The organism is Peribacillus sp. SIMBA_075, assembly GCF_046534585.1.
The window spans coordinates 1-56,205 of sequence record NZ_JAWRYN010000031.1 but is presented as its reverse complement, the minus strand read 5'-3'; the positions used below and the strand labels follow the sequence as shown (position 1 = coordinate 56,205).

Below are 56,205 nucleotides of genomic sequence, written 5' to 3'. Positions count from 1 at the left end.
GGAGTCTCGCACTTCCGCTCCAATCAACCTTAAATAGTTTCGTTTTAAAAACAACAATCTTTACGAAAAGAGCCAATAAAAAAGACAATCCCTTAACTTGTTACCAGGATGAGGGATTGTTTACGTTTTGTATGCCGTTCTCTTCGATTGTCTTAGGGGCGTGCATTCTTGCAAACGTTATGATCAGTATGTACGCAAACGCAAACGTTACTCAAAAGATGTACCAAACCATGTGTATTCTGGCATTACTACGATTTCGACTGTTTTGATCACGACCTTCGTCTATCTAAATAATTTCTATTTTTATAGCATATCGGATTGTATGTTCTAAACCAGAGTCAGACCTCCACCTGATCTCTGGGGCTCTTTAATAAAGCGGTACCCTTCCAGAAATCCTACTAAAAAAGCTTTTTCCTCTTCAAGGGCTTGTTCCATGCTTATGGCCTCCTCTATGGGTCCATACAATTTAATTTACGTTGGGTCTCATTCAGGCTATTGTGTTGGCATTTAATTGCATGAGAAGACTCTTCACCCGCCTATATAAGTGCTGCTGAAGAACAAGCACTGCCGACATTGGCTTAGAACCTGAAAGTGGAAGTGATCCGTTTTAAAATCCAACCCAATGAGAAAACGCCTGCCGCTAAAGTGGCAGGCGTTTTCCGTTATCTTACTTTCATGAACTATTTTCATAATGGAAGGGGCGATTGCAATTCACAATGCTTTAATAGGATTTCAACAATCCGCTTTGAAGCAAACCCGTCCCCATATGGGTTGGAAGCTGTCGCCATTTTTTTATAGGTTTCTTCATTTGTAAGTAAGTCTGTGGCTAATTGATAAATTCGTTCTTCCTCAATTCCTGCCAATAGAAGGGTGCCAGCCTCAATCCCTTCTGGCCGTTCTGTCGTATCGCGTAATACAAGGACAGGAACACCAAGTGAGGGAGCTTCTTCTTGCACCCCTCCGGAATCTGTCATTATTAGATGGGCGTGCGCCGCAAAATTATGAAAATCAAGCACCTCAAGCGGCTCTATTAAGTGAAGTCTTTCCGTTTCACCAAAAATCCGGTAAGCAATTTCACGGACGACTGGGTTTTTATGAAGTGGGAAAACAACTTGGATATCCGTATGATCTTCAAGCAGCCGTTTGACGGAACGGAATATTTCTTCCATTGGTTTACCGATATTCTCTCGTCTGTGCGCTGTCATCAATAACATACGATCTCCATTCAAGCCAGATAGAATTGGATGTTCGTAGTCTTTCCTTACTGTGGTTTTCAAAGCATCGATAGCCGTATTGCCGGTAATATGGATCGAATCACTCTTTTTATTTTCCAAAATTAGATTCTCTGCTGCCTGATTTGTTGGGGCAAAATGCAAATCAGCTAAGACGCCTGTCAGCTGTCTATTCATTTCTTCAGGATATGGAGAATACTTATTACCCGTCCGAAGACCAGCCTCAACATGGCCAATTTGAATTTTATTATAAAAAGCGGCTAAGCTGGCGATGAAAGTCGTCGTTGTATCTCCATGAACGAGCACGATATCTGGTTGCAGTTCTTTCATAAGAGCGCTCAGTTCCCCAATACCGCGAGTTGTGATCTCTTCTAATGTTTGTCTTTCTTTCATCATATTCAAATCGTAGTCTGGTCTTATTTTGAAACATTGCAGGACTTGATCAAGCATATCTCGATGCTGGGCGGTGACCACTACGATGGTTTCGATTTCTTCCTGGTGTTTTTTCAGTTCCAATACGACAGGTGCCATTTTAATGGCCTCCGGTCTTGTCCCAAATACAGTCATGACCTTTAAACGATTTTTAGGCATTATGATTTCCTCGCTTTCTTTATTTCCTCCCTATTATAACGAGTTGTTCTAAAGAAAAATTTTATTAACGCAACAATTAACAGAATATTTACAAACTTAATAGGGACTTTATATTTCTTTAACCCCCGCTTAATATCGTCCATTTACAATAAAAAGCAGGACGATATTAAGAATCGAGGTGATAGGCTCATATGAAAAGTGTCCTGATGATTGTGCAAAACTTTTATCCTGAAATTGGGAGCGCAGGAAACAGGATGAAAAATGTATATCTCAATTTGAAGCGAAGCGGCTATGAGGTTACAGTCATCACTTTGAAGCCGAGTTATCCTCATCAAAGTTTATATCAGGATTCCCATTTTTGGGATGAAGTCGATATTGAGGAAAAAGATATCATCAGGATTCAACCAGATAAAGTGAAGAGGTATACAAGCAATATGTGGAGACGCTTGCTTCATTATTTGGAAGCGATGTGGCTCTTCATTTACACAATCATTCGATTGGAAAAAAAATATGACTATGTGTTTGTCACGACCCCGCCTATTTTCCCGATATTTGCGGCATTGATTGCCAAGAAAAAAATGAAGGCAAAGCTAATAACCGATGTAAGAGACTTATGGCCCGAATCATTGCAGGGAGTAGGCGTATTCACGAATAAGTGGATCTTGAAAATGGCTTTTTTCCTTGAAAGAAAAATATATCGACACTCTAACCAAATTATCATCAATAGTCCTGGATTTAGGGATTATATCCTTTCAAAAGGAGTCAAAGATGATGATATCCAATTCATTCCAAACTCGCTTACTGCAGACGAGCTGAACTTGAAAAAAAGGCTTCCGCCAATTTCGGAAAATAGGATCAAGGTCGTTTATACGGGTAATATCGGACTTGCCCAAGATATTAAAAAGTTAATAGCAGTTGCTGAAACACTGAAAGAACATAAACAAATTGAGTTCACGATTATTGGATATGGCTATCGAATGTCCGAAGTCCAAGACGAGATATCCTCTAAAGGGTTGACCAATATAAGGGTCATCAAAGCGATGAACAGGAGGGTGACTCTTAATGAAGTATCCTCATCCCATATTGCGTATGTAAGCTTAGTTGAGAAGGATGTCTTTAACAAGGTGCTGCCTGGGAAAATAATCGACTATATGTGTGTAGGGAAACCGATTGTCGGTGATGTCGGCGGGCGCGCCAGGCAAATGATTTCGGAGGCGCAATGCGGGATTGTGGCAGATAGTAGAAAGGTTGATGAAATCAGTCAACATATTTTAACAATGGCCTCTGAGAAGGCTCTTCGCGAAGAGCTGGGTGAAAATGGCCATCGATATGCAAAACAAAATTTTCTATGGTCAAAAAATATTCAAGGGCTCATTAACGTGATGGAAGCATCTAGCTGACGGCATATCTGGAAAAGTGGAGGTAAAAATGGCGAAGAAGGTATGTATGTTTGTGTGGAATCATTTTACCAACGATGCACGGGTTCTAAGGGAGTGCACTGCCCTTACTGAAGAAGGTTATGAAGTCGACTTAATTGCCATTCATAACTGGAAAAATGAAGAATTACAAAAAAAAGAGAAACATAAAAATGGATTTAATGTCATTCGAGTGAATAATCGCTGGGATAGACTTAATAGAGTACTTAGAATCGTGAAAAAAGTGAAAAATAAGATGTTTGAATTGACCGTTCTCACTTTATTGGTTTGGAATACCTTGTTGAACATGAACCTGATTACGGGCTGGATCAGTACTGTCGTATTGGTGAGTGTTATGGCGCTTCTTGCAATAATCGCCACAATTGTTACGAAAACAAAACTACCGAATCTTTTGACAAGAAGCTATATTTTTTTTCAAATGGTTCATTACGGACGTAAAAAGAAATATGACTTTTATCATTCGAATGATTTGAATACGTTAATGCAGGGAGCGATCAGCAGTAAATTTCTAAGACGTAAAAAGCTCATATATGATTCTCATGAAGTTCAAACGAGCAGAACCGGTTATAATAGCCGGATTTACGGGATAATGGAAAAGTTTCTATTAAAATTTGTCGACGAAATGATTGCCGAAAATCATACTCGTGCTAAATATAATGAAGACTTATACGGTCTGTATCCGAAAGTGGTCCATAACTACCCAATCCCTACATTGCCTGAGGAAAGTACAGTCGTGGATTTACACGAGTTGCTCAAGCTGCCAGAGGACGAGCCGATATTGTTATATCAAGGCGGCATTCAAACGGGCAGGGGGTTAGAGAAAGTGGTTGAGGCAGTGCCGATGATGGAAGCTGGAACGCTTGTTTTCATTGGAGATGGAAAGATCAAGCCTGAATTAATAAAAAAGGTAGAGGCAATGGGCCTCGAACATCGGGTGAAATTTATCCCGAAGGTGCCTGTTGATGATTTGCTTCATTATACGAAAAACGCATATTTAGGTTTTCAGGTATTGAATAATGTCTGCTTTAATCATTATTCAGCTTCTTCCAATAAGTTGTTTGAATATATGATGAGCGGAGTTCCTGTCATCGCCTGCAGCTTTCCAGAAATTCAAAAGGTAGTAGACACTGAGAAAGTTGGTATGTGCGTCGACTCCCATGATCCCCGTTCTATTGCAGACGGAGTCAATTATTTATTAAAGCATCCAGAAAAAAGAGCGGAAATGAGCAGCAACTGTCTGAAAGCCCGCCTAAAATACAATTGGAAGCAAGAGAAAGAAATCTTCATCCAAATCTATCAATCAGCTTAACAAAACTAGAATACTAGAAGAAAATATGATGAGGAGTGGTTATTATGAAATTATGTACAATGGGACTAGGTTATATAGGACTTCCAACATCTTTAATGTTCGCAAAACATGGAGTAGATGTTGTTGGCGTGGATATCCATCCTGATGTTATTAATAAATTGAATAATGGAAAGCTCCATATTGAAGAACCTGGACTAGAAGAAGTGTTAAATGAAGTGCTAGATGCCAAAAGATTTCGTGCTGCCTTGAATCCTGAGCCTGCGGATGTTTTCATCATTGCGGTCCCAACTCCAAACAATGAAGATCAACACCAATCGTGTGATCTTACCTATGTTATACAAGCAACTTCAAGTATTCTTCCTTTTGTTCAGAAGGGAAATGTCATCATTATTGAATCGACGATTGCACCAAGGAGCATGGATGATCATATCAAGCCATTGATTGAGATGTCAGGGCTAACGATCGGGAAAGATATCTTTCTCGTACATTGTCCGGAACGTGTCTTGCCTGGGAGAATACTAGAAGAATTGGTGCATAATAACCGAATCGTCGGCGGCATTACAGAAGCCTGCTCCTACAAAGGAAGCCTTGTCTATGAAACTTTCGTTAAAGGGGAAATCATTCGTACGGATGCGAAAACGGCTGAAATGTCCAAGTTGATGGAAAATACCTTCCGTGATGTGAATATTGCTCTTGCGAATGAGTTGGCTAAAGTTTGCTTCCAATTGGATATCAATGTATTGGATGTCATATCAATGGCAAATAAGCATCCACGTGTAAATATTCATCAACCAGGACCAGGGGTAGGTGGACATTGTCTCGCGGTCGATCCTTATTTCATTGTCGCTAAAGCTCCTGAGACAGCTAGAATCATCAAATTAGCCCGCGACACGAACGTTTCTATGCCGTATTATATCGTCAATTGTGTCAGGATGTTACTTGAAGGTATCCGTAAACCGAAGGTAGCGGTTTTTGGACTTGCCTACAAAGGAAATGTAGATGATATCCGTGAAAGCCCGGCCATTGATGTTGTAAATATCCTGATGAGCATGGATCAGGTGGAAGTATCTTTGCATGACCCACATGTCCAATCTGGAAAAATGCCAGTCGTTTCTGTCGAAGACGCTGTAAAGGATGCCGACCTGATTCTTGTCTTAACTGATCATAATGAATTTAAAGAAATGGATTATGACAAACTTTCGAATAAGATGGCTCATAAAATAATTTTGGATACTCGAAATTGCATTGATGCAAATAAACATAACACCCAAATTGTCAACTTAGGCAATGTATTCGAATATAAAACAGAGCATTTGAAAGAAGTAAGGAACAAAATGATTATCTAATAAACAACTGCTTCTGCTGCAAGGCCGGAAATGGATAGGATAGAGAATAAAGGGTGTTGACTCAGTCAGCACCCTTTAAGTTTTGCAACATGTTAAAAAATCATTTGAAATAATAATAGGATGAACCTGTAATTTTTTATTTGCAGCGAAGTCTATATTAGTTAGGAGGAGGTGGGGCGGGCAAGAGGAGTGGTTTTATAGTATGGAAAATGGATGACGAACTTCTCGTTTATTATATGGCCAGCAGGATGTATAGGATTGGTTCAGGAGACCTTTCCCCGGGCTTTCTGAACAAATGGAATGATAGCCACTAGCTGGAACATAGGAGACAGATTCTTGGCTGTTTTTAATTCAAAAGTATAGATTGGATAATACTATATGTTCTGTAAATATGACTTCCTATGCGGACATGTGAAGAGCAGATTTGGTTTGCCTGGCGCTTCAGGCTAATGTGTGGCTTTTACAGCAGTGAGATTGTAATGGTTGATTTTTTGCTCAGCTTAGTCAGTTTATAAAGAAAGGACCAAGCAAGGGCTTGGTCCTTTTGGGTACAATTTATTATGCTGTCGGGCCGCCAAGTTCTTCGATTTCACTTGGAACGCTTCCGAATTTTTTAAAGTTTTCACGGAATTGGGCAGCAAGAGCTGTTGCTGCTTGTGTATATGCAGCAGAATCTTCCCAAGTCTTGATTGGTTGAAGCACTTCGTCAGGAACACCAGGAACATGAAGTGGAATATCCAAACCAAAGATATCGTCTTTAATTGTCTCGATATTTGCCAATTCGCCTTCAAGTGCCGCTTGTACCATCGCGCGAGTGTAAGCAAGTTTCATACGGCTGCCAGTTCCGTATGCACCGCCAGTCCATCCAGTGTTGACAAGGTATACCTTTGCGTTGTGCTCGTCAATTTTATCTCCAAGCATTTCAGCATAGCGTGTAGCCGGAAGCGGTAAGAATGGTGAACCGAAACATGTTGAAAATGTAGCTTCCGGTGAAGTTACTCCTCTTTCAGTACCAGCCAATTTACTTGTGTACCCACTTAGGAAATGGAACATTGCCTGTTCCTTGGAAAGCTTGCTGATTGGAGGCAGTACGCCTGAAGCATCAGCTGTTAAGAAAATGATTGTATTTGGGTGTCCTGCGATACTTGGGCTCACGATGTTATCGATCGCTTGCATTTGGTATGCAGCACGAGTGTTTTCTGTTAATGAACTATCATCATAGTTCGCTTCACGTGTTTCAGGATCAACAACTACGTTTTCCAATACGGCACCGAAACGGATCGCATCGAAAATTTGTGGTTCTTTTTCGCGTGAAAGGTTGATCGTTTTCGCATAACAGCCGCCTTCGATGTTGAAAACACCGTTAGAAGACCAGCCGTGCTCGTCATCGCCAATCAGTTTACGATTAGTGTCTGCGGATAACGTTGTTTTACCTGTACCGGACAGTCCGAAGAATAAAGCGACGTCCCCTTCACGTCCTACGTTAGCAGAGCAATGCATTGGAAGGATTCCAGCCTCTGGAAGTAAGTAGTTCATGATCGAGAAGATCGATTTTTTCATTTCTCCTGCATATTCCGTTCCGCCGATAAGGATGGTGCGGCGTTCAAATGAAACGATGATGAAAGTTTCAGAAGAAGTTCCGTCCACTTCTGGATCTGCTTTGAAATTAGGTGCCGAAAGTATTGTGAATTCTGATTCGTGACCTCTTAGTTCCTCTTCGTTTGGACGGATGAACAAAGTATGGGCGAAAAGATTATGCCAAGCATATTCATTAACAACTTGGATAGGAAGGCGTGATGATTCGTCTGCACCAGCGAAACCTTTGAAAACAAAAATCTCTTCTTTTGCTTTTAGGTAGTCAACTACTTTATTATATAGTTTATTGAACACATCTTCGGAAATTGGCCGGTTCACTGAACCCCAATCGACTTTATCTTTAACAGATGCTTCTTCCACGATATATTTATCTTTAGGTGAACGACCAGTATATTTGCCGGTTTCAGCTTTTACTGCGCCAGTTGATGTTAAAACGCCTTCGTTTCTGCTCAATACCTTTTCAACCAATTGAGGAACTGAAAGTTGAGTTTGAACATTGTTTCCTGTTAATAATTGGTGTAACTCATTAGAAACATCTACAGAATTCATATATGAGGTACCTTCCTTTGTTTAAGTTTTTATATTACAATTAGTATAACACATTCATTTAAATAGTCTATACTATTTATTTTTTTTTGTGATAATTTTCAACTGGCCGCATTAATCATTTTAAATGGGAAGGAACCGAGTCAGGATGATCGCATATACTTTCATGGAAGCATCTTAATTTTGAATGGTAAATCATGATGCCTTTCCAATTCTTGTTCTCAATGTTCTATTATTAATGGCAATTTTCATTATTTCTATTCGCCCTGGCTTGGAAACCCTTTAAGGACGTTGAACCAACACGTATTTTCACGTGAACGCCATTATGGGGGAAATGTTCTTTTTTAGAAAAGCATTGACAAATTCCAACCAGATACGATAATATCTTAAATTGTACGGATTCTCTTATCCCGAGTTGGTGGAGGGACAGGCCCTTTGAAACCCAGCAACCTGCCATATTGAACTTGACTCCAAGACCGATCGCCGAAAATAAAGCGATGGTTCTTCAAGGAATAGTGGTGATGGTGCTAACCTGAGCAAGGTAAAAAACCCTTGAACGATAAGAGTGAAAGGATAGAAGACAGAATTTTAAACCTTTCCTCATTTGCCAGGGAAGGTTTTTGTGTTTTTAATAAGTAATTCTGTGTCTATAGTTGAAACTAATGAGGGAAACGAGTTCCGTAAAAAATCAGGCTTATGCCTACAACATACTAACTTCCAAGGAGGAAATATGATGTCAAAGAAACGTCTATTTACTTCTGAATCTGTTACAGAGGGCCATCCGGACAAGATTTGTGATCAGATTTCAGATTCCATTTTAGATGCTATCCTTGCTAAGGATGCAAATGCACGTGTTGCGTGCGAAACAAGTGTAACAACAGGTCTTGTGCTTGTTGCTGGAGAAATTACAACATCCGCTTACGTGGATATTCCGCGTATCGTTCGTGATACGATTGCAGGAATTGGCTACACACGTGCGAAATACGGTTTCGATGCTGAAACTTGTGCTGTATTGAGTTCAATTGATGAGCAGTCTGCCGATATCGCAGCTGGCGTCGATAAAGCATTGGAAGCTCGTGAAGGACACATGTCAGAGGAAGAAATCGATGCAATCGGTGCAGGGGACCAAGGTCTTATGTTCGGATTTGCCTGTAATGAAACTGAAGAGCTTATGCCGCTTCCGATCTCATTGGCACATAAACTTTCATTCCGACTGGCTCAAGTTCGTAAAGATGAAACGCTTGCTTACTTACGCCCTGATGGTAAAACACAGGTAACTGTGGAGTATGATGAGAATAACCGTCCTGTACGTGTTGATACGATCGTTATCTCTACACAGCATGATGCAGAAATTACGCTTGAACAAATTCAAGCAGATTTAAAAGAACATGTAATCAAAGCAGTTGTTCCAGCTGAATTGATCGATGCTGAAACTAAGTACTTCATCAACCCGACTGGCCGTTTCGTAATTGGCGGACCTCAAGGGGATGCTGGTCTTACTGGACGTAAAATCATCGTTGATACGTATGGCGGATACGCTCGTCACGGCGGCGGTGCATTCTCTGGTAAGGATGCTACTAAAGTTGACCGTTCTGCAGCATATGCTGCTCGTTACGTTGCGAAAAACATCGTGGCAGCTGGCCTGGCTGACAAAGCGGAAGTTCAATTGGCATACGCAATTGGTGTGGCAGAGCCTGTATCGATCTCGATTGATACATTCGGAACTGGTACTGTTAGCGAAGAAGTCCTTGTTGACCTAGTTCGCGCTAACTTCGACCTTCGTCCAGCCGGTATCATCAAAATGCTTGATCTTCGTCGCCCGATTTACAAACAAACAGCTGCATACGGACACTTTGGCCGTACAGATGTCGATCTTCCATGGGAACGCACAGATAAAGCAGAAACATTAAAAGCACAAGCATAATCAATAAATGAAAAGGTGTCCCGCTTATAGCGGACACCTTTTTTTATTGATTTATTTTGCCGTCAGAGGGAGTAATTCAAGAAATCCCATAGAAATCCACTCACGTGCATATACCCGTGAGATTGGCTCATTTACTCGTGAGATTGGGCGTTTACTCGTGAGTTTGGTTCATTTACTCGTGAATTTGGCTCGAATACTCGTGAGTTTGGTGCGAATACTCGTGAGTTTGGTACGAATACTCGTGAGTTTGGGCGAATACTCGTGAGTTTGGTGCGAATACTCGTGAGTTTGGTGCGAATACTCGTGAGGTTGGTGCATATACTCGTGAGATTGGTGCGAATACTCGTGAGATTGGTGCGAATACTCGTGAGTTTGGTTCATTTACTCGTGAATTTGGCTCGTTTACTCGTGAGTTTGGTTCATTTACTCGTGAATTTGGCTCATATACTCGTGAGTTCGTAAGTTTGGTGCGTCCTATAAGTTCCCGCTATATTCAGTTTATTTTATACGTTCTGCCGTTTTGTAGTATTGCCCTTTTTCAGCATATTCGCGTACGATACGTTCCATATCCTGACGGTCTTCTTCGTTGATTTCACGAATGACCTTAGCTGGGCGTCCGAATGCCAACATGTTCGGTGGAATGACTTTGCCTTGGGGAACGAGACTGCCTGCACCTATAAAAGCCCCTTCGCCGATTTCCGCTGCATCAAGCACAATCGAGCCCATGCCGATCAAAGCTCCTTTTCGGATTTTACAGCTATGTAAAATGACCTGATGGCCAATGGTTACTTCATCCTCGATGATCAATGGATTATTTGGGCTTTGGTGCAGAACGCTGTTATCCTGTATACTGACTTTGTTCCCAATGATGGTTGGGGATACATCGCCGCGTATGACGGAATTGAACCAAATTGACGATTCTTCACCAATTTTCACATCACCTGTCACGACAGCATTTTCAGCAATATAAGCGCTTTCAGCGATATCAGGTTCTTTACCTTTAAACGGATAAATAATCATTTTCAATCATTTCCTTTCCGAAGTGAATGTTTTTATGTATTATTTTAATATACCGTATGCAAATACACTTGGCTATTTATAATATAAATGTACAACTTGTTAGGTTTCTTTTTTGGCGAAAATCACGAATATGGTTATAATTTATATATATTATTTTAACTATCATGGATCGTATACAACAAGTGAAAAGTGAAAGGGGGATTTCGAATGTGGAAATGGGAGACAGAAGGAGACGCAAAAGGCGTCATTGTCATCATTCATGGGGCGATGGAACATCACGGCCGTTATAAGTGGTTAACACAAATGTGGCTTTCAGCTGGATACAATGTCGTCATGGGCGACCTTCCAGGGCAGGGTATGACAACTCGCGCCTACCGGGGACATATCGATTCCTTTGATGAATATTTAGACGAAGTGAAAAGCTGGATAGAAGAGGCTTACGAATATTCGTTGCCGGTCTTTTTACTTGGACATAGCATGGGCGGTTTGATTTCGATACGCCTTCTTCAGGAAGAGGAATGGGACATTGCAGGGGTGATTCTTTCTTCTCCATGTTTAGGCCTCGTGACGAAGCCGCGGAAGTTCCTGACAACCATCTCGCATGGTTTGAACATCACGATGCCTCAGTTAAGGGTAGATTCCGGATTGACACCTGAAATGGCGACGAGAAGTGCGGAAATTCGTGAATCCGATAGAAACGATACATTATATATCACGAAGGTTTCGATTCGCTGGTATCGCGAGCTTGCACAGGCGATGAAGGATGCTTTTGAAGAGATTCCCGAATTTCAGGATGTGCCGCTTTTGGTCATGCAGGGCGGAGATGACCGAATCGTGAATAAGAAGGCGGTTCGTGAGTGGTTTAATTATAACCTGGCCAGTGAAAAGCAATATAAGGAATGGCCGAAGCTTTATCATGAAATCTTCAACGAACCTGAGCGTGATGATGTATTCCAATATGCGCTGAGTTTTGTTGAAAATCGTTTAAAGATATTAGGGTATGTCGTTTGATCGGTAAATCCTGCGGGATAATTGAAAAAGCTGCTGAAGTGAGACATTCAGCAGCTTTTTTTATTTGAAATGGATCAACCTGCTTTTGTAAGCAATTCGTACGATTTGATGACCGGTGCCCAAAAAGTAACCGGATACATAAATTGGCTCAAATGTGTAAGTTCATTTTTATTGGATAAGGCGGTGGATAGGAGATAGATGGATTTAAAGCTCAAGTCATTAGCGAATAAATCTAAAAGCGTCGCTTTCATATTCATGATTTCATCATGGTTTTGTGTGGAAATCACTAAATCGAGCTGTGGCAGGAACTTATCAAAATGATTTTCAAATTGTTTGAGGTCTTCCATGTTTTTTTGTTTTTCTGTCAATGAATTAAGCGATCTGACAAAATTCCCGTACTCTTCACTCGAATCCCTTTTGATTCTTTCTGTCAATATATCGGTCAGTAATGAAATAGGCAACTGTTCCATTTTTTCTACACCCTCTTATCTATTTTCTTTAATTATAATTATTATAGACAAAAAATTCAAAAAGTTATGATTGGAAATTTGCTGCCGATCATTTGAGGGGTAGCCATTTCCTTCAAATGAAAAAACACCGTTCCGAAAGAACGGTGTCAGGAGCGATCATCTCTTTTCAATCGCCACAATGAATGGCGGATTGTTGGCTTGGTTGATGAAGCCGTATTTCAGGATATGCGCTTTTTGTTGAGGGAAGTCCTGTACATAATCCATCAATGCATCCCGTTCAGCCGATCCTCCTGGATGTCCATGGTAAATGACGAGGATGATGATGCCTTCAGGTGCAAGCATCTCGAACAGCTGTTCAATAGCTGATATCGTCGTATCTGCTTGGGTGATGATTGATTTGTCACCGCCAGGAAGGTAGCCTAGGTTGAATATGGCACCTGTGATCTTTCCGGAATGTTCTTTTCTGATATATTTGCTGAGTTGTTCATGCCCATCGTGAATGAGGGTGCAGTGTTCCTGTAAATTCTCGGACATCAGTTTGGCCGCTGTGATTTGGAGTGCTTCTTTCTGAATGTCAAAACTATAGACATGTCCGTTTTCTCCGGTTAGTCCTGCCAGGAAGACAGTATCAAAACCGTTGCCCATCGTGCCATCAATGGTAATATCCCCGGGCTGGACCGCTTTTTCAAGCAGGATCCTGGCGAATGGCAAAATTCGGTCAAGCTTCATCTGATTGTACCCCCGTCTGATGATTTTTCCCCTGCCAGCTGTTGCGGCGCTGCAATTCGGCATCAATGGCATTCAAAACATCCCATTTATTGACGCTCCACATTGGCCCGATCATCAAATCGATTGGGCCGTCACCCGTTATGCGGTGAACGATCATTTCCGGAGGGATTATTTCCAGTTGATCACATACCAGGCTGACATAATCGTCACGGTCAAGGAATTCAAGCAGGCCTTTTTCATATTGTTTGACCATAGGGGTCCCTTTTAATAGATGAAGTAAATGGATCTTTATGCCCTGCACATCAAGTTTGGCGACTTCCCGGGCTGTTTCCATCATCATGTCGTAATCTTCCTGAGGAAGGCCATTAATGATATGGGAGCATACGCGGATGCCGTGTTTGCGCAGTTTATCGACCCCTTCTTTGTAGCAATCGAAGTCATGGGCACGGTTGATCATCGTCGCGGTCTTTTCATGAACCGTTTGAAGACCAAGTTCAACCCATAGATAAGTGCGTTCGTTCAATTCCGCTAAATACTCGACTACATCATCCGGAAGGCAATCCGGACGCGTTGCAATGGAGAGTCCGACGACACCTTCCTGGGTCAATACACTTTCATATTTCTCGCGAAGCTCTGCCACGGGTGCATGCGTATTCGTGAACGCTTGGAAATAGGCCATATACTTACCGTCTTTCCATTTATGATGCATACGTTCGCTGATTTGCTTGAACTGGACGTCGAGCGGTTCGACCCTGCTGCCGGCAAAGTCACCCGAGCCTGAGGCACTGCAGAAGGTACAGCCTCCATGTGCGACTGTCCCATCACGGTTCGGACAGTCAAAACCGCCATCAAGGGCAACTTTAAAAACCTTATGTCCAAAATGATTTCTCAAGTGGTAATTCCATGTATGATATCGTTTGTTATCCGTTGCATATATAAACGGGTTTGCTTGATTCAAATCAGCAACCTCCTAAGTAAAAAATAAAGCGCAACATATATTATACAACATTCGGGCAGCTAGGTCTTTTTTTGAAAAATAAGCGTATACTGTATACTTGAAGGCTAAACAATTAGCTGCTTTTTCTAGTATCTCTAGTGAATGACTATATCCAATCGGGAGCTGATGGACATGACCGGTCAAGTTGAAGAAGCGATTAATCAAATGAAAAAGAAATTAGCCGAAAATAATCAGGTGATTGAAGTAAATGAGGATGGGTTCATATACAAAGCCACTTGCACCTTCAATTCACCTGCTTCGGATGAACAAATTCATTCCTTTGAAAAGAAAACCGGATTGCTTCTGCCCGATGATTATAAAGAGTTTTTGAAAATAACGAATGGATGCCGTCTGTTCGATAGCGTAGAATCTGGTCAGGGAAATGATTTGTATAGCCTGGATGATATTGTTAATTACACATATGAAAGTTCTTACGAAGGATGCTTTAAAGTGGCCTGCATTTATCAAGATAATATCGTGATCGATGGGGAGGCCGTCGCAAAAGGTGATAAGGATTATTTAATGGTAAAAGGCCATATCGATGATTTTGAAGAAGGCGAGAAACTCCATATGGGCTTTGCCGAATGGATCGAGCGGTTCATTTCCCATCAAGGGGAGAAGTTTTGGGATAAAGGATGATTCCTCAAAAAAAATGATAATCCGCTCGTTATTTGCTCAAACTAAACAAGATGATACTGAGTCATCCAAATGAGACGCGAAGGAGAGGGTTTGAAATGGCAACCAGACAATCCGTCGATCATTTTTTAGAGCAATGTGAAGGGGCTCTCCATTTTGCAGAGTTTGAATTTAACGAGGCCTCTCGGCAGGAGCATTATGATGATGAACAATTTCAAAATTCGCAAAGGTATATCGAAGAGGCTTTGACTGATATGGAACGATTGTATGCCAGTTCGAATGCCCAGCAACGGGATATGCTTTCGCGGATGCGGCAGCAATTGAATGAATTGAAAAATGAAATGATATTACTGCGACATTAAAGGAGCAAGGGAGCTAGGATGCATAGCTCCCTTTTTTTTGCACGTTTTTCCTTGAATTCGCATATATAATGAAAAACCTGTCGATAATGTTTATGTACGGCTATTGCAATTATCGGTAAAATTGACTAGAATGTAATATAATCAAATATTCTCATAAAGACTATGATGAGGAACAGTAGCGATTTTATTTCAGTAAAGAGAGTTGACGGGTGGTGCAAGTCAACCTGGGATGGTCGTGAACTCGCCTTGGAGTTCCAGGTGTGAAGGTAAAAAGTAATGCCTGGCGTTTTAATCCATGTTACGGATGATGTTTTAAGCTGGGCGGATTTTAGCTATCGCCAATGTGGGTGGTACCGCGGGAAGATATACATAATCCTCTCGTCCCTATTTTGGGATGAGGGGTTTTTTATTGTTTTTTTATACGGAAATTAGGAGGAAATAATATGAGTTTTGACCATAGAAGCATAGAAACGAAATGGCAGCAGTATTGGGAAGGCAACAAGACATTCAAAACGGGTGAAGAAAGCGGCAAACGCAAATTCTACGCGCTGGATATGTTCCCATATCCTTCAGGGGCCGGTCTTCATGTGGGTCACCCGGAAGGTTATACGGCAAGCGACATCCTGGCACGGATGAAACGGGCGCAGGGGTATAATGTTTTGCATCCGATCGGCTGGGACGCTTTTGGACTTCCGGCAGAGCAATATGCGATCGATACGGGAAATGATCCAGCTGAATTCACGGAGCACAACATCAACACGTTCCGCCGCCAAATCAAAGCCCTTGGTTTTTCTTATGACTGGGATCGTGAAATTAACACGACAGACCCTGACTATTACAAATGGACGCAATGGATCTTCTTGAAATTATATGAAAAGGGCCTTGCATATATTGATGAAGTGGCCGTTAACTGGTGTCCAGCCCTTGGCACGGTATTGGCGAACGAAGAAGTCATCGATGGAAAAAGTGAGCGTGGGGGCCATCCGGTTGAGCGCCGCCCGATGAAACAGTGGATGCTTCGAATCACGGCTTATGCGGACCGCTTAATCGACGATTTGAATGATGTCGATTGGCCGGAAAACATCAAGGATATGCAACGTAACTGGATTGGCCGTTCCGAGGGCGCGGAGGTTACATTCAATATCGATGGCTTTGATGATACATTCACGGTGTTCACGACTCGTCCGGATACGTTATTCGGTGCAACATATGCCGTATTGGCACCTGAACATCCATTTGTCGATAAAATTACGACAGCTGATCAAAGGAAAGCGGTTGACGCATATTTAGATGAAGTGAAACATAAAAGCGACCTTGAAAGAACAGACTTGGCAAAGGATAAGTCAGGCGTGTTTACAGGGGCTTATGCCATTAATCCGGTAAACGGCGAAAAAATGCCGATCTGGATTGCTGATTACGTGTTGATCAGCTACGGAACAGGTGCAATCATGGCCGTTCCTGCACATGATGAGCGTGATTATGAATTTGCAGTCAAGTTCGAATTGCCGATCAAGGAAGTCGTAGCTGGCGGAGATGTGACAAGTGAAGCATATACAGGCGATGGACTTCATGTGAATTCGGAATTCCTTGATGGCTTGAATAAAGAAGAAGGCATTTCAACCATGATCAAATGGCTGGAAGAAAAAGAAATCGGTACGAAGAAAATAACATACCGTCTTCGCGACTGGTTATTCAGCCGTCAGCGTTACTGGGGTGAACCGATTCCAATCATACATTGGGAAGACGGCACGATGTCTGCAGTGAAGGAAGAAGAACTTCCATTGATTTTACCGAAAGCGACAGACATCAAGCCTTCAGGTACAGGCGAATCACCTCTTGCAAACATTAAGGAATGGGTGAACGTAACGGATGAAAACGGACGAAAAGGGCGCCGTGAGACAAACACCATGCCACAATGGGCAGGCAGCAGCTGGTACTTCCTTCGTTATATCGATCCGGACAACAAGGAGGCACTTGCAGATCCTGAAAAATTAAAAGAATGGATGCCGGTCGACATTTATATTGGCGGCGCTGAGCATGCGGTGCTTCACTTGCTTTACGCTCGTTTCTGGCATAAATTCCTGTATGATATCGGTGTCGTGCCAACGAAGGAACCTTTCCAAAACCTATTTAACCAAGGAATGATCCTTGGCGAAAATAATGAAAAAATGAGTAAATCTAAAGGGAATGTCGTGAACCCGGATGATATCGTTGAAAGCCATGGTGCCGATACACTTCGCATGTACGAAATGTTCATGGGACCATTGGATGCTTCGATTGCCTGGTCTACAAACGGATTGGACGGCTCCCGCAGATTCCTTGACCGTATCTGGCGTTTATTAGTCAACGAAGACAATACGATCACAGATAAGGTGACCAAAACGGATGACACGGGCAAGCTTGAAAAAGTCTATCATCAAACGGTTAAAAAAGTGACCGAGAACTATGAAGAATTGAAATTCAATACGGCGATTTCACAATTGATGGTATTCATTAATGATGCCTATAAAGCGGATTCGCTTCCTAAGGTATATATCGAAGGCTTCGTCAAATTGCTTGCACCAGTTGCACCGCATATCGCCGAGGAGCTTTGGTCTAAACTAGGTCACTCCGAGAGCATCACATACGGAACATGGCCTGCCTTCGACGAAGCGAAGTTAGTGGATAACGAAGTAGAAATCGTCATCCAAATAAACGGAAAAGTCAAAGCGAAATTAATGGTGCCGACTGACACTACGAGAGAAAAACTGGAAGAAATCGCGATGGGGGATGACTCCATCAAAGAACAAATCGATGGGAAAACCATTCGTAAAGTGATTGCCGTACCAGGCAAATTAGTCAATATCGTCGCAAACTAATTAAATCGATTGAGGGCTGTTCCGCATGTTTTATGCTGGGACAGCTTTTTTTGCGTGGGCATCGGCTGAACATAGGAATTAGGTCATGGTTAGGATTTTCCCCGAGTTAAATCTATTAGCGATGAGTCTATCAAATTTTGGAATCAACAAGCAGTAGGAGATGCATTGGAACTTAAATATCTTGCTTAATTGGTACATGAGAATCATTTTTTAGCCCAATATCCAATTATATCAAGCATTTGCCATAAAAAAGGTAAAAAATTGGTTGATAAAATTTTACAGTGTGATAGTTTGGTATAGTACTGTTATTTTTTAACCAATTATTGGAGGGGAAACTGTGAAATTTAAGAATGTGAGTCGATTTACGGCGTTTGTACTTATTTTTGCACTGATTTTCAGCTTGATGGTTCCACTAAATTCTCAAGCTGCAACTGCAACACCTATTGAAAATGTAAAAACGATTAAAAATGGAGACAATTTGGACGGGAAATTTGAAAAACCGGATGTTCAATGGTATCAAATCACCCCTACAAAAGAAGAAATAAAAAAATTCTCCCATGCTGAGTTCGAAGTCAATTCGGACAAAATCTTGAATATTTCCGTATATCAAAATAAAGAAAAAGCAGAAAAAGATGAGAGCAATTATCTTGTCTCTTCTTATCCTGATGAAAAAGCTGTAGTCGATTTCCCATATGCTTGGGAAGGCACATATTATGTTAAAGTTGAATATTTCGGCGATACGGATGATGAGGGAAATCCCATCCCGGATGCGGAAAACGTCGCTGAATACTCTATCAATGCCCATTCAGTTACATTGCCGCCATCTTCTGGGGACGAAGGGGAAGAATCATGCCCGGTTGAATTGAGTGTAAACGATAAGAAATCGGGAGAATCGATGTTGAAAACACTCCGCGTGTTTAGAGATGAAGTTCTCACGAAGTCATCTGAGGGGCGCTCCCTTTCTTCTTTATACTATAAGGCTTCCCCATTCCTGGCCATTCATCTGGCTGGTAATAAAACGGCCAGGGAAGCTGTCTATAATCACTTAGTCGTCATTAAGCCCCTTATTGAGGATCTTAATGAAAATGGAGTAAGCAGTACGGCAGTCATTAGCAACAAGCAGCAAGAAGCGATTAAAGCATTATTCAATAAGACAGCAGACGTCGCTCCAGCTGGATTGAAAAAGGATATGAACAGCATAGCTAAGAAAATCAACCTTGATAAGCTTGCAGGTGAGAGAATCGTCGATATCGCAAGCAAAGCAGGAATTGAACTTCCAGCTTCGAAGAATATAAAAAACAAATATATTGTCAAACTTAAACCTGGGAAGTCATTAAGTTCAGTCCAATCCAAGGTAAAAGGAAAAGGATATGGAACATTATCGGCGGCACCTAAGCAACAAGAGGTACTGTATGATGATATGTACGTTGTAGAGTTAAACAATCAAGCTAAAATGAGCACAGCAGCTCTATCGAATATCGAGAAACTTCCAGAAGTGGAATACATCGAAGCGGTAAAAACGTACAAAGCACTTTCAGCCGATATTCAGTCACCGTACCAATGGTCTTTAAATAACGCCGGTGGTGAAGAGGGCATAAAGGGAGCGGACATCGATAACGAAAAACTGCAGAACCTTATCAAGAAACGTAATTTAAAGGATACAATGGTAGCGGTTGTCGACACAGGTGTCGATGATTCACTGGCGGATTTGAAAGATACGGTTCGCATGGAGTTAGGTAAGAATTTCATTGATAAGAAAGAAAATGCCATCGATGACAATGGTCATGGTACACATGTATCAGGAATTATCGCTGCCAAAGCGGATAATGGGTATTCGATGCAAGGAATCAATCCAGTAGCTAAAATCATGCCTGTGAAGGTCTTGGATTCTTCAGGATCTGGAGACATGGAGAAAGTTGCACTAGGCATTAAATATGCCGTGGATCATGGAGCAAAGGTCATAAACCTTAGCTTGGGCGGAGAATATAGCAGAACGATTGAATATGCCTTGAAACATGCCGCAGCCAAGAATGTAATGGTTGTCGTAGCAAGCGGTAATGATGGGATGGAGGGTCTATCTTATCCTGCATCATCTAAATACGCCATATCCGTCGGTGCAACCAATGCCCTTGATTTAGTATCCGATTATTCCAATTATGGATCGAAATTGGACATGGTCGCTCCAGGGACAGGCATCCCGAGCCTTTTACCTAATGGAAATGTTACTTACATGGATGGTACATCAATGGCAACTCCTCATGTTGCGGCAGCCACAGCCTTGTTATTATCCGGAAATCCTGGGCTGAAAGTGAATGAGGTAAGGGAAATCCTTCATGAGACATCGGAATATGTTGCTTTTGAAGAAGAAGATAATGTAGACCCTTATGAGGACTATGAACCAGAAGATGGAGAAATCATAATACCAGAAGAAGAACTGCCTGTCGGAAAAGATTTAGTATCAGGATTTGGTAGATTGAATGCATATAGTGCACTTAGTACAGTGGAATTGCAAGCTAAAGTCAATCCTGTGATGGATACCCAAACAAAACTGACTGGTTCAGCTAAAAAAGGTTCAGTAATCGAAGTGAAAAACGGGAAGAAAACGCTCGGTAAAGCAACGGCGGCAGCTAACGGAGCATTCACCGTTACTATTCCGGTCCAAAAAGCTGAGCAGCAGCTTACTGTGAATATCTCTGATTCTTCCAAACTAGCCGTATCTTCAATCAAAGTATTCGTGAATAAGGGTGCAACCCCTAACAAGCCAACTGTTAAAGCCCTAAGTGACAAAGATACGTATGTAACGGGTCAATCACAAGCGGACATGAAAATCACGATCAAAAATAACGCAAAAAAAGTGATTGGTTCAGGTAACACGGACAGCAAAGGGAATTTCAAAGTGAAAATCAGCAAGCAAAAGGCTGGCACTAAACTTTCAGTCACAGCTACAGACTTAGCAAAACGTGAAAGCAAGGCGGCAACCGTGACTGTTATCGATAAAACAGCTCCAGGTGCTCCAAAAGTGAATGAAGTAAGCGATAAAGCTACCTCAGTAACTGGTAAAGCGGAAATCGGTTCAATCGTAACCGTGAAGTACAACAATAAAAACATCGGAACGGCAACAGCTGATAAAAAGGGGAACTTCTCCATTAAAATCAGCAAGAAAAAAGCAGGGTCCATATTATATGCCTCTGCAAAAGATAAAGCTGGCAATACAGGAAAAGCAGCAAAAGTAACGGTTAAAGATAAAACAGCTCCAGGTGCACCGAAAGTGAATGAAGTAAACGACAAAGCAACAAAAGTAACAGGTAAAGCGGAAATCGGTTCAACCGTAACCGTGAAGTATAGCAATAAAAACATCGGAACGGCAAAAGCTGATAAAAACGGAAAATTCTCTGTTAAAATCAGCAAGAAAAAAGCAGGTTCCGCATTATACGTCTCAGCAAAAGATAAAGCTGGCAATACAGGAAAAGCAGCAAAAGTAACGGTTAAAAAATCTAAATAATAATTAGAGGTGAAGGCCGTTTAACTTACATGTTAAACGGCCTTTTTTTTTGTATATGGCCCTTTAAATCTTAATGTTGATCTTTTCATTAGGCTGTTTTCACATACTTTGTTGCTATTCACCAGGTAGTGAGTTGTGGTTGATTTCCCCTCCAGATGCTCGCTTTCCTTGGTGCGGGCGATGAGCCTCCTCGGCGTAAACGTTTTACGAAAAGAGCCTTTCATTAAGAAAAGGGACAAGTGAATATAGATTGTCACTTAGAGTTATTTAATTTACCTATAAACCCAATTTCCCCTTCATAACTGTACCCATCTTCATTGTTTAATCCATTCTTTATATCCTGATATATGTGTTTCATTAGCTATAGATGATCCCCACTCTGTTTGATTGTTTCTTTCATCAGGTTTAAAGTGTCCATTTTTGATGTTCGTCAGTTCTATTGAAGAAAATATAGCTATGATTAATAGAGAGATAAACTTAAAATGATTTTTACATAGTTTTTGTTCATTTGTTTTTTAATCTTGAGATAAGTAATCAAAGTCAGCTTCTTGAAAGGTAGGAAGTTGTTCTTTGATATTTAATTTTATCAAGATTTCTTGTACATAATTTCGAATAGTCATCATGTCAAAAGGAAAATCAAAAACAAACTCTTCTTCTACTTTTAAAGTATGTACATGATAAGAGCACTGATTTTTCATCCCTAAAAGATCTTCACTGTAGCTTAGTACGTCTTGATGAGATAAGTCAGATAATTCGAAATTTGATAAAAGATAGACATCTATAAACTTATCTTCTACATTCTTTAGATTTTATTTTTATCATGTATTAGTAAAAATGCATTTTGTTCTTCATCGGACAATTCTACTTGAAAAAATTCGGAATTTTTCAATCTCATTAATCTTTTAAATCTAGCATTAATCGCTCTAATTTTAATCAATCCTTTTCATATTTCATATTTAAAAAATAATAGCTTTTCACTGATTTGAAGTGTAAAACCAAAAGTAATAAATAGAGTAATAGTCAACAGTAATCATTATAGAACTCAATTGGAGATTTCATCGTGTTCTCTTTAATTCGTTTAATTTAGTTTTGCGTTTAATTTGAATGAAAAACAAACTGTGCAGGGCAAGTTCGATTCAACTTGTCTCCTGCACTTGTAAGCTCATTTAGTAAATTCACTTCTCAGAAGGTAGACGACATCGTATTCCTTTAACTCTTCCATATGACGATCCATGTCATTGAAAAAACCATTGGAAAGTGTATGTATTCCTTCATCTCGGCTTGAATAACAAATACTCGCCAACGCAAGCTTTTTTGTGTTGTTTATATTGAATTTACTAGGACTGCCCCAAACGCTGGAACCCTTTTCAGCAATGGTCTCAGGATAAGTGGCTGTATCCGTACCATCGTCGTTTTGAATGCTGATGTTGAACATCGATAGATTTTGGCCATCAACCGTTTTGGAAGTCGTAAAGATGATTGTCCCATTATCTTTGACGGCAGTTGTCATGCGTCCCATTTCAGGTGCGACAAGTTTACCAAATTCATATTTTTCGACCCAGACGGCCATCTTCTTGTATGTATCATCAACATTGAAATCGACAAGAAAGAAATGTTCACTTGTATTCTCAAGGATGGCTTTTTCCCTTGCTGATAACTCAGGAACTGAAAGGGTATTCTCGGGTTTTGGATCATCAGCCTTACAGGCGGCTAAAGAAAATGAGAGCAGGGATATGATGATGGATAATAGGATCTTTTTCATGTATTTCACCCCCTTGATAATACCAACCTAATTAAACCCAATTATTAAATATTATAACATTTAAGAGTCGGAACGGGGCAAAAGGCAAGCGATCGGTGCGCTTACCTTTTTTGCATTTAGAATGGCTGTGAAAGAGCATTATTGGCAACATCCACGTCATTTTGAAGCAATTGGTTTAAGTTGTAAGCAGGATAGAGATTTCTTTCATAAAGGTAGTTGAAAATCTTTAAATGGATATCGATGGCTCCATTTAAATGTTTAATAAATACCTTTCGAAGGGAAGGGGTGGCTGTTTCAGAAATGGCACCTGCATAATTTTTGATGGATGTTTTGGCAAGCCCCAGCAATTCTCCGGCAGTAGCGGCAGATGCTTCATCCCTTAATACATCGCCATCCAGGTCCGTCTTAGGTGTCAATGGGTAAAATTGCAGCAATTCCATGATGTTTTGGGCAAGGGCATCAATGGTTTGCCTGTAAATCGTTTTTAGAATGGGGTCCTGTATTGTCGGATAGGCTTTTTTCAATTTAATAAGGGTAATGGATTGGGCTGCGACCAATTCATGAAGTTCCAGTGTTTCATGCCAAGCAAGATGTGAATGGGTGGGTGTCATATCAATTCCTCCTGTACAAATAATCTTGATACGTTATTCGAACAGTTGGCTATAGGTAAGTTGTCTAATGAAATCATTTATGGAAAAGGCCCTTCGCTCACATTCATAGTTTAAAAGGATTGCGCCCCTGGCTTCCATACGCTTTTTCCGGAAAGAGGGGCGGCTTTACCATATTAATGCTGATGGTGCTGAATGCATGAAAGATGAATGGAACATTCTAAAACCATGATTTATTGGTATTGCTCGAGAACAGAGAAAAACTTTTTGGCAAATTGGTAGAAAAGTTCTTCCGATGGTGCCAATTCCCTGTTTTTTGGTGTGATGATGCCAACAGTCCGTTTGACTTCAGGGGTGTCGATCGGGATTTTGACAGTCAGTCTTGGAGTGACTTCATAAAAGGTGCTGTCAGGGAGCAGACTGACCCCAATTCCGGCTGATACGAGCCCTTTTATGGAATCCATGTCTTCACCTTCCGAGGTGATGTTCGGTGCGAAACCGGCTGCTTTGCATGCTTCGATAGCGATACTGTGAAGGATGTATCCTTTGGGAAACAAAACGAATGGATCATTTCGTAAATCACTTAGGCGCAGACTCTTCCTTTCCGCCAATGGGTGGGTTATGGGCAGCAAAGCGGAAATGTTTTCCGTGAACAGGATATGACCTTCGATATCTGGATCGTTTATCGGGATTGGTCCAAGAAAGGCTAATCCGATTTCGCGATTTTTGACGGCTTCCTTTAAAGAGGAATAAGATCCCTGTCTTAAGTGGAACCCGATATTCGGCTGCTCATCTTTAAAAGCGGAAATGACGGTAGGCAGCAAATGGGTGGAGAGGCTGGTTGGGAACCCGATTTTAATGGTTCCGTGTTCAGGGTCCAAAAATTCCTCAATTTGATATTTGGCATATTCTATCGCTTGTATAGCCGTTTTTGCATGAAATAGAAATATTTTACCAATTGGAGTTAACTGGATATTTCGGCCGGTTTTTTCAAATAAAAGAACCCCAAGCTCATCTTCCAATTTGGAGATTTGCCGGCTGACTGCTGATTGTGCAATATGCAGGTGCACTGCGGCTTCAGAGACGTGTTCTCTCTCGGCAACTTCAACAAAATAACGTAATTGACGTAGTTCCATTTATTCATCCTCCTACCATCCATCTCAAATTGAGATAGATTCTATTAGAATTATATATTGTTTATATCGATTTGAAAACCTAGAATAAAATGTAAGTGACATACCGGTGTAAGAATACGATGGGGGCGATTAATATGACATACAATCAAATACCAAAAGCACAAGGGCTCTACCATCCTGAATTTGAACATGATGCATGTGGGATCGGGTTATATGCTCATTTAAAAGGGCTTGCTACACATGACATCGTCAAACAAGGACTGAAAATGCTGTGCCAATTAGATCATCGCGGCGGACAAGGCAGCGATCCCCTTACAGGAGATGGTGCAGGATTAATGGTGCAGATTCCTGATAGATATTTCAGGCTGGCATGCCCGGAGATGAACTTGCCGGCAAAAGGACGCTATGGAGTAGGCATGCTCTTTTTCTCTAACAACGATGATGAACGGAATGAAATCGAAGCTCGTTTGAATGCATTTATCGAACAAGAGGGCCAAACGCTATTAGGCTGGAGAACGGTTCCTGTTGATGCAACGAAAATCGGGGAGGTCGGCAAGGAGACATGTCCGACGATCCGCCAAGTATTCATCGGGGCAAGCGATGGGCTGACAGATGATTTAGCTTTTGAGCGTAAATTGTTCATTATCAGAAAACAAGCTGAAAACTGGGCTCGTGAACGCGGCAATCGTTTTTATTTTGCCAGCCTTTCAAGTGCTACGATCGTGTACAAAGGATTGTTGACACCAGAGCAGGTGGATGCCTTTTATCTTGACCTTCAACAGGAGGATTTCGTTTCTGCTTTCGCTTTAGTGCATTCACGCTTCAGCACGAATACTTTTCCTAGTTGGGAACGGGCACATCCAAACCGTTACCTGATCCATAATGGCGAAATCAATACGCTTAGAGGTAATGTGAATTGGATGAAAGCACGTGAGCAGCAGTTTGTTTCAGAAGCATTCGGGGATGACCTGCAAAAGGTCCTGCCTATTTTGGATATAGACGGCAGTGATTCCTCGATTCTTGATAATGCACTTGAATTCTTCGTGCTTGCAGGGCGTAAGCCGGCACACGCGGCCATGATGCTCATTCCTGAACCGTGGACCGAAAATCCACATATGACGAAGGAAAAGAAGGCATTTTACGAATATCATAGCATGCTCATGGAGCCATGGGATGGTCCGACGGCCATATCCTTTACGAATGGCAAGCAAATCGGGGCCATCCTTGATCGAAATGGTTTAAGGCCGGCAAGGTATTATGTGACAAAAGATGATTACATCATTTTCTCATCCGAAGTCGGCGTGATCGATGTGGAGCCGGAGAATGTATTATATAAAGATCGTTTAAGCCCAGGCAAAATGCTTTTAATAGATTTAGAGGAAGGCCGTATTGTTTCCGATGAAGAGATCAAGTCGGAAATGGCTCAGGAAAATCCATACCAGCAATGGCTGGACGAACAGCTTGTTCAATTACGTGACGAAGAACCTGTGCTTGAAGGGGAGCCATTGAGTGATTTGTTATTCAGGCAAAAAGCGTTTGGATACACGTATGAAGATGTCCAAAAATATCTACTGCCGGTCATTAACGAAGGCAAAGATCCACTGGGCAGCATGGGGAATGACATTCCGTTAGCGGTCTTATCCGATCGCCCGCAATCGCTCTTCAACTATTTCAAGCAATCCTTTGCCCAAGTTACCAACCCGCCAATCGATTCGCTTCGTGAACAGATCGTCACGTCAACGATGACATTTCTAGGTGCGGAAGGGGATTTGCTGAAACCGGATGAAACGAACAGCCGCCGCATTCAGTTGGATTCACCTGTATTGACGCCAGGTCAAATGCAGCAGTTGAAAGAAAATGACTTTCCGGAATTTAGGAGCAAGGTCATTCACACTTTATTTTCAGAAGATTTAGAGAGTGGACTCGATCGCATCTGCCGTGAAGCGGAACAAGCGATCGCTGATGGTGTCAGCCTTTTGATATTATCTGACAAGGATATGAGCAAAGAAAAGGCTGCGATTCCTTCCCTGTTGGCTGCGAGCGCCCTTCATCAAGAGCTGATCCGTCATGGGAACCGTACGAAAGTGAGCATTATCGTTGAATCGGGGGAAGTAAGGGAAGTCCATCATTACGCATCCCTGATCGGGTATGGAGTGGATGCGATTTACCCGTACCTTGCTTATGAAACATATAAGCAGGCTGTATTGGAAGGCAGTTTAGCCATCAGCTACGAAGAAACGATAAGGAAGTATGTACGATCGTTGACAGAAGGCATCGTAAAGGTGATGTCGAAAATGGGCATTTCCACGATTCAAAGTTATCGCGGCGCACAAATTTTCGAAGCGGTCGGAATCGGTGCTGATGTAATCGAACGTTATTTCAGCGGTACGGCATCGCAGCTTAGTGGGATCGATTTGGAAACGATAGCGGAAGAAGCGTTGATTCGCCATAGGAAGGCTGCAGCTGATTCGTATGATCAAACTCTTGAAAGCGGCAGTGATTTTCAATGGAGAAAAACAGGGGAACATCATGCTTTCAATCCTAAAACGATCCATACACTGCAATGGGCCTGCCGGAAAGGCGATTATCATTTATTTAAGCAATATTCAAACTTGGCGAATGAAGAGAGACTTGGTTTTTTACGGAATTTATTCTCGTTCGATCAAAAACGCCAAAGCATTTCAATAGATGAAGTGGAATCAGTGGAATCCATCGTCAGCCGATTCAAAACGGGCGCGATGTCATTCGGTTCATTGAGTCAGGAAGCACATGAAACACTTGCGATTGCAATGAACCGTTTAGGCGGAAAAAGCAATAGCGGTGAAGGCGGGGAACACCCTAGCCGTTACCAACTGGATGAAAACGGTGATAATCGCCGCAGCGGGATTAAACAAATTGCGTCCGGTCGTTTTGGAGTGAAAAGCCATTACCTTGTAAATGCCGATGAACTTCAAATTAAAATGGCGCAAGGTGCAAAGCCAGGTGAAGGCGGCCAGCTGCCTGGTAACAAAGTATATCCTTGGGTCGCAGAGGTCCGTGGTTCCACACCAGGTGTCGGCCTGATTTCACCGCCTCCGCATCATGATATCTATTCGATTGAAGATCTGGCACAGCTGATCCATGATTTGAAAAATGCGAATCGTGATGCCAGGATCAGCGTCAAGCTTGTATCAAAAGCAGGCGTAGGCACGATTGCAGCCGGTGTGGCTAAAGGAGCCGCGGATGTCATCGTTATCAGCGGGTATGATGGCGGTACGGGAGCTTCACCAAAAACGAGTATCAAACATACAGGTCTTCCTTGGGAGCTGGGCCTTGCCGAAGCACACCAAACATTGATGCTGAATGGCCTGCGCAGCCGTGTCGTCCTTGAAACGGATGGAAAGCTAATGACGGGACGCGATGTGGTCATGGCAGCCATCCTTGGAGCGGAAGAATTCGGCTTTGCTACGGCACCGCTTGTGGTCCTTGGCTGTGTCATGATGCGTGCTTGCCATTTGGATACATGTCCAGTGGGGGTAGCTACTCAAAACCCTGAACTTCGCAGCAAATTCACTGGAGATCCGGATCATGTCGTGAATTTCATGCGCTTCATCGCTGAGGAAGTGCGGGAAACGATGGCTGAGCTTGGATTTAGAACAGTGGAAGAAATGGTCGGCCGCACTGATGTTTTACAAGTGAGCGAGCGGGCACAAAACCATTGGAAAGCGAAGCATCTGGACTTGACGACACTTCTTTTCCAACCGGAGGGAATACGTACGTATCAACTTCCTCAAAACCATAAAATCGAAGAATCCTTGGATATCCGTGAGATTTTACCTGTTGTGGAGCCTGCTTTAAATGACCAAACCCAGGTGGATGTCAGCTTCCCGATTACCAATGTGAACCGTGTGGTCGGAACGATCGTCGGCAGTGAAGTATCCAAACGCTACGGGGAATTCGGCTTGCCAGAAGATACCATCACACTTCGTTTTACGGGATCGGCGGGCCAGAGCTTCGGTGCGTTCATTCCAAAAGGGATGTCGATGTATTTGACAGGTGATGTCAATGACTACGTTGGGAAAGGCTTATCTGGCGGAAAGATCATTGTCACGGCACCTGCAGGCAATCAGATTGAGGCCGGGGACAATGTAATTGCCGGAAATATCGCATTATACGGCGGAACAAGCGGCGAGGCCTACATTAATGGCCGTGCCGGAGAACGATTTGCCGTACGGAACAGTGGAGTCAATGTCGTCGTTGAAGGAATTGGGGACCATGGCTGTGAGTATATGACAGGCGGACGCGTGGTCATTCTGGGCGACGTCGGCAAAAACTTTGCGGCAGGCATGTCAGGCGGCATCGCTTATGTACTTGCTGATGATGCAGAAGAATTCAAGGCATTATGCAATGGCGAAATGATAGAATTCGAGACGCTTGATGATCTGGATGATGCCAACGAGGTAAAAGAAATGCTTTACAGCCATCTTCATTATACAGAAAGTGCCAAGGCATCTTATGTATTGGAGAACTGGGAGGATTTCGCTAAGAAATTCGTAAAAGTCATTCCGAAAGATTACAAACGGATGATCAAAAGCATCAATGAGCAGAAGCATGCAGGGTTATCGGATGAGGAAGCGGTCATGAGTGCATTTCAAGCGAATGCCGTTCAAGATAAAAAAATCACTAAACAAGCTGTGATGCAGTGAGGAAGGGGAGAGAAAGATGGGAAAAGCAACAGGATTTATGGATTACCAGCGTGAAAAGCCAAAAGACCGGAATCCTCTCACTCGTTTAAGCGACTGGAGAGAATATACAGCTCCTTTCTCTGATGAAAAGTTAAGTACACAGGGAGCGCGGTGTATGGACTGCGCCACCCCTTTCTGCCATATGGGCATGGAGTTGAACCGGGTCACCACGGGCTGTCCGATTCATAATCTGATCCCGGAGTGGAATGATTTGGTTTACCGCGGCAGATGGAAAGAAGCATTGGACCGTTTGTCGAAAACGAATAATTTTCCTGAATTCACAGGGCGCGTTTGCCCTGCCCCATGTGAAGGGTCCTGTACGGTAGCGATAAGCGATCCTGCCGTTACCATCAAGAACATTGAACGGACCATCATTGATAAAGGATTTGAAAATGGCTGGATCATGCCTCGCATCCCTGAGAGCAGGACCGGCAAGAAAATTGCCATCATCGGTTCGGGCCCGGCAGGATTGGCGAGTGCTGATCAGTTGAATCAAGCAGGTCATTCGGTCGCGGTTTATGAGCGCTCAGACCGTGCAGGCGGGCTGTTGACATACGGCATCCCGAACATGAAACTTGAAAAGGATGTCGTTGCACGCCGAATCAAATTATTGACCCAGGAAGGCATCGATTTCATTACCAATACAGAAGTGGGAAAAGATATTTCAGCCGAAGAACTGCAAAATCAATACGATGCAGTCATCCTATGCACAGGTGCCCAAAAGCAGCGTGACCTGGAAATTGAAGGTCGCGGGGCATCAGGCATTCACCTTGCAATGGATTACTTGACGACATCGACTAAAAGCCTGTTGGACTCCAATTTTGAAGACGGCAAGTTTTTAGACACTATGGGGAAGGACGTCATCGTCATAGGCGGCGGGGATACAGGAGCTGACTGTGTCGCGACGGCCCTTCGCCAGGAATGTAAGAGCGTCGTACAATTCGGGAAGCATCCAATCCTTCCGACGGCCCGTACATCAGATAATATGTGGCCTGCCTACCCGAATGTATTTTCCCTTGAATATGCATATGAAGAAGCGGAAGCGAAATTTGGTGCAGATCCGCGTCAATATTCAATCCAAACAAAGAAAATCGTCGCCGATGAAAATGGCAACGTTAAAGAACTGCACACAATCTCCATGGAAAAAATCAAAGGCGATGACGGAATGTACATTTTCAGGGAAGTTCCAGGAACTGAAAAAGTATGGCCTGCACAATTCGTTTTCATCGCAATCGGATTTGAAGGAACGGAAATGCCGCTATTAACTCAATTTGGCGTAGAAACAGTCAATCAAAAAATTGATGCCGTCTATGGCGAATACAGAACGAATATCGAAGGCGTTTTCGCCGCCGGAGATGCAAGAAGAGGGCAAAGCCTCATTGTTTGGGCGATCAATGAAGGCCGTGAAGTAGCACGTGAAGTGGACCGCTACTTAATGGGTTCGTCGGTATTGCCTTAATAGAAAAAAGAAGTGCCATATGGTGCTTCTTTTTTTTATTGTGGGAAAAGTGGAATTCACGAGTAAATGGTCAAAATTCACGAGTAAAACGCTGAAACTCACGAGTAAACGTCCGAAACTCACGAGTAAAACGCCGAAATTCACGAGTAAAACGCTGAAATTCACGAGTAAAACGCTGAAACTCACGAGTAATCGCCCAACTCACGAGTAATCGCCCAACTCACGAGTAAAACGCCGAAACTCACGAGTGAAAGGCCGAAACTCGAAAAAGCAATCCTTCACCATTAAAGGATTGCCTTTTCGTACTATTTCAAGCGCTCGATGAAATCATTCATTTTATCTAAAGTGGTTATGTTCTGGTTGCATTTCATACTATCCAGGCAAATATAATTCCCTTTTTTTATGAATGTCCCTTGGACGGTTCCTTTTGTTTCGGACATGAACATCCCTATTTCTTCAAAGCGACTGCAAATGGCACAGATTCCTTTTTTGTTGGTTGGTTTAATGGTTCCGTGCAATCCTGTGAGTTTATTATGATGGTGTGCAATGATGAATTTTTTTCCGGAACCGACATCATCCCATCCCAAGTATGAAATCTCTCTCAAATCCATGTTTTCCAACAAAGGGGCTTTTAATTTTTTTGCCTTAGGAAATAACTTTTTTATCGTTTTTTCGGTTACTTCTTTAAATGGGATCACAAATGGCTTTACCTGTAAGAGAAAGACTTCGGCTTGTGCGGGATCTTTAATGGTATCCACTGGATCCAGCAGTTGTTTTTGCTCTTCGCTCAAGTCATTGAATAAGCTTAATACTCGTTCTTTTGCGACTGTTTTCAGGGTGTGGATCACATCCTTATCGTTGGCGGTCGCGTGTCCATTTATGAGAATCTGTGTTTGTGATTTAATGAAGTTATACTGCTCGCTTCTGATAAAAGGTTCCATTTTCTTCACTCCTGTTTCTGATGCGCGATACTTGTCACATGATACCGTTTCTCTTTACTTTACAGAAATCATATCTGCTTTAAAAGGGGGAAAACGACTAAGAAACATACTCGGCATACAAATAGCACTGATATCATTATCAGTGCTACACATGCAATCCTATTTGGAATAAACGATTTTCTTGATGGTTTCCGCGGAGAGAAAATGTTCCTCGGCTAATTGGCGGATGCTATGACCGTCTTTGAATGCATATTTTATAGTGGCATTTCGGTCATCGATCAGTTCCCTTGATCCCGAACGGGTTCCCCATTTGTGATGGGCCTTTTCAGGTTTAGGGATATATATGGTTTCGCCTTGCACATACTTTTGAATTTCAACGATCAGCTTTTCAGGCAAAACGGCCGTCGCTTTTACATATTTCATTTCTGCCAGCCCCTTATTCTTTTTTAAGAATGAAATAAGGTGCAAAGCCAAATATTAGAAATGATAAGTCGGGCGATTAAGTTTAGCTTAATTTAACCCCATGCAAAGTATCGCCTCCAATACTAGGCTTTGCATGAGACGCTGCAGAAGGTGGCATTAATATTCTTATTGCCATCTTTACACCTCCCCTTTATGTCCCTAAAGAACACGTATTGTCATTATTATAAAATATATATGGGTGGTTGCCAAACTTTTTCCAATGTATGACGGGCTGATTGTTTGAAAATGAGCTGTGTACATGAAATAATTTGAACTGTAACCAAACTAACCATTATGGGAGCTGACTTTATGAAAGTATTCGTAGTTGGGGCAAATGGGCAGATCGGTAAACACCTGGTAGATTTATTAAAAGATAGCCCGGATCATAGTGTAAGGGCAATGATTCGTAAAGAAGAACAAATGCAACATTTTGAGAAAAATGGAATCGAATCTGCAGTCGTCAGCTTAACGGGCTCAGTGGATGAGATTGCGAATGCGGCAAAAGGCTGTGATGCCATCGTATTTACAGCGGGATCCGGAGGAAGCACTGGAGCTGATCAAACGCTTTTGATTGATCTGGATGGTGCTGTTAAAACGATTGAAGCGGCAGAAAATTTGGGAATCGACCGATTCATCATGGTGAGTGCTTTTCAGGCCAATAATCGCGAAAACTGGAATGAAGCCATCAAACCATATTATGTGGCCAAGCACTATTCGGATAGGGCATTGTTACATAGCGATTTAATATTTACCATCATTCGGCCTGGCGGACTAGTGAACGAACCGGGAACGGGCAAAGTGACTGCCGCTGAAGAATTGGAAAGGGGTTCGATTTCACGGGAAGATGTGGCTAGAACGATTTTTACGTCATTGACCGAGGAAAATACCTACAAGCGTTCTTTCGATTTAATCTCTGGGGATACTGTGATTGCGGAAGCATTGAGGAATATTTAACGGACAAATGGAGGCAGGGCCACTCAGGGGCGAGTGAGCTCTGCTATTCTATTCCTTCAATTTGCTTGATGACCTTCGCTGGGTTTCCAGCGACTACAACGCCATCAGGAACATCTTTTGTTACGACGGCCCCTGAGGCGACGACGGAATGACTCCCAATTGTAACGCCAGGATTGATGATGGCCCTTCCGCCAATCCATACATGATCCCCTATCGTAACCGGCTTTCCATATTCCACTCCAGAACAGCGTTCGAAGGGATCCAGCGGATGTGTGGCAGTATAGATATGCACTCCGGGAGCCAACATGCAGTCCCTGCCGATTTTCACCTCACAAACATCCAAAATGACACAATCGAAATTGGCATAAAAGTTTTCCCCGACAGTAATGTTATATCCATAGTCACAGCGAAAAGTAGGTTCAATATATATATTTGTTCCAATGGAACCGAAAAGCTGTTTCAGCAGTGAGGTTCGTTCATCCCCTTCGTTTTCGATTGTCTGATTGTATAACCGGGTTAACTTTCTCGCATTTTCCCTCTCCCTTATTAATTCCGGATCAGCAGCCATATAAGGTTCCCCGTTCACCATCTTTTCTTTTTCAGTAATCATATTTCCTTCTCCTTTTTTCTTGTATTTATATAGATATTTATGTAGAATTAATAAATGTCAGAATATTAAAACGTTTTATTCGCAAAATAAATTGCAGTACTTTTTACTCAAATTTTCTGCTGAATTTAAATGCCTCACTCATTTTCATAGAAAGAAGTAAGAAAAGAAAGATTTTTCCGAATAATTAATGAAATAGTTTTGACAAACGTTCCATCGGATTTTATAGTTAGGGGAGTTATGTATATTTCATAGTTTCATGTTAGTACATGTTAACAGATAAGTAGAATAGACAGAAGTTCATTTAACCTTTATCGGAAATTGATGGACAACTCTTTTCTTCGTTTAAGAGAATTAAAACAATGGAGGCCTCATTATGTCACAGAAAGCACCACTTTCTTTTGTTATTGTTACAGGATTAATGCTTTTCGCTTTATTTTTTGGTGCAGGAAACTTAATTTTCCCTGCCATGCTCGGTCAATCCGCTGGGACCAATTTATGGTCGGCTAGTTTAGGATTCATCATTACTGGGGTTGGATTGCCATTCATTACAATATTGGCATTTGGTTTTTCAGGCAAAAATGATGTCCAATCGCTTGCAAGCAGGGCACACCCGATGTTCGGCATCATTTTCACGGTCGTTCTTTATTTATCATTGGGACCGCTTTTCGCTCTTCCGAGAACGGGGAGTGTATCTTACGAAATAGGGATTAAACCTTTCCTTTCCAATGACGTCGGTTTTTTACCATTGCTGGTATTCACGATCATATACTTTGGAATTGCCTGTTTATTATCGATCAATCCATCAAAAATGCTGGATGTTGTCGGAAAAATATTAACACCGTTATTATTGATTTTCATCGGGATCCTCATTGTGGTCGCAATTATTAACCCAATGGGTGAAATTCAGCCACCATCGGCTGATTATTCAGATAATTCTTTCTTTAAAGGATTTAAAGAAGGATATTTGACAATGGATACACTGGCTGGATTTGCTTTTGGGATCATTATCATTAATGTAATCAAAGATAAGGGAATCACTTCAAGAAAAGAAGTATTAGGCTTCTGCATGAAAGCCGGCTTAATAGCCGCTTCTTTGTTGGTGATCGTTTATACGGCCTTGACTTATGTCGGGGCGACAAGTGTGGAAAAACTGGGTCACCTGGATAATGGCGGAGACGTTTTGGCTCAAGCCTCACATCATTTTTTCGGACCGGCCGGTGCAGTGTTGTTGGGATTGATTGTTATCGCAGCATGCCTAACTACAAGCATTGGGTTGATAACGGCTTGTTCTACGTACTTCAATAAAATACTGCCTGTTATTTCGTATAAATCATTTGTCGTCATCTTCTCCGTTTTTAGTGCGGCTGTTGCCAATGTAGGTTTGACCAAGCTCATTTCCATTACTGTGCCTGTGTTAACGGCGCTTTACCCCGTGGCGATCGTTTTGATTGTGCTAACGTTCTTCCATTCCTTTTTCAAAGGGAAATCGGAGGTATACTTAGTAAGCTTATTATTAACGGCCATCATCAGCATAATGGATGGATTAATGGCATCAGGCATTAAAATGGAAACTGTTTCGGATCTTTTCATTCAATACCTTCCACTATATAGTGTAGGGGTAGGGTGGGTGATTCCTGCCATAATCGGCGGTTTATTGGGCTATATGATAAGCCTGATGAAAAGGGACCCTGAGGAAGCCTATTAAGGTCTTCATTAACTATATGAGAATGAACTTGAAATCATGAAAGATGCTGTCTTGATGACAGCTATTCAGACGGTAGGCAAACTCGATAATAATTGAGTTTGCCTACCGTTTTTTTGAGGGTCTGTTGATTGGAACGTAGGGCACTCGCTTTCCGCGGGAGGTCCGCCCTCGGCGCCTTTGCACCCGTGATGTCCATTTGACGCGCTTTTCCCGCAGAAGTCGCGCACACCCTTTCCATTCAGCTGAACGTTTTTTTCTACAAACTGGAGCTGTCTTGATGACAGCTCTTTTCCTTAGTGTTTGTTTTTAATGGGAAAGAGCCTTAAAATGTTCAGAAAGGGGTGTAGGAACAAAATGATTAATCGATTACCAATAGAAATCGCAAATATATTACAAGCAAGCAAAAAGAATCCTGCTCAATTTGAGGAATTGATAAGGAGCGGCGGATATCTACCTCCCGAGATGGAGTTGATGATAGATGCCATTACGGCCTTGAGCATGGGGAAGAATATCCTTTTGAAGGGTCCGACAGGGGCTGGAAAGACAAAGTTTGCCGAGACATTATCGAATCTATTCAACCAGCCAATGTTCAGTGTCAACTGCTCAGTCGACTTGGATGCCGAAAGCTTATTGGGCTTCAAGACATTGGCTTATAAAGATGAAAAACAGGTGATAGAATTCGTACCTGGGCCTGTGATCAATTCGATGACTCACGGTTATTTCCTATATATAGATGAAATCAACATGGCGAAGCCGGAAACACTGCCGCTTATCAATGGGGTGCTTGATTACAGAAGGACGATAACGAATCCGTTCACGAATGAAGTCATCACTGCAGAAGATGGCTTTAATGTAATTGCTGCAATCAACGAAGGATATGTCGGTACAGTACCACTGAATGAGGCGCTAAAAAATAGGTTTGTCGTCATTGAAGTTCCTTATATCGAAGGGGAGCAGTTAAAGCAATTGATAGAAACCAATACAAAGCTGAAGGATCCAAGAAGCATTGAATTGTTCGTTAAACTGTCGAGTGATTTGATAAATGCCGTGAATCAAGGGAAAGTGGCTGAAGATGCGGCATCGATCAGGGCTTTGCTCGATGCTTGCGATCTGAGTGTATTGATCCCGCCGAAACGGGCAATTCTCCGTTCCGTTGTGGATAAGTTGGACGAGGAACGCGAGCGTGAGTTTGTGAAGAACTTGGCTGACACATTATTCTAACTAGGAGAATGCCTCATGAAGTATATCCGATTCAATGATTCAATAATTGATACGGCCCTTTTTTTACAGCTGCAGGATCTCTCGACTGTTTTATCCGGCATTCCTGAGCTGGAATTCGAATACAATTATGGCTCTTTCATTGATCTGATCGAGTATAAGGTAACAGCCAGCCATTTTTGGGAAAACGGAAATAAGGAAGTGAAGGAAGCCGGGCTGAAAACAGACGTGCTCCTTAGGGCGATAGGTACGCTGCATCATACAACAATCCAGAGCATGAAGGAGTACCAGGACATCATCGGGGAAAGTTCGCTTCCAAAGTTTGCAGCCCAATTATTCGCCATATTGGAAGACTTGCGGTTGGAAGAATTGGTGAAGAAAGAAAGGCCAGGCACGAAAAAATGGTTTTCGGTAAGGAGGGCTTACCTTAAACAATATTTCGAAAGCCAATTGGCGACGAATGTCACAAGAAGTTTTGCACTGGATGAATTATACTGCCTCATATATTTACTGCTTCAATCCGACAGGCCGGACCCGATTTTCCCCAGGGCCAATGTACGGCAGCTGGAAGAACTGGAGAAAATCAAACCCTTCATCCATTCGGTCTTTGAAGCCACTAACACCAGTGATATCACGAGGATTTGTGAGCAAATCGTATTTCGTGTGAACGATGGGTACAAGGATACGATGAATGAATATTTCATCTTCCCAATTGCAAATGTGGAGAAGTATTTAGCAAATACCTTATTTGATGAACTGACTAGAAATGATGATCTGTTGAACGATGATACAGAAGATGTAGACGAAGAAAAAAGTGAGTTCATTGATGAAAAGTTCTCGACTTGGCATCGAGAGAATAAGAACGGCGAGAATAATTCGACCTTTCTTCAATTTGAATTGGAGCAAGGAACGAAAACAAGTCTGATGGGCGGAGGTGCGCGTGAAGCGGAAGATGCCGACCAAGCACTGGCTTCGATTCAGGGCTCATCAGGGGAAAGTCAACAAAAGGAATACAATCAGCAGGAAACGCTAGAGAAGAAACAAACGAATATTGGCAAAAGTGGTGAACATCCATTTGGTGAAGAAAATAAAGACGTCGTTCAGGTAATTAAAGAAGCCAAAATACCAACACTTACTGAGGAGAAGCGCTATCGTGAGTTTGTTGCCGATATCGAACCGTTTAAGAGAAAACTCTCCAGTACAATTGAAAAGACATTGGAAAATAAAAAGAATGCACCAAGAAAAGATTTGGTTTTTGGTCGTTTATCGAAAAAATTACTGCCGCTTGTACTTGAAGAAAATCCAAGGGTCTTTTATAAAAAGAACCAGGATTCAAATGAAATGGATGCCGTATTCACATTGCTTATCGATTGCTCGGCTTCAATGCATAACAAGATGGATGAAACGAAACGGGGGGTCGTCCTGTTTCATGAAGTGCTGAAAAAATTAAGGATCCCCCACTCGATCGTAGGTTTTTGGGAAGATGCAAATGAAGTGAGAGAAGGATATCAGCCGAATTACTTCCATGTAATCCAGTCCCATTCCGATTCTTTTTATCTGAATTCAGGAGCGAAAATCATGCAGCTTGAACCGGAGGAAGACAACCGGGACGGATACAGTATAAGGGTGGCCACAATGGAATTGGAAAAGAGACGTGAAAAAAACCGTTTCTTGCTCGTATTTTCAGATGGTGAGCCGGCAGCTGCCGATTATGATCAAAATGGAATAGTCGATACACATCTGGCCGTATCAGAAGCAAGGAAAAAAGGAATAGAAGTCATAGGCCTGTTTTTAGCGGATGGCAGCATAGATGAAAGTGAAGAAATGACGATGAAAAATATCTATGGCAAAGAACGGTTAATGATTCCGAGTGTAGCTGAATTACCCGAACAATTTACACCGCTGTTAAAAAAACTACTGCTGAAGACCATTTGATATGAAACATACTAATAATGAAATCGGAAGTTATGTTAGATCCTGATTGATAAATTGATAAACGCAGTAGGATTCAGATTTGGATCTTATTGTGTTTTTTTGTTTGTCATGCCGGTTCTTCGCAGTAAGTGAATGATTTCTTTGACGGGATTGGGGTAAACCATAGATGAGGAAGTGATCATTTTGATGAATTTAGTGTTTATGCTACTTTATTTTATAATTATTGTTCTTGTTATTGAAATATCGGTTACCTTGTTGAAATTGACTGGATTAAAAAGTACTGTAGCCAGATTTCAGGTTATCTCCATGCTTACAGGTACCGGTTTTACAACTGACGAGTCAAAATCCATTATTGATCATCCCGTTCGAAGGAAAATAAGCATGTTTTTAATTTTATTTGGTGCCTTCTCACTTGCTGTTATCATTTCATCGATTAGTACATTGCTTACAGATGACCTTCGTTTGATGGAGTTAAGCATCATTATTGGAATATTGGTGGTTTTAGCCATTTTTGTGAAAACTCCGTTCCTGAATAATAGAATATCGAATAAGATGCGCAGTGAGATGTACAATCATTATGAATTATGGGAACATCCGATAGAAGAGGTCCTATTTTTGGAAGATGAAGACGTGGTCATGGAGATTGATATTTATGAGGAATCCGAATTCATTGATGTCAAAGTGTTTGATGTCATACCACATGGTGCGGACATCAATATTTTATTTATTGAAAGCGGAGAAGTGAAAATCAGGAAAGAGTTATATGAGTATAAAATTAAATTAGGGGATAATCTCTTTTTATATGGAAATAAAAAGGAGATAGAAGACACATTTTCAAAAGAAATCGAAGTGATGAAGAAGAAAAAAAGTACACCGGAATGAAAAAAATCCCTGCCTTAATATAAGGCGGGGATTTTTTGGTGATGGGCTTCATTAATGTTTTTTATTCGGTAATTTCTGCGCGGGGTTGCCGTTACCTTGGCGGCGAAAATTGCCTTCTTCCTTTTTTTGCTGCTCTTGAATGCTCTCAACAAATTCCTTTGAACTTTTCATGGAATGGACCTCCTCCGTTATTTTCTTCTTTACTATAACCAAAAGAGGTGAAATTCATGAGTATGGAAGGGGACATTCTTCGCTTATCAACAAGGCTTCGATCAATGCAACTGCTCCAGGACCGGTTAACACAGAGTTGTTTATGTAGGGCCGTAAATTGAAGGGATGAAAAAAATGAATGCCTCCGGATGTTTAGTTGAAACGAATGACATTGCCAATGTGGTTTCATTTTTAGTGAGTAAACAAACCCAATGGGTTACGGGTCAGGTGAGTAGGGTAACTGGCGTTTAATTTATTCAATTAAAGCAACGTAATGATGAAAGTTGCTCTAGTATTTCTTTCATTTGAATTTGACCATTCCATTGAATTGTTTGAGCGATGATAAGAAAGCGCCAGATAAGAGGAACCGGATAAAAAACAAGCGCAGATAAAAGTGGATCCATTTTTGCCAGGAGACTCCTGCTAATGCAATGGTGGCCATGAAATTGAATACTATTTAAATATCGTTATCTAATGTTAGGATACATAACATTTGAATATTTCGAATATTGACAAAAATAGGGGCGGTAACTATAATAATCAATAATAATATCCATGAATAAACGTTTATTGGGGTTTTGCCTATGGAACGGACAACTGCTGTCCGAGAATTATGTGAGATGCATACTCACTTACTGGACAAGGATATTCAAACTCTTGAAAACTTGTCTGCGAATTTATCGTTGATAGCCAATTTGAATAAAGCGAATGTCTTTATTGATTGTCCGGTGCTTGAAGGAAAGCATGCCATCGTCGTGGCAGAGGCAAGCGCACATTCCGTAAAATCGGTTTATGATCATCCGGTTGTCGGGAAATTTGCCTATGAGGCTTTTGAGCCGGCAGTATTTTATGTATTGCGGACCGGAAAGGACATGTTCGTGAATCGCGCATTGACTCAAGAGGGAGCGATGGTGGAGCAAAGTGTCGTTCCGGTCAAGGGGGAATGCAATCGGGTCATAGCCGTTTTGATCATGGAGAAGGTGATTCAAGAAGAACCTGAAACGTTTAATCAGTTTGGAAGGCAAGATCAACAAAATTCCTTAGTTCCCGAATTTATCGAAGAGTCCATTTTCCTGATTAATAGCCAGAACCGACTTGTCTATACGAATCCCGCCGCCATTAATTTAGTAACGGAAATATGTTTGACCGACTGTGTGTTAGGGGACTCCATTTTAAATTATTTTCCAGGCTTTGCCGATGTTCTTGCTTCAAAGGAAGAGATTTTAATGATGGAACTGAACATTGGTAAAAAGATTTTCCAAATAAGGAAGTTCCATTTAGGTAACAAGAATGCCAATGAAACGTTCATCATCATCCGGGATCTGACTGAACTGCGGGATAAAGAGAGAGAGCTGATTAGCAAGTCAGTAGCCATTCGTGAAATTCATCATAGGGTGAAGAATAATTTGCAGACTGTTGCCAGTTTACTTCGGCTGCAAATGAGGATAGGGGCCCCTGAAGAAAGCAAGCCCCATTTATTGGTCAGTTTGAACCGGGTGTTAAGCATATCGTCGGTTTATGAAATCATTTTGGCAAGCAGCCATGTCGACCACGTGGATTTATTGGAGCTCATTAAGAAAATAGGAGATATGATTGTTTGTACGGAGGATCATGCCCGTAATGTCATAAGCATTGAATATTCGGGGGAGCTTCATTCCATTGATTCCGACATCGGCATTTCCGTCGCGCTGGTGGTGAATGAGCTCATTCATAATTGTGTGAAGCATGCTTTCATGGAAGGGACGGATGGGAAGATTACTGTATGCTTTCACAAGGATGGTCCTGAATTGGAGATTCAAGTTAAGGATGATGGCATCGGATATTCGCCGGCAGTGAAACCTTCATTGGGGCTGGATATCATCCGTATGACAGTGGAAAATGATTTGGAAGGGGAGTTTTCTATTCGCCAGATTAAAGGTGGTACCCTGGCTTCTGTAAGATTTCCATACAAGAGGTAGGTGGGAGACGTGGTCAAGAGGATTTTGGTCGTGGAAGATGAATCGATCGTTCTCCTTGATATAACGATTATGCTCAAGGATGCAGGCTTCGATGTGGTTGGACATGCACGTGACGGCGAGAAGGCGATTGAATTGGCACATGCCCTGCAGCCGGATCTCGTTTTGATGGACATAAAAATGCCTAAAATGAATGGGCTTAAGGCTAGCGAGGTGATTTCCAATACCTTTCAGATACCGGTCCTGCTTTTAACTGCATTTAGCCAGCGTGAATATATCGACGAGGCGAAACGGGCAAATATCGTAGGATATCTTGTAAAGCCAATAACGGAGGCGGATTTGATTCCCGCAGTGGAGATAGCTTTACTGCAAGCAGCCAATGCAAAAAAGTATCAGGAACGAAATGCCCAATTGGATGAAACGCTCACAAATCGTAAAGTCATTGAAAAGGCAAAAGGAATTATCATGAAAATGAAGAATGTATCGGAAGAAACCGCTTACAAAAAACTGAGAAAGCTAAGCATGGATAAGCAGCTTTCCATGGAGACAGTGGCACGCCTAATCGTTACAAAGGATCAAAAACAAGTAAATAGATGAAGCAATGGCGCTTTGATGGACCAAATTGGTTGTAGGTAGGCAATTCTACTGAAATAACCAAAGTTTGGGCTATAAGAGGCGTCTTTTTTTATACCCTTTTTTAAAGTCGATAGGCCAAATCAAATCGTAATTCAGGGGGAATATGTATGGAGATGGTAGGTAAATTCGTTATTTATATCATTATGGTGTGTGCCGTTGTCGGTGCAATGGCATCGATTAAAGACAGTGAGCAAGGCTTGGGCAAACAGTTCATGGAAGGTTTGCATACGGTTGGCCATATATTTATCCCGGCAGCTGGAATCATGGCCTCTATCCCCTATTTATCATGGTTCATCAATACAGTATGCGGTCCGATCTTCGCAGCGATCGGTGCAGATCCCGCACTCGCTGCAACAACGATTTTGGCAACGGATATGGGCGGCTATCAATTGGCGGCCGAGCTGCAGGAATCATATGAAGGCTGGATCATGGCGATGATTGTCGGATTCATGTCTGGAGCAACGATTGTATTCTCGATTCCAATGGGGCTTGCCATGCTAGAGAAGCGTGATCATAAATACATGGCACTTGGTGTCATGTCAGGGATCCTGACGATTCCCATTGGCGCCTTTATCTCAAGCGTGCTAGTGGTGGCAACGAATTCGAAAATTCGCGAAGTGATTTCCACGAATGCGAATTCTACACACGAATTCGCGTTGAGCTATTTAAAAATTGCCTTGAATCTTTCTCCACTTCTTATTTTTGTGGTGCTGCTTGCGTTAGGTCTTTATTTCCTGCCGGATTTGATGATCAAAGGGTTCATGTGGTTTGGGAAAATATTGGATGCCGCGATTAAACTTGTACTCGTATTTTCAATCGTGGAGATTTTCACCGGACTGTTTTCCAATGTATTTGGTGCTTGGGGGTTCCATCCCATCATGGCTGATAAGGCGGACCAGTTCCGTGCCCTGGAAACGGCAGGGTATATCGGGATTATGCTGGCAGGCGCTTTTCCAATGATTTACTTGATTCAAAAATATGCAGGCAGGCCGCTTGAAGTGATGGGCGGGAAAATCGGATTGAGCAAAGCGGGGAGTGCAGGGATTTTAGCCACGGTAGCCAATATATTGGCGATGTTCAAACTTGTTAAAGATATGCCTCCGAAGGATAAGGTCATAAACATTTCCTTCGCTGTGTGTGCAGCTTTCCTATTAGGCGATCATTTATCTTTCACAGCCAACTTTCAGCCATCCTTAATTTTACCCGTCATAGTAGGCAAGCTATCTGCCGGCGGTATTGGAATCGGTCTTGCTTACTGGCTGTCCGTTCCGAAAGCTTTGGAATTGGAGGGAAAAGATCGTGCAGCGGGAGTCATCGGCATAAATGAATATAAAACGAATAACCAGGAAGAAGATAGCGATGAAATCCAAGTGGTGTAAAACTGAGGTGTGAATTTAATGAATGAACAGACGGAACGAATCATCAGTGCAGGAATCGATATTGGCACTAGTACGACGAAACTTGTTATCAGCGAGCTTTCGCTTAGGAATGTGGCGGGTGGGGGACAGGTGCCAAAAATAGAAATTACAGATAAGAAAATTCTGTATCGAAGTCCCATTTTCAAGACCCCGCTTTTATCCGATACGGTTATTGATATACCTGCTGTTCAAAGTATGGTGGAAAGTGAATACCATCAAGCCGGGATCACGATGGAAAACATACAAACAGGGGCCGTCATCATCACAGGTGAAACGGCAACCAAACAAAATGCAGAAGAAATGGTATACCGGTTATCCAAAGCGGCAGGGGAATTCCTTGTAGCGGCAGCTGGGCCGGATTTGGAGGGAATCATTGCCGCAAAGGGATCTGGTGCCTATCAACATTCGATCGAGACAGGAAAGACTATAGCGAATATAGATATTGGCGGGGGAACGGCGAATATTGCCGTATACCGTTCTGGTATGCTTTGCGGAACTTGCACACTGCATATAGGAGGCCGTTTGGTGGAATGGGAGGGAGCGAAGGTGAAGGTTGCTCCCTCAATAGGAAAATGGCTGAAATCAAAAGGGCATTCACCTTTGAATGTTGATGGGGTAATCATCGCAAATGAAATGTCTAAGGTGCTTTCGAGGTTTTTGGCTGGTTCATTCACAAAAGAAGATGAACTTCTATTAGTGGGGAAGGAGCCATCTTGGACAGGACGAATAGATGTGTTGATGTTCTCGGGAGGTGTCAGTGATTGCATCTATCATGAAGAACGGGAAGAAAAAAGCTTTCAGGATATCGGCATGATGCTTGCAACCTCTATAAAGGAAAATGAAGTATTGGCTGCATGGGAGTGGGAACAGCCCGTTGAAACGGTTCGGGCGACTGTTCTAGGAGCAGGCACGCATACAACTGAAATCAGCGGTGCTACCATCGAGGTGAATGATTCTCATCTGCCAGTCCGTAATATCCCAGTCTACCGCATCGACTTTCAAGGCGTGCTGGATGATGGAACAGGGACAATGGCACAATCGGTTCAGGATGCGATAACGATATACGATCCACTAAAGGAAGGACTGAATTTTGCCTTTTATTTAACGAATTTACCTTATCTATCTTTTCGGGACATACAGCAGCTCGCAGCCGAATTTACCGAGGCTTTGATGCAAAAGCCGAATCAGCAGCAACCTCTGATAATTGTGATGGACAGTGATTATGGGAAGGTGCTTGGTCAAACATTTCTAGCGAACCGACCAGATTTGCCGGTCATCTGCATTGATCAGACACAAGTGGAACATGGGGATTATTTAGATATAGGAAGGCTGCTGCGGACAGGGGTCGTTCCGGTTGTCGTAAAAACACTGACCTTCCACAACTAAGAAACGGAGGATTATACGATGAAATTATCTGCTCAATACTTTGGGGAAATCCATCAATTCAAATCGTTGAAAGAAGTCTTGGCCAAAGCGAATGAAGAGAAATCAGGAGATAGGCTTGCGGGAATTGCGGCGGATTCTGTCCAAGAACGGATTGCGGCGAAAGCTGTGCTTAGCGAATTGACTTTGGCGGACATTAGGAATTATCCCTTACTCTCCCCGGAAGAGGATGAAGTGTCACGGATCATAGATGGTCTCATCAATGGAACCATCTATCAATCTGTGAAGAATTGGAGCGTTGCCGAGCTTCGTGAATATATTTTGAGTGACGAAACGACAGGTGACGATTTAAAGCGAATAAGCAGGGGGCTGAATAGTGAAATGATTGCTGCGGCAGCCAAGATCATGTCGAACCTTGACCTTATCCATGCTGCCAATAAAATCGAAGTGCTCACAAAGAATAATAGTACGATTGGATACAAGGGAACGCTTGCTTCGCGCCTTCAGCCTAACCACCCGACTGACAATGTGGATGGCATGCTCGCATCTTTGAAAGAAGGTCTCTCCTATGGAATCGGGGATGCCCTCATTGGAATCAACCCTGTTGATGATTCAGTCGAAAGCGTAAAGCGGCTGCTTCATGCGACACAGGACGTAATCCAGAAGTGGAATATCCCGACCCAAAATTGTGTACTTGCGCATGTGACCACTCAAATGAAGGCCGTACAGCAGGGTGCACCTGCTGATATGATCTTTCAAAGCATAGCCGGAACGGAAGCGGCCAATCGTTCTTTTGGAATTGACGTTCAATTGCTCGAAGAAGCCAACGAGGTGGCAAAGGCTCATGGGACCGGCACAGGTCCGCAGCATCTTTATTTTGAAACGGGGCAAGGCTCGGAGTTATCGGCGGAAGCGCATTTCGGAATCGATCAGGTGACGCTTGAAGCCAGAAACTATGGATTTGCCCGCTATTTTGATCCGTACATTGTCAATACGGTCGTCGGATTCATCGGACCTGAATATCTATATAACAGCAAGCAGGTCATCCGCGCCGGGTTGGAAGATCATTTCATGGGAAAAATGCATGGTCTGCCGATGGGAGTGGATATTTGCTATACGAATCATATGAAGGCGGATCAGAATGATATCGAGGACCTGGGTGTACTTTTAACGGCGGCTGGTGTGAATTTCATCATCGCAACTCCGATGGGGGATGACTGCATGTTAAACTATCAGTCTTTGAGTTATCACGATATAGCGACATTGAGACAAACGATGGATAAGCGGCCAGCCCCATTATATGAAGCTTGGCTGGAGAAGATGGGGATTCTGGAAAACGGCAAGTTAACGAAGCGTGCCGGTGATCCAACTATTTTTAACCATTAGGAGTGGATGATATGAGAATGAAAGATCCGAATAATAAAGAAGAATTGGATGCCTTGATAGCGAAAACCCCTGCCCGGATAGGGATAGGCAGATCGGGGACACGTCCTAAAACGGATTCCTGGCTGAAATTCCGCTTTGACCATGCGGCGGCCGTTGATGCTGTATATGGTGAAGTCAGTGAAACTCTATTGAAACGCATGGATTTATTCAAGGTGAAAACGAAGGCCGATGATAAGGAGGTCTATTTACGGCGTCCGGATTATGGCAGGAAGCTGTCGGACGAAGCAAAGCGAATGATCGAAGCAAAATGCATAAAGGCCCCAACGGTTCAAATCATCATTTCCGATGGCTTAAGTGCCAAGGCGATCGAAGAGAATGTGGAGGACGTCTATTTATCTTTCAGACAATCTTTGGCAGCGGCAAAATTGGATGCAGGTACACCGTTCTATATTGAAAAGGGCCGGGTTGCCGTGATGGATGATATTGGAGAAATCCTTAGGCCTGAGGTCATTGTCCTGTTGATCGGCGAACGGCCCGGTCTTGTCAGTGCTGAATCATTAAGCGCTTATATTTGCTATAAACCTTGTTTGGGCATAATTGAAGCAGAGAGGATGGTCATTTCCAACATCCATAAAGGCGGGATCCCGCCAGTTGAAGCGGGTGCACATCTTGGCACGGTCATTCAAAAGATCCTTAAATACCAAGCGAGCGGCATGACACTCGTGAAGAAAGAACATGAAGAAGAAAAGAGTGAAAAACTCGGTTGAACCCCTAGTGTCTAAAAAAGGAAGTTCGGATGGTCTCTTTCCTGACGATCATTAAGACTAGGTCGTTGATTTCCTCTCCAGGCACTCGCTTTATATGTTTTTTTATTGTTTTATGAATCCGTTATTGGTGGAAGAAAATTGCGACACACCTGCCGAGGAGGCTTGGCAGACAGTCGGCGGAAAGGGAGCGGATTTTCTGAAATCAATCGGAACGTTTTTGAAATAAAAAACACCCCGTAAATGTTAGTTTTGTGTCTATCATTTACGGGGCAGTTCGAATTTGTCTAAAGTCTGGGAGGCGCGAATCGTTCCTCTATTTACTTGTCCCTAAATTCCACAATCCAAACGGGTTGTAGAAGGGATGGTCTTCTTCATATCTAAAGTCCTGAAGGCCCGTCAATATAAAGTCGGGGGCATCTTGTTGTATGCTAAAGGTTTCGCCAGTTGTAAAGAGAGGCCGTTCACCTAGATTGTAATAATTAAATGTGTTAAGTAAAGATGCCGCCTCTTTCGGACTCATTGTGTTAAGTGTCACGGCATCTGGAAGCCCAAAGGCTTTCATTCCGAATGAACAATAATAATCTTCCTCTCCGATGATCGTGGCAAAATGGGCATATACCGAGAGAATATCGGGGCTTTGATGAAGCTTTTGCCAATCTTCCTTTGAATGGGCAATGCCAGCTGTTTCTATTTTCACTGCCATTCCGCCTGCCCTAAGGATTGCTGCCCCAGCATCGATCAAGTCCGTAACATTTCCGGTATCGGCTATTATATAAACGGTAAAGGTATGTTCATTGATTTCCGCTAATAATCTCTCTGAAAAGGCATCTTTACTGGCGTAAGAAAAGGTCTCTTTTAAAGTGGGTTCATAATCCTGGATTTCTGCCTGAAAAGTTATGTTCTTATCCTTGTTATGAAAAATATTCCCTGCTAACAGGTACCCTTCGCTTTGGGAAGCGACCGTTTGAATCAATTCTGCCCGTTCCTTCCACTTTCCGGGTATCCCGATGATGATTTGGTTTTCCGTCATGAATCATCTCTCCTTTCCGATCCATTCATACTATACCACTCTTGATGTTCACCATAGCATTTTATAATATATAGCGCCAACCCGCCGAGTTAATGCGAGTGAGGGATGTACAGGACTTTTTCAAACTTATACAATTGATGTATAATATAATCTAGTAAACGTATAGCCTATCTTCAAAGGAATTCCCGTAAAGGGTTTTCTCGTAGGGCAGTATCTTAATAATCTAATCGGTATATTCAATGATGAAAGAGAGTGGAATATAATGGGTCGTAAGTGGAATAACATTAAAGAAAAAAAAGCGTCAAAAGATGCAAATACAAGTCGGATTTATGCTAAGTTCGGACGGGAAATATATGTAGTGGCGAAACAAGGTGAACCAGATCCGGAATCCAACCAGGCGTTAAGGGTCGTACTTGAGCGTGCGAAAACGTACAATGTTCCCAGAGCGATCATTGACCGTGCGATTGAAAAGGCCAAAGGCGGTTCGGAAGAAAGCTATGACGAACTTCGTTATGAAGGATTCGGTCCAAATGGATCAATGGTCATCGTGGATGCATTGACAAACAATGTGAACCGGACGGCATCTGATGTACGTGCCGCATTCGGGAAAAATGGCGGGAATATGGGTGTCAGCGGTTCTGTTGCTTATATGTTCGATGCAACGGCTGTCATCGGGATTGAAGGTAAAACGGCTGATGATGTGCTTGAACTGTTAATGGAAGCGGATGTTGACGTACGTGACATCATTGAAGAAGAAGAAGCGGTCATCGTTTATGCTGAACCTGAACAATTCCATGCTGTGCAACAAGCATTCAAGGATGCGGGAATCACCGATTTTACAGTGGCAGAGCTAACGATGCTTGCACAAAATGACCTAACCCTTCCAGAAGATGCACAGGTACAATTCGAAAAGATGATTGATGCATTGGAAGATTTGGAAGATGTGCAACAAGTTTATCATAATGTAGATCTTGGTGAATGAAAAAACGGGCAGACCTTTGCTATATGATCAAAGGCCTGCTTATTTTATCTAATGCAAAAGAGCCTGTTTTGATGAAACAGGCTCTTTCCTTTTGATTATTCACTTATGACGATTCCGGAAAGTTCACGGTCTTTCTTTACCCTTTCCATTTCCGAAATAGTGACCAGCTGATATCCTTTGTCATGCAGTTGTTTGATGATTTTTCCTGCAGCTTCGGCGCTAGTTTGATAGATATCATGCATTAATATGACTCCGCCGTCTTTGGCTTTACTCATCACATTGCTCACGATTTTCTTTTCATTGCGGTCTTTCCAATCTTCGGGATCGACATCCCAGAGTGTGACTTCCATATCCTCCATGTATTCACGCACATTATCGTTAATCGCTCCATATGGGGGACGGACGAGACTTGGCTCAGAACCTGTAGCTTTTTCTACAGCGTCTTGGGTCTGTTCGATTTGACTCTTGATTTTGTTCTTGCTTAAGCGAGTCAGCTGCGGATGATCCCATGAATGGTTGCCGATCTCATTTCCTTGTTCAAGCATTTTTTGCAGAACTTCCGGATAGTGCTGTACGCGGCTTCCAAGCACAAAGAAGGTCGCGTGTGCATCATACTTGTTCAGGTCTTCAAGAATGGACATGGTATAAATTGGATGTGGCCCGTCATCGAACGTCAAGGCAATGACCTTTTTTGATGGGTCAATCCATTCATTTTGCACGGGCAGTTTAGCGACGATATGTTTCGGCTGCCATTCCTTTACACGATCCTCATTCAATTCTTTACTTTTATATGAATCTAGCAAGCTATCATTAAAAAGTTCCTTCTTGATGGCTATTGTATGAGTCTTAGCTGAATCATCAGTCTTAACGTAGAATACAAGCGTATTTTTCAAGACTGAAAAAGAATCGAAGTTGGCCGCCTTCAGTTTGTTTTCCTTCTTAATAAGACTCTGTGAAATGCCTTCTTCTTCCTTCTCGGTTAACTCTTCAAAAACAATATCGGATAAAACGGATAAATAATCAGAATCCGTGGCAAAGATGTCTTCTATAGAGAGCTTTTGCTGAGATGGAATATCATAAGTGAAGATCCGGGATTCGGACTGCTTCTTTCCTTCCACTTGTTCATATTTATCGAAGGAAATGGTAATGGTCTGCTTGCTGAAATGAAGGATCGTGTATGTGAGGTTCAGCTCGGATGCTTTTCCGTCGGATGCTTTCCATCTTTTTTCATAATCTTTAATTTCTTTTTTTATGTAAGCTTCTAGTTGCTTGTCGATATTTTCTATATGCAAAACGGGTCTGCTGGCCGAATAACCGCCTTTCGTATTATCTTTCAAATACGTTTGAATATCAGCTTCCGGGTAATTTTTATCGTTTGTATAGGCGGAAACGGTTCGCTTCTTATCAAAAGCAAGGCTTTTGATGGCTAACCCCATCGTTCCCACTGCAGCTATTAGACAAAATAGAAAAATAAAGACTTTTTTATAATTTAGTTTCCTCATGTTGCACTCCACCTCGATAATCATTCTACTATATAGACGCGCCAAAAGCCTTAAAAGTTTGTAAAAATTTTCATTTTTTTATTTATAAATATTTCCTTGTTCATTTTCAAACTTTTATGGCTGCACGAACGTCTATCCTTTGTACCTAGGATACGTAATTTAAATGTAAGGAGCTCTATCATGCAATGAAAAATCTAGATATGAATCAATTAATAACGGGCCGGATAACCGAACGGCAAGACAATTTGTACAGACTTGCTTTTTACTATGTCAAAAATCAAGAGGATGCGCTTGATATCGTGCAGGAATCGATAAGAAAAGCACTTGCCTCCAGCAACAAAATAAAAGACGCTGCTTCTATAGATAGCTGGTTATATAAGATCATAGTCCGAACGTCACTTGATGTTTTGCGAAAGAAAAAGAAGCTGACAGTCGCCGATGACGAAACAATAGAATACTTACGCAGCGGAGAGGAAGATCACTACCCCGACCTGGATTTACAAAATGCCCTGGAAGGACTTTCGGTCAAGTATAAAACAGTAGTCGTTCTTCGTTTCTTTGAGGACCTGAAGTTGGAAGAGATAGCGGAGGTTCTGGAAGAGAATGTAAGCACGATTAAAACGAGATTATATAAAGCGCTGCAACTATTGCGGATCAACATGACTGAACGGGAGGAAACGAAAAGATGGAAAAAAAATTAAAGGATCTGCGGGAAGAGTATCTTAAAACACCGATCCCTAAAGAATTGAAAGATGTCGTTCAAGCAGCTTTGAATGAAAAGCCAAGGAAGAAGTCAAGGGTTGGAAGGAATATCCTGGTGTCTGCGGCTGCAGCGCTTCTGATAGTGACAGCTTCCGTAAACATCAGTCCGGCAGTGGCAAAGGCCATGAGTGATATTCCGATAGTCGATAAGGTCATTAAAGTGATCACCTTCGTCGAGTGGAAAGAGGATGTGAATAATTCCTCGGCCGTGATCAAAACACCTGCAATTTCCGGACTGGAGAATAAACAGCTTGAAAATAGCCTGAATGATAAATACTTATCGGAAAGCAAACAGCTATACAAGGAATTCACGGACTCCATGTCAAAACTGAAGGAAGGGGAAAAGGGCAATATGTCGGTGGAAAGCGGATATGAGATATTGACAGATAATGAAACGATATTATCCGTACAGCGCTATACGGACACGATTTCTGCTTCCAGTTCTACAGAAAGTCAATTCGATACAGTCGACAAGAAAAACGAAGTGCTTTTAACGTTAAATAGCCTATTTAAAGATGATCGTTATCTTCAGGTGATCAGTAAGAACATCAAGGAACAGATGAAGCGGCAGATGGCTGAAGATCCGGAAAAGATATATTGGGTCGAAGATGATGATCTTACTGCATTTAAAGGCATTGATGAAAACCAAAACTTTTATATAAACAAAGATGGCAAGCTAGTCATCGCCTTTAACAGCTATGAAGCTGCGCCAGGGTATATGGGGGCCGTCGAGTTCATCATCCCGACCAAGGTTATTTCAGAATTACTTGTGGGTGATCAATATATCCATTAAATGAACTTATTTGTAATGTCCGTTAATTATACTTATGAAGGGCGAGGGGTTTATAAAACGGGAACTCACAAAAACCATTAAAAAGACGAACCAATGTTACTTGACTACAGTAACCTTGGCTCGTCTTTTTTTTCATCAAATTTCATCTGATCCAGTTCCAGCCTCATTTTTTCCGTCTCCATAAGGAAGTTTTCATGTTTAAGTTTTTCAAGTTCCAGTTCAACTTGTAGCATCTTGTGTTTGTTTTTTGCCTGTTTTTCGAAATGGCTTGTCAGTATGGCGATTATAGGGATGGAAAAAATCATCACCACGGTTACTAACCCTATCATATTTGTACCTCCTCATTTTTTTGTTATTTCTATTATACGGTGTATATAACGGTTTTGGTGGGGTTATTTCAAGGTTCGCAATTTCCCTCTGGTAACCAAAGTGTTTTCAAACGTAATACATGGGTAAAGTTAGGGCAATATATCATTCATGGAAGCTTCCTTTTAGACTAAATTGATTGGGTGTTTTTTTTAGGAGGATTTTAGTGTGAATTGCTTTGTTTAATAGCTATTATTATTTATTTTGAAATCAATTATTTAAATATAATAAATATTTGTTTACAACAGAGAAAATAAAAGTTATCATACAATAATAAAAGGAGGGCTAGGTATGGCAACGATAAATAAACAGAAAATTGTGGATAGTGTACCCCAAAAAGGTTTTTTTGGAAACCCAAAAGGACTATTCACCCTTTTCTTCACTGAGTTCTGGGAGCGTTTCTCCTATTATGGCATGAAGGCCATTCTTGTTTACTATATGTATTACGAAGTTTCTAAAGGGGGACTAGGTCTTGATGAACACACAGCCCTTGCCCTAGTATCCATCTACGGATCTTTAGTATATATGTCCGGTATAATTGGCGGATGGCTTGCCGATAGGATTTTCGGGACTTCAAAAGCCGTATTTTACGGTGGTATTTTGATCATGCTCGGGCATATTGTCCTTGCTGTACCAGGCAGTCTCTCCATGTTCTTTGTTTCCATGGTACTCATTGTTCTGGGTACTGGTCTATTAAAACCGAATGTTTCCAGCATTGTAGGGGAAATATACGCGGAAAATGACGATCGCCGGGATTCCGGTTTCAGTATATTCTATATGGGTATCAACATGGGTGCATTCCTTTCACCGTTTCTTGTCGGTACAGTCGGAATGAATTACAGCTTCCACCTTGGTTTTGGGCTGGCGGCAATTGGTATGTTAATTGGGCTCATTGTCTTTGTTGCAACAAAGAAAAAGAACCTGGGCCTAGCTGGAACTCTTCCTGCTAACCCATTATCACAAAATGAAAAGAAAACCGTATTCACTAAATTGGGAATAGCTGCATTGATTTTAGCTGCCATCATTGGCATCACTGCCACTAAAGGTATCTTAACGATTAAAACCTTTATTAATCTTGTAGGTATTCTAGGGATCCTTATTCCGACCCTTTATTTCATTTTCATGTATCGCAGCCCTAAAACAACTTCTGTTGAACGTTCACGATTGATGGCCTATATTCCTTTGTTCATAGCAGCTGTCATGTTCTGGGCAATTCAAGAGCAAGGTGCAACTATATTAGCAAGTTATGCAGACAAACGGACACAGTTGAATTTTGCTGGAATGCAATTAAACCCGGCATGGTTCCAATCATTGAACCCTTTGTTCATCATTACCCTTGCACCAGTATTCGCATGGTTATGGATTAAACTAGGAAAGCGCCAGCCGACCATACCACAAAAATTCTCAATAGGTCTACTGTTCGCCGGGTTATCATTCCTGGTGATCCTGCTTCCTGTTTATTTCGGTGGATCAGACTCTTTAGTCAATCCGCTATGGCTTGTACTTAGCTATTTCCTTGTAGTGCTTGGAGAACTTTGTTTATCCCCTGTTGGACTTTCAGCAACTACAAAATTGGCTCCAGCTGCATTCTCGGCACAAACGATGAGCCTGTGGTTCCTGGCAAGTGCAGCAGCACAAGCACTAAACGCACAAATCGTCAGATTCTACACTCCTCAAACCGAAATGGCTTATTTTGGAGTGATCGGCGTTGCTTCAATAATCCTTGGACTGGCCCTGATGGCCTTATCACCAAAGATTCAAGGTTACATGAAAGGCATTCGCTAACACTTAGCCAGCAGTAAGGAAAAAAGGAATGGACTATATAATGAAGATGACCTCGAATTAAACGGGGTCATCTTTTTTATTGCAATGATTTTGTGCATCTTGCTTTTTCGCATTGTAATAGTATCGACCGTGCCAGATTGATTACATACCATTTTTACCAAAAAATTGATATGATGTTTTAGCAGCCTCATAGTTTATGCTTAAAAAAACAATGAAGCTTCATTCCAAAGTAAATAGGAGTAGCGAAATGAATAAATTTTATAGAGCTTTAACTCATGTAAACAAAATAGTTTATGAACCTAATCATCTTTCTATAAAATCAATTCAAGAAGAATATCAAAATTCCGAATACGGAGCTGGAACATTTCACTTAAATGCAAAATCGGTTCGATTTAGAGTCGCAAAAATAACACCCAATAAAGTGGGACAGTTTGTTGCGTTTTGGGAAAAAGACGAAAATGATAAAAATCAACCCTTTGCATATGAAAATTCTCCTGATTTATTGGTCATCAATACCTCAATGAGTAATGACCATTTTGGGCAATTTATTTTCCCGAAAGAAATTCTCGCAAAACAAAATGTCCTTAAAACGCAAAATGTAAAAGGGAAAATGGCAATAAGGATTTATCCTATTTGGGATAATCCAACTAGTAAACAGGCAATAACGACTCAAAAGTGGCAACTACCTTTTTTTGTTGATTTGAGTCATGCGAATAAGTTACCCATACAAAAAATTTTAGAACTATATTCTATGTGAATTTTCCATGTAGGAACCACTTAGCTATCAATGGTTCATGAAGAGGCTGTTAGGGGTGAGTTTTATATTTAAATATCTCACTCAACTTTTCAAATAGACAGGAGGTAAGAATGAAACGTTTACTTGGAATATGCATATCCCTGCAAATGACTTTCGTTCTGCTTTTCATCACGGGGATTCTCCCAAAGTTGAATTCATATGTTGGAGCCAGCATTTATTTGATCATTGGGTTTGCAAGTCTGATGATCAGCTTATATTTAGCAGGTAAAAAATTTCTCTTGGGCATTTCGGTTATTGCCATCATCTTTTCGGTGCTTATCATTTGTTTCACCATTTTCATTTATTTCTTGCCTGAAGCCGGGATGCCGCCGGAAATCCCTTTGTTTGAATAGGTGAGTTCATCTAAAATTCAAGCGAAAAAAGGGCATCCCATTGAGAGGGCACTGAAAAAGTCCCTTCCGGGCCAATAGAGGTAGATTTTCTCAGTTTATTCTGAGGAAATCTACCTTTTT

Annotated in this window: 47 protein-coding genes, 1 pseudogene, 1 riboswitch and 1 other annotated feature; of the genes and pseudogenes, 30 read left to right on the top strand and 18 right to left on the bottom strand. The window is 42.0% G+C overall.

Annotated elements, in window-relative coordinates; all coding sequences use genetic code 11:
- Nucleotides 1–686 precede the first annotated feature (686 nt).
- Nucleotides 687–1,823 carry a non-hydrolyzing UDP-N-acetylglucosamine 2-epimerase gene (gene wecB, locus SB775_RS19410; protein WP_089362665.1) on the bottom strand — a complete coding sequence of 379 codons (1,137 nt, stop codon included), beginning with the start codon at nt 1,821–1,823 and terminating at the stop codon, nt 687–689.
- Between the two features lie 254 nt (nt 1,824–2,077).
- On the opposite strand from wecB, the gene SB775_RS19405 reads away from it, so the two are divergent.
- The 3 genes from SB775_RS19405 to SB775_RS19395 are packed head-to-tail and all read left to right on the top strand — an operon-like array spanning nt 2,078 to nt 5,914.
- Nucleotides 2,078–3,223: a glycosyltransferase family 4 protein gene (locus tag SB775_RS19405; RefSeq protein ID WP_410862840.1), complete on the top strand. Its 1,146-nt coding sequence runs from the start codon at nt 2,078–2,080 to the stop codon at nt 3,221–3,223.
- 28 nt (nt 3,224–3,251) lie between these two features.
- Nucleotides 3,252–4,568, top strand: coding sequence for a glycosyltransferase (locus SB775_RS19400; protein ID WP_284469440.1), 1,317 nt, complete (start codon nt 3,252–3,254; stop codon nt 4,566–4,568).
- A 44-nt stretch (nt 4,569–4,612) separates the two neighbouring features.
- Nucleotides 4,613–5,914 carry a nucleotide sugar dehydrogenase gene (locus SB775_RS19395; RefSeq protein WP_410862838.1) on the top strand — a complete coding sequence of 434 codons (1,302 nt, stop codon included), beginning with the start codon at nt 4,613–4,615 and terminating at the stop codon, nt 5,912–5,914.
- Nucleotides 5,915–6,472: 558 nt separating this feature from the next.
- On the opposite strand, the gene pckA is transcribed toward SB775_RS19395, so the two are convergent.
- On the bottom strand, nt 6,473–8,059 hold the full coding sequence (gene pckA / locus SB775_RS19390) for a phosphoenolpyruvate carboxykinase (ATP) (protein WP_410862837.1): 1,587 nt from the start codon (nt 8,057–8,059) through the stop codon (nt 6,473–6,475).
- 399 nt (nt 8,060–8,458) lie between these two features.
- Nucleotides 8,459–8,622: riboswitch (SAM riboswitch) on the top strand.
- Nucleotides 8,623–8,786: 164 nt separating this feature from the next.
- On the opposite strand from pckA, the gene metK reads away from it, so the two are divergent.
- From metK to SB775_RS19375, 3 genes are read left to right on the top strand one after another with little or no spacing between them, the layout of a single operon-like run.
- Nucleotides 8,787–9,980, top strand: a complete 1,194-nt coding sequence (gene metK / locus SB775_RS19385; protein ID WP_061465310.1) for a methionine adenosyltransferase — start codon at nt 8,787–8,789, stop codon at nt 9,978–9,980.
- A 7-nt stretch (nt 9,981–9,987) separates the two neighbouring features.
- A complete protein-coding gene (locus tag SB775_RS19380; RefSeq protein WP_410862835.1) occupies nt 9,988–10,245 on the top strand; it encodes a hypothetical protein in 258 nt (85 codons plus the stop codon).
- On the top strand, nt 10,242–10,442 hold the full coding sequence (locus SB775_RS19375; RefSeq protein WP_410862833.1) for a hypothetical protein: 201 nt from the start codon (nt 10,242–10,244) through the stop codon (nt 10,440–10,442). Before SB775_RS19380 ends, SB775_RS19375 begins: the two co-directional genes overlap by 4 nt.
- Before the next feature lie 36 nt (nt 10,443–10,478).
- Here the strand turns inward: SB775_RS19375 and SB775_RS19370 are convergent, their stop codons facing one another.
- Nucleotides 10,479–10,997 (bottom strand): gamma carbonic anhydrase, encoded by a 519-nt coding sequence (locus SB775_RS19370; protein ID WP_061466260.1) that lies wholly within the window; start codon nt 10,995–10,997, stop codon nt 10,479–10,481.
- A 210-nt stretch (nt 10,998–11,207) separates the two neighbouring features.
- Between SB775_RS19370 and SB775_RS19365 the strand changes: the two genes are divergently transcribed.
- Nucleotides 11,208–12,011, top strand: a complete 804-nt coding sequence (locus tag SB775_RS19365) for an alpha/beta hydrolase (protein ID WP_410862832.1) — start codon at nt 11,208–11,210, stop codon at nt 12,009–12,011.
- A gap of 74 nt (nt 12,012–12,085) precedes the next feature.
- On the opposite strand, the gene SB775_RS19360 is transcribed toward SB775_RS19365, so the two are convergent.
- The 3 genes from SB775_RS19360 to mnmL form a co-directional block, all read right to left on the bottom strand.
- Nucleotides 12,086–12,481: a hypothetical protein gene (locus SB775_RS19360; protein WP_089362669.1), complete on the bottom strand. Its 396-nt coding sequence runs from the start codon at nt 12,479–12,481 to the stop codon at nt 12,086–12,088.
- 156 nt (nt 12,482–12,637) lie between these two features.
- Nucleotides 12,638–13,210 (bottom strand): tRNA 5-(aminomethyl)-2-thiouridylate-methyltransferase MnmM, encoded by a 573-nt coding sequence (gene mnmM / locus SB775_RS19355; protein WP_089362670.1) that lies wholly within the window; start codon nt 13,208–13,210, stop codon nt 12,638–12,640.
- Nucleotides 13,200–14,168 carry a tRNA modification radical SAM protein MnmL/YtqA gene (mnmL, locus tag SB775_RS19350; protein ID WP_410862831.1) on the bottom strand — a complete coding sequence of 323 codons (969 nt, stop codon included), beginning with the start codon at nt 14,166–14,168 and terminating at the stop codon, nt 13,200–13,202. The genes mnmM and mnmL overlap by 11 nt, the downstream gene beginning before the upstream one ends.
- Nucleotides 14,169–14,339: 171 nt before the next feature.
- Between mnmL and SB775_RS19345 the strand changes: the two genes are divergently transcribed.
- The 4 genes from SB775_RS19345 (at nt 14,340) to SB775_RS19330 (ending at nt 21,565) form a co-directional block, all read left to right on the top strand.
- Nucleotides 14,340–14,846, top strand: a complete 507-nt coding sequence (locus tag SB775_RS19345; protein ID WP_061465305.1) for an SMI1/KNR4 family protein — start codon at nt 14,340–14,342, stop codon at nt 14,844–14,846.
- Nucleotides 14,847–14,941: 95 nt separating this feature from the next.
- Nucleotides 14,942–15,205: a DUF2524 family protein gene (locus SB775_RS19340; protein WP_061465304.1), complete on the top strand. Its 264-nt coding sequence runs from the start codon at nt 14,942–14,944 to the stop codon at nt 15,203–15,205.
- Between the two features lie 153 nt (nt 15,206–15,358).
- Nucleotides 15,359–15,594 (top strand) — a binding site (T-box leader).
- A gap of 54 nt (nt 15,595–15,648) precedes the next feature.
- Nucleotides 15,649–18,063 carry a leucine--tRNA ligase gene (gene leuS / locus SB775_RS19335; RefSeq protein ID WP_410862829.1) on the top strand — a complete coding sequence of 805 codons (2,415 nt, stop codon included), beginning with the start codon at nt 15,649–15,651 and terminating at the stop codon, nt 18,061–18,063.
- A gap of 337 nt (nt 18,064–18,400) precedes the next feature.
- Nucleotides 18,401–21,565, top strand: coding sequence for a S8 family peptidase (locus tag SB775_RS19330; RefSeq protein ID WP_410862828.1), 3,165 nt, complete (start codon nt 18,401–18,403; stop codon nt 21,563–21,565).
- A 515-nt stretch (nt 21,566–22,080) separates the two neighbouring features.
- On the opposite strand, the gene SB775_RS19325 is transcribed toward SB775_RS19330, so the two are convergent.
- The 4 genes from SB775_RS19325 to gltC all read right to left on the bottom strand — a co-directional run bounded on the left by SB775_RS19325 (nt 22,081) and on the right by gltC (nt 25,071).
- Entirely contained in the window at nt 22,081–22,263 is a 183-nt protein-coding gene (locus SB775_RS19325) for a hypothetical protein (RefSeq protein WP_410862826.1), read from the bottom strand.
- Nucleotides 22,264–22,727: 464 nt separating this feature from the next.
- Nucleotides 22,728–23,327 carry a hypothetical protein gene (locus SB775_RS19320; protein WP_317777700.1) on the bottom strand — a complete coding sequence of 200 codons (600 nt, stop codon included), beginning with the start codon at nt 23,325–23,327 and terminating at the stop codon, nt 22,728–22,730.
- Nucleotides 23,328–23,443: 116 nt separating this feature from the next.
- Nucleotides 23,444–23,938 (bottom strand): spore coat protein, encoded by a 495-nt coding sequence (locus tag SB775_RS19315; protein WP_410862825.1) that lies wholly within the window; start codon nt 23,936–23,938, stop codon nt 23,444–23,446.
- Between the two features lie 230 nt (nt 23,939–24,168).
- Nucleotides 24,169–25,071, bottom strand: coding sequence for a glutamate biosynthesis transcriptional regulator GltC (gene gltC / locus SB775_RS19310; protein ID WP_061465298.1), 903 nt, complete (start codon nt 25,069–25,071; stop codon nt 24,169–24,171).
- Nucleotides 25,072–25,205: 134 nt separating this feature from the next.
- Between gltC and gltB the strand changes: the two genes are divergently transcribed.
- Complete coding sequence (gene gltB, locus SB775_RS19305) at nt 25,206–29,756, top strand: glutamate synthase large subunit (RefSeq protein ID WP_410862824.1); 4,551 nt, start codon at nt 25,206–25,208, stop codon at nt 29,754–29,756.
- Nucleotides 29,757–29,772: 16 nt separating this feature from the next.
- Nucleotides 29,773–31,254, top strand: a complete 1,482-nt coding sequence (gltD, locus tag SB775_RS19300) for a glutamate synthase small subunit (RefSeq protein WP_410862823.1) — start codon at nt 29,773–29,775, stop codon at nt 31,252–31,254.
- A 70-nt stretch (nt 31,255–31,324) separates the two neighbouring features.
- Here gltD and SB775_RS19295 read toward each other — a convergent pair whose 3' ends face one another.
- The 3 genes from SB775_RS19295 to SB775_RS19285 form a co-directional block, all read right to left on the bottom strand.
- Nucleotides 31,325–31,459: a hypothetical protein gene (locus SB775_RS19295; RefSeq protein WP_410862821.1), complete on the bottom strand. Its 135-nt coding sequence runs from the start codon at nt 31,457–31,459 to the stop codon at nt 31,325–31,327.
- A gap of 100 nt (nt 31,460–31,559) precedes the next feature.
- Nucleotides 31,560–32,195, bottom strand: coding sequence for a FusB/FusC family EF-G-binding protein (locus tag SB775_RS19290; protein WP_377406033.1), 636 nt, complete (start codon nt 32,193–32,195; stop codon nt 31,560–31,562).
- Between the two features lie 159 nt (nt 32,196–32,354).
- Nucleotides 32,355–32,618: a CD3324 family protein gene (locus SB775_RS19285; protein WP_410862819.1), complete on the bottom strand. Its 264-nt coding sequence runs from the start codon at nt 32,616–32,618 to the stop codon at nt 32,355–32,357.
- 348 nt (nt 32,619–32,966) lie between these two features.
- Between SB775_RS19285 and SB775_RS19280 the strand changes: the two genes are divergently transcribed.
- Complete coding sequence (locus tag SB775_RS19280; protein ID WP_410862818.1) at nt 32,967–33,611, top strand: SDR family oxidoreductase; 645 nt, start codon at nt 32,967–32,969, stop codon at nt 33,609–33,611.
- Between the two features lie 43 nt (nt 33,612–33,654).
- On the opposite strand, the gene SB775_RS19275 is transcribed toward SB775_RS19280, so the two are convergent.
- Complete coding sequence (locus tag SB775_RS19275; RefSeq protein WP_089362690.1) at nt 33,655–34,221, bottom strand: sugar O-acetyltransferase; 567 nt, start codon at nt 34,219–34,221, stop codon at nt 33,655–33,657.
- A gap of 373 nt (nt 34,222–34,594) precedes the next feature.
- On the opposite strand from SB775_RS19275, the gene brnQ reads away from it, so the two are divergent.
- The 4 genes from brnQ to SB775_RS19255 all read left to right on the top strand — a co-directional run bounded on the left by brnQ (nt 34,595) and on the right by SB775_RS19255 (nt 39,961).
- Entirely contained in the window at nt 34,595–35,926 is a 1,332-nt protein-coding gene (gene brnQ, locus SB775_RS19270; protein WP_410862816.1) for a branched-chain amino acid transport system II carrier protein, read from the top strand.
- Nucleotides 35,927–36,280: 354 nt separating this feature from the next.
- Entirely contained in the window at nt 36,281–37,147 is an 867-nt protein-coding gene (locus tag SB775_RS19265; protein WP_410862814.1) for an ATP-binding protein, read from the top strand.
- A gap of 15 nt (nt 37,148–37,162) precedes the next feature.
- Nucleotides 37,163–39,079 (top strand): vWA domain-containing protein, encoded by a 1,917-nt coding sequence (locus tag SB775_RS19260; protein WP_410862812.1) that lies wholly within the window; start codon nt 37,163–37,165, stop codon nt 39,077–39,079.
- A gap of 186 nt (nt 39,080–39,265) precedes the next feature.
- The gene (locus tag SB775_RS19255; RefSeq protein ID WP_410862842.1) at nt 39,266–39,961 is read left to right on the top strand and encodes a hypothetical protein; all 696 of its coding nucleotides are present in this window, start codon (nt 39,266–39,268) and stop codon (nt 39,959–39,961) included.
- A 51-nt stretch (nt 39,962–40,012) separates the two neighbouring features.
- Here SB775_RS19255 and SB775_RS19250 read toward each other — a convergent pair whose 3' ends face one another.
- Complete coding sequence (locus tag SB775_RS19250) at nt 40,013–40,132, bottom strand: DUF4023 family protein (RefSeq protein WP_061465287.1); 120 nt, start codon at nt 40,130–40,132, stop codon at nt 40,013–40,015.
- 623 nt (nt 40,133–40,755) lie between these two features.
- Between SB775_RS19250 and SB775_RS19245 the strand changes: the two genes are divergently transcribed.
- The 6 genes and pseudogenes from SB775_RS19245 to eutC form a co-directional block, all read left to right on the top strand.
- Nucleotides 40,756–42,129, top strand: a complete 1,374-nt coding sequence (locus SB775_RS19245; protein ID WP_410862810.1) for a sensor histidine kinase — start codon at nt 40,756–40,758, stop codon at nt 42,127–42,129.
- Nucleotides 42,130–42,138: 9 nt separating this feature from the next.
- On the top strand, nt 42,139–42,723 hold the full coding sequence (locus tag SB775_RS19240) for an ANTAR domain-containing response regulator (protein ID WP_377386397.1): 585 nt from the start codon (nt 42,139–42,141) through the stop codon (nt 42,721–42,723).
- 146 nt (nt 42,724–42,869) lie between these two features.
- Nucleotides 42,870–44,141 (top strand): ethanolamine utilization protein EutH, encoded by a 1,272-nt coding sequence (gene eutH / locus SB775_RS19235; RefSeq protein WP_410862808.1) that lies wholly within the window; start codon nt 42,870–42,872, stop codon nt 44,139–44,141.
- A gap of 18 nt (nt 44,142–44,159) precedes the next feature.
- Entirely contained in the window at nt 44,160–45,566 is a 1,407-nt protein-coding gene (locus SB775_RS19230; RefSeq protein WP_410862806.1) for an ethanolamine ammonia-lyase reactivating factor EutA, read from the top strand.
- Nucleotides 45,567–45,584: 18 nt separating this feature from the next.
- Nucleotides 45,585–46,949 (top strand): ethanolamine ammonia-lyase subunit EutB, encoded by a 1,365-nt coding sequence (locus tag SB775_RS19225; RefSeq protein ID WP_410862805.1) that lies wholly within the window; start codon nt 45,585–45,587, stop codon nt 46,947–46,949.
- A 17-nt stretch (nt 46,950–46,966) separates the two neighbouring features.
- Nucleotides 46,967–47,716 (top strand): annotated as a pseudogene (eutC, locus tag SB775_RS19220) (ethanolamine ammonia-lyase subunit EutC); the annotation flags it as partial.
- A gap of 313 nt (nt 47,717–48,029) precedes the next feature.
- Here the strand turns inward: eutC and SB775_RS19215 are convergent.
- Complete coding sequence (locus SB775_RS19215; protein ID WP_410862803.1) at nt 48,030–48,746, bottom strand: DUF4261 domain-containing protein; 717 nt, start codon at nt 48,744–48,746, stop codon at nt 48,030–48,032.
- Nucleotides 48,747–49,008: 262 nt separating this feature from the next.
- On the opposite strand from SB775_RS19215, the gene SB775_RS19210 reads away from it, so the two are divergent.
- Nucleotides 49,009–49,728 carry a YebC/PmpR family DNA-binding transcriptional regulator gene (locus tag SB775_RS19210; RefSeq protein ID WP_089362702.1) on the top strand — a complete coding sequence of 240 codons (720 nt, stop codon included), beginning with the start codon at nt 49,009–49,011 and terminating at the stop codon, nt 49,726–49,728.
- A gap of 95 nt (nt 49,729–49,823) precedes the next feature.
- Here the strand turns inward: SB775_RS19210 and SB775_RS19205 are convergent, their stop codons facing one another.
- Entirely contained in the window at nt 49,824–51,230 is a 1,407-nt protein-coding gene (locus SB775_RS19205) for a polysaccharide deacetylase family protein (protein ID WP_410862801.1), read from the bottom strand.
- Between the two features lie 185 nt (nt 51,231–51,415).
- Between SB775_RS19205 and sigV the strand changes: the two genes are divergently transcribed.
- Together sigV and rsiV are read left to right on the top strand one after the other, a co-directional pair.
- The gene (gene sigV / locus SB775_RS19200; RefSeq protein WP_410862800.1) at nt 51,416–51,931 is read left to right on the top strand and encodes an RNA polymerase sigma factor SigV; all 516 of its coding nucleotides are present in this window, start codon (nt 51,416–51,418) and stop codon (nt 51,929–51,931) included.
- On the top strand, nt 51,916–52,785 hold the full coding sequence (gene rsiV, locus SB775_RS19195; RefSeq protein WP_410862799.1) for an anti-sigma-V factor RsiV: 870 nt from the start codon (nt 51,916–51,918) through the stop codon (nt 52,783–52,785). The genes sigV and rsiV overlap by 16 nt, the downstream gene beginning before the upstream one ends.
- A gap of 104 nt (nt 52,786–52,889) precedes the next feature.
- Here rsiV and SB775_RS19190 read toward each other — a convergent pair whose 3' ends face one another.
- Nucleotides 52,890–53,114: a hypothetical protein gene (locus SB775_RS19190; protein ID WP_089362706.1), complete on the bottom strand. Its 225-nt coding sequence runs from the start codon at nt 53,112–53,114 to the stop codon at nt 52,890–52,892.
- A gap of 328 nt (nt 53,115–53,442) precedes the next feature.
- Here SB775_RS19190 and SB775_RS19185 point away from each other — a divergent pair, with 328 nt between their 5' ends.
- The 3 genes from SB775_RS19185 to SB775_RS19175 all read left to right on the top strand — a co-directional run bounded on the left by SB775_RS19185 (nt 53,443) and on the right by SB775_RS19175 (nt 56,085).
- Nucleotides 53,443–54,936: a peptide MFS transporter gene (locus tag SB775_RS19185; RefSeq protein WP_410862797.1), complete on the top strand. Its 1,494-nt coding sequence runs from the start codon at nt 53,443–53,445 to the stop codon at nt 54,934–54,936.
- A gap of 247 nt (nt 54,937–55,183) precedes the next feature.
- Nucleotides 55,184–55,693 (top strand): MepB family protein, encoded by a 510-nt coding sequence (locus SB775_RS19180; RefSeq protein WP_125161253.1) that lies wholly within the window; start codon nt 55,184–55,186, stop codon nt 55,691–55,693.
- Nucleotides 55,694–55,803: 110 nt separating this feature from the next.
- Nucleotides 55,804–56,085, top strand: coding sequence for an alpha/beta hydrolase (locus SB775_RS19175; protein ID WP_410862795.1), 282 nt, complete (start codon nt 55,804–55,806; stop codon nt 56,083–56,085).
- Nucleotides 56,086–56,205: the final 120 nt, after the last annotated feature.

What these genes read in the sequence shown, in the direction of transcription:
- rsiV (WP_410862799.1), top strand. Translation starts at nt 51,916, where the DNA reads ATGGAAAAAAAATTAAAGGATCTGCGGGAAGAGTATCTTAAAACACCG.
- gltD (WP_410862823.1), top strand. Translation starts at nt 29,773, where the DNA reads ATGGGAAAAGCAACAGGATTTATGGATTACCAGCGTGAAAAGCCAAAA.
- SB775_RS19275 (WP_089362690.1), bottom strand. Translation starts at nt 34,221, where the DNA reads ATGATTACTGAAAAAGAAAAGATGGTGAACGGGGAACCTTATATGGCT.
- gltC (WP_061465298.1), bottom strand. Translation starts at nt 25,071, where the DNA reads ATGGAACTACGTCAATTACGTTATTTTGTTGAAGTTGCCGAGAGAGAA.
- brnQ (WP_410862816.1), top strand. Translation starts at nt 34,595, where the DNA reads ATGTCACAGAAAGCACCACTTTCTTTTGTTATTGTTACAGGATTAATG.
- metK (WP_061465310.1), top strand. Translation starts at nt 8,787, where the DNA reads ATGATGTCAAAGAAACGTCTATTTACTTCTGAATCTGTTACAGAGGGC.
- SB775_RS19315 (WP_410862825.1), bottom strand. Translation starts at nt 23,938, where the DNA reads ATGACACCCACCCATTCACATCTTGCTTGGCATGAAACACTGGAACTT.
- pckA (WP_410862837.1), bottom strand. Translation starts at nt 8,059, where the DNA reads ATGAATTCTGTAGATGTTTCTAATGAGTTACACCAATTATTAACAGGA.
- SB775_RS19290 (WP_377406033.1), bottom strand. Translation starts at nt 32,195, where the DNA reads ATGGAACCTTTTATCAGAAGCGAGCAGTATAACTTCATTAAATCACAA.
- gltB (WP_410862824.1), top strand. Translation starts at nt 25,206, where the DNA reads ATGACATACAATCAAATACCAAAAGCACAAGGGCTCTACCATCCTGAA.
- SB775_RS19225 (WP_410862805.1), top strand. Translation starts at nt 45,585, where the DNA reads ATGAAATTATCTGCTCAATACTTTGGGGAAATCCATCAATTCAAATCG.
- SB775_RS19280 (WP_410862818.1), top strand. Translation starts at nt 32,967, where the DNA reads ATGAAAGTATTCGTAGTTGGGGCAAATGGGCAGATCGGTAAACACCTG.
- SB775_RS19285 (WP_410862819.1), bottom strand. Translation starts at nt 32,618, where the DNA reads ATGAAATATGTAAAAGCGACGGCCGTTTTGCCTGAAAAGCTGATCGTT.
- SB775_RS19325 (WP_410862826.1), bottom strand. Translation starts at nt 22,263, where the DNA reads ATGAAAAATCAGTGCTCTTATCATGTACATACTTTAAAAGTAGAAGAA.
- SB775_RS19405 (WP_410862840.1), top strand. Translation starts at nt 2,078, where the DNA reads ATGAAAAATGTATATCTCAATTTGAAGCGAAGCGGCTATGAGGTTACA.
- SB775_RS19380 (WP_410862835.1), top strand. Translation starts at nt 9,988, where the DNA reads ATGAAAAGGTGTCCCGCTTATAGCGGACACCTTTTTTTATTGATTTAT.
- wecB (WP_089362665.1), bottom strand. Translation starts at nt 1,823, where the DNA reads ATGCCTAAAAATCGTTTAAAGGTCATGACTGTATTTGGGACAAGACCG.
- SB775_RS19260 (WP_410862812.1), top strand. Translation starts at nt 37,163, where the DNA reads ATGAAGTATATCCGATTCAATGATTCAATAATTGATACGGCCCTTTTT.
- SB775_RS19365 (WP_410862832.1), top strand. Translation starts at nt 11,208, where the DNA reads ATGTGGAAATGGGAGACAGAAGGAGACGCAAAAGGCGTCATTGTCATC.
- SB775_RS19250 (WP_061465287.1), bottom strand. Translation starts at nt 40,132, where the DNA reads ATGAAAAGTTCAAAGGAATTTGTTGAGAGCATTCAAGAGCAGCAAAAA.
- SB775_RS19345 (WP_061465305.1), top strand. Translation starts at nt 14,340, where the DNA reads ATGACCGGTCAAGTTGAAGAAGCGATTAATCAAATGAAAAAGAAATTA.
- SB775_RS19320 (WP_317777700.1), bottom strand. Translation starts at nt 23,327, where the DNA reads ATGAAAAAGATCCTATTATCCATCATCATATCCCTGCTCTCATTTTCT.
- SB775_RS19255 (WP_410862842.1), top strand. Translation starts at nt 39,266, where the DNA reads ATGAATTTAGTGTTTATGCTACTTTATTTTATAATTATTGTTCTTGTT.
- sigV (WP_410862800.1), top strand. Translation starts at nt 51,416, where the DNA reads ATGAAAAATCTAGATATGAATCAATTAATAACGGGCCGGATAACCGAA.
- SB775_RS19360 (WP_089362669.1), bottom strand. Translation starts at nt 12,481, where the DNA reads ATGGAACAGTTGCCTATTTCATTACTGACCGATATATTGACAGAAAGA.
- eutH (WP_410862808.1), top strand. Translation starts at nt 42,870, where the DNA reads ATGGAGATGGTAGGTAAATTCGTTATTTATATCATTATGGTGTGTGCC.
- SB775_RS19340 (WP_061465304.1), top strand. Translation starts at nt 14,942, where the DNA reads ATGGCAACCAGACAATCCGTCGATCATTTTTTAGAGCAATGTGAAGGG.
- SB775_RS19245 (WP_410862810.1), top strand. Translation starts at nt 40,756, where the DNA reads ATGGAACGGACAACTGCTGTCCGAGAATTATGTGAGATGCATACTCAC.
- SB775_RS19190 (WP_089362706.1), bottom strand. Translation starts at nt 53,114, where the DNA reads ATGATAGGGTTAGTAACCGTGGTGATGATTTTTTCCATCCCTATAATC.
- SB775_RS19395 (WP_410862838.1), top strand. Translation starts at nt 4,613, where the DNA reads ATGAAATTATGTACAATGGGACTAGGTTATATAGGACTTCCAACATCT.
- SB775_RS19400 (WP_284469440.1), top strand. Translation starts at nt 3,252, where the DNA reads ATGGCGAAGAAGGTATGTATGTTTGTGTGGAATCATTTTACCAACGAT.
- SB775_RS19215 (WP_410862803.1), bottom strand. Translation starts at nt 48,746, where the DNA reads ATGACGGAAAACCAAATCATCATCGGGATACCCGGAAAGTGGAAGGAA.
- SB775_RS19210 (WP_089362702.1), top strand. Translation starts at nt 49,009, where the DNA reads ATGGGTCGTAAGTGGAATAACATTAAAGAAAAAAAAGCGTCAAAAGAT.
- SB775_RS19180 (WP_125161253.1), top strand. Translation starts at nt 55,184, where the DNA reads ATGAATAAATTTTATAGAGCTTTAACTCATGTAAACAAAATAGTTTAT.
- mnmM (WP_089362670.1), bottom strand. Translation starts at nt 13,210, where the DNA reads ATGAAGCTTGACCGAATTTTGCCATTCGCCAGGATCCTGCTTGAAAAA.
- SB775_RS19265 (WP_410862814.1), top strand. Translation starts at nt 36,281, where the DNA reads ATGATTAATCGATTACCAATAGAAATCGCAAATATATTACAAGCAAGC.
- SB775_RS19175 (WP_410862795.1), top strand. Translation starts at nt 55,804, where the DNA reads ATGAAACGTTTACTTGGAATATGCATATCCCTGCAAATGACTTTCGTT.
- SB775_RS19205 (WP_410862801.1), bottom strand. Translation starts at nt 51,230, where the DNA reads ATGAGGAAACTAAATTATAAAAAAGTCTTTATTTTTCTATTTTGTCTA.
- SB775_RS19230 (WP_410862806.1), top strand. Translation starts at nt 44,160, where the DNA reads ATGAATGAACAGACGGAACGAATCATCAGTGCAGGAATCGATATTGGC.
- leuS (WP_410862829.1), top strand. Translation starts at nt 15,649, where the DNA reads ATGAGTTTTGACCATAGAAGCATAGAAACGAAATGGCAGCAGTATTGG.
- SB775_RS19185 (WP_410862797.1), top strand. Translation starts at nt 53,443, where the DNA reads ATGGCAACGATAAATAAACAGAAAATTGTGGATAGTGTACCCCAAAAA.